Annotated in this window: 53 protein-coding genes, 1 tRNA gene and 3 pseudogenes (1 of these 57 running past the window's edge); 30 read left to right on the plus strand and 27 right to left on the minus strand. The window is 71.5% G+C overall.

All coding sequences use genetic code 11. The annotated features are described in order from the left end of the window. Positions 1-468, minus strand: a pseudogene (locus ACZ53N_RS10240) (hypothetical protein); the annotation flags it as partial. Between the two features lie 269 nt (positions 469-737). Here ACZ53N_RS10240 and trxA point away from each other — a divergent pair. The 3 genes and pseudogenes from trxA to ACZ53N_RS10255 all read left to right on the plus strand — a co-directional run bounded on the left by trxA (position 738) and on the right by ACZ53N_RS10255 (position 2,379). Further along, positions 738-1,148, plus strand: a complete 411-nt coding sequence (gene trxA / locus ACZ53N_RS10245) for a thioredoxin (RefSeq protein WP_469140464.1) — start codon at positions 738-740, stop codon at positions 1,146-1,148. Next, positions 1,141-1,734 (plus strand): annotated as a pseudogene (locus tag ACZ53N_RS10250) (histidine phosphatase family protein); the annotation flags it as partial. The gene trxA and the pseudogene ACZ53N_RS10250, both read left to right, overlap by 8 nt. 219 nt (positions 1,735-1,953) lie before the next feature. Then, positions 1,954-2,379 carry an OsmC family protein gene (locus ACZ53N_RS10255; RefSeq protein ID WP_469140465.1) on the plus strand — a complete coding sequence of 142 codons (426 nt, stop codon included), beginning with the start codon at positions 1,954-1,956 and terminating at the stop codon, positions 2,377-2,379. A 139-nt stretch (positions 2,380-2,518) separates the two neighbouring features. Here ACZ53N_RS10255 and ACZ53N_RS10260 read toward each other — a convergent pair whose 3' ends face one another. Further along, positions 2,519-3,127 (minus strand): hypothetical protein, encoded by a 609-nt coding sequence (locus ACZ53N_RS10260; RefSeq protein ID WP_469140466.1) that lies wholly within the window; start codon positions 3,125-3,127, stop codon positions 2,519-2,521. Positions 3,128-3,355: 228 nt separating this feature from the next. Here ACZ53N_RS10260 and ACZ53N_RS10265 point away from each other — a divergent pair, with 228 nt between their 5' ends. Beyond that, on the plus strand, positions 3,356-3,871 hold the full coding sequence (locus tag ACZ53N_RS10265; RefSeq protein ID WP_469140467.1) for an isochorismatase family protein: 516 nt from the start codon (positions 3,356-3,358) through the stop codon (positions 3,869-3,871). Positions 3,872-4,085: 214 nt separating this feature from the next. On the opposite strand, the gene ACZ53N_RS10270 is transcribed toward ACZ53N_RS10265, so the two are convergent. Further along, positions 4,086-4,535, minus strand: coding sequence for a MarR family winged helix-turn-helix transcriptional regulator (locus ACZ53N_RS10270; RefSeq protein WP_469140468.1), 450 nt, complete (start codon positions 4,533-4,535; stop codon positions 4,086-4,088). A gap of 88 nt (positions 4,536-4,623) precedes the next feature. On the opposite strand from ACZ53N_RS10270, the gene ACZ53N_RS10275 reads away from it, so the two are divergent. Both ACZ53N_RS10275 and ACZ53N_RS10280 read left to right on the plus strand, forming a co-directional pair. Continuing rightward, entirely contained in the window at positions 4,624-5,643 is a 1,020-nt protein-coding gene (locus ACZ53N_RS10275; protein WP_469140469.1) for an NADP-dependent oxidoreductase, read from the plus strand. Positions 5,644-5,781: 138 nt separating this feature from the next. Next, positions 5,782-6,591, plus strand: a complete 810-nt coding sequence (locus ACZ53N_RS10280) for an EI24 domain-containing protein (RefSeq protein WP_469140470.1) — start codon at positions 5,782-5,784, stop codon at positions 6,589-6,591. On the opposite strand, the gene ACZ53N_RS10285 is transcribed toward ACZ53N_RS10280, so the two are convergent. Together ACZ53N_RS10285 and ACZ53N_RS10290 are read right to left on the minus strand one after the other, a co-directional pair. Next, entirely contained in the window at positions 6,584-7,309 is a 726-nt protein-coding gene (locus tag ACZ53N_RS10285; protein WP_469140471.1) for a carbon-nitrogen hydrolase family protein, read from the minus strand. The genes ACZ53N_RS10280 and ACZ53N_RS10285 overlap by 8 nt on opposite strands. 7 nt (positions 7,310-7,316) lie before the next feature. Continuing rightward, positions 7,317-8,633, minus strand: coding sequence for a pyroglutamyl peptidase (locus ACZ53N_RS10290; RefSeq protein ID WP_469140472.1), 1,317 nt, complete (start codon positions 8,631-8,633; stop codon positions 7,317-7,319). Between the two features lie 96 nt (positions 8,634-8,729). Here ACZ53N_RS10290 and ACZ53N_RS10295 point away from each other — a divergent pair, with 96 nt between their 5' ends. Both ACZ53N_RS10295 and ACZ53N_RS10300 read left to right on the plus strand, forming a co-directional pair. Then, positions 8,730-9,488 (plus strand): MgtC/SapB family protein, encoded by a 759-nt coding sequence (locus ACZ53N_RS10295; protein WP_469140531.1) that lies wholly within the window; start codon positions 8,730-8,732, stop codon positions 9,486-9,488. A 168-nt stretch (positions 9,489-9,656) separates the two neighbouring features. Continuing rightward, positions 9,657-10,469, plus strand: a complete 813-nt coding sequence (locus ACZ53N_RS10300; RefSeq protein WP_469140473.1) for a VOC family protein — start codon at positions 9,657-9,659, stop codon at positions 10,467-10,469. A gap of 131 nt (positions 10,470-10,600) precedes the next feature. Here ACZ53N_RS10300 and ACZ53N_RS10305 read toward each other — a convergent pair whose 3' ends face one another. Further along, positions 10,601-10,882 (minus strand): DUF6355 family natural product biosynthesis protein, encoded by a 282-nt coding sequence (locus ACZ53N_RS10305; RefSeq protein WP_469140474.1) that lies wholly within the window; start codon positions 10,880-10,882, stop codon positions 10,601-10,603. A 242-nt stretch (positions 10,883-11,124) separates the two neighbouring features. Between ACZ53N_RS10305 and ACZ53N_RS10310 the strand changes: the two are divergent. From ACZ53N_RS10310 to ACZ53N_RS10320, 3 genes and pseudogenes are all read left to right on the plus strand, one after another. Next, a pseudogene (locus ACZ53N_RS10310) lies at positions 11,125-11,262 on the plus strand (Scr1 family TA system antitoxin-like transcriptional regulator); the annotation flags it as partial. A gap of 2 nt (positions 11,263-11,264) precedes the next feature. Further along, positions 11,265-11,456, plus strand: coding sequence for a hypothetical protein (locus ACZ53N_RS10315; protein ID WP_469140475.1), 192 nt, complete (start codon positions 11,265-11,267; stop codon positions 11,454-11,456). Between the two features lie 14 nt (positions 11,457-11,470). Beyond that, positions 11,471-13,903, plus strand: coding sequence for a glycoside hydrolase family 3 protein (locus ACZ53N_RS10320; RefSeq protein ID WP_469140476.1), 2,433 nt, complete (start codon positions 11,471-11,473; stop codon positions 13,901-13,903). 39 nt (positions 13,904-13,942) lie between these two features. On the opposite strand, the gene ACZ53N_RS10325 is transcribed toward ACZ53N_RS10320, so the two are convergent. Next, complete coding sequence (locus ACZ53N_RS10325) at positions 13,943-14,815, minus strand: GDSL-type esterase/lipase family protein (RefSeq protein WP_469140477.1); 873 nt, start codon at positions 14,813-14,815, stop codon at positions 13,943-13,945. Positions 14,816-15,245: 430 nt separating this feature from the next. Between ACZ53N_RS10325 and ACZ53N_RS10330 the strand changes: the two genes are divergently transcribed. Together ACZ53N_RS10330 and ACZ53N_RS10335 are read left to right on the plus strand one after the other, a co-directional pair. Continuing rightward, positions 15,246-15,740 carry a DUF3145 domain-containing protein gene (locus ACZ53N_RS10330; protein WP_469140478.1) on the plus strand — a complete coding sequence of 165 codons (495 nt, stop codon included), beginning with the start codon at positions 15,246-15,248 and terminating at the stop codon, positions 15,738-15,740. 109 nt (positions 15,741-15,849) lie between these two features. Then, on the plus strand, positions 15,850-17,352 hold the full coding sequence (locus ACZ53N_RS10335; RefSeq protein ID WP_469140479.1) for an outer membrane protein assembly factor BamB family protein: 1,503 nt from the start codon (positions 15,850-15,852) through the stop codon (positions 17,350-17,352). A 95-nt stretch (positions 17,353-17,447) separates the two neighbouring features. On the opposite strand, the gene fabF is transcribed toward ACZ53N_RS10335, so the two are convergent. The 5 genes from fabF to ACZ53N_RS10360 form a co-directional block, all read right to left on the minus strand. Next, a complete protein-coding gene (fabF, locus tag ACZ53N_RS10340) occupies positions 17,448-18,710 on the minus strand; it encodes a beta-ketoacyl-ACP synthase II (RefSeq protein WP_130877606.1) in 1,263 nt (420 codons plus the stop codon). A gap of 67 nt (positions 18,711-18,777) precedes the next feature. Continuing rightward, positions 18,778-19,026: an acyl carrier protein gene (locus tag ACZ53N_RS10345; protein ID WP_130877605.1), complete on the minus strand. Its 249-nt coding sequence runs from the start codon at positions 19,024-19,026 to the stop codon at positions 18,778-18,780. A gap of 102 nt (positions 19,027-19,128) precedes the next feature. Next, positions 19,129-20,133, minus strand: coding sequence for a beta-ketoacyl-ACP synthase 3 (locus ACZ53N_RS10350; RefSeq protein ID WP_469140480.1), 1,005 nt, complete (start codon positions 20,131-20,133; stop codon positions 19,129-19,131). 13 nt (positions 20,134-20,146) lie between these two features. Further along, complete coding sequence (locus tag ACZ53N_RS10355) at positions 20,147-21,100, minus strand: ACP S-malonyltransferase (protein ID WP_469140481.1); 954 nt, start codon at positions 21,098-21,100, stop codon at positions 20,147-20,149. A gap of 89 nt (positions 21,101-21,189) precedes the next feature. Further along, a complete protein-coding gene (locus ACZ53N_RS10360; protein WP_390155505.1) occupies positions 21,190-22,374 on the minus strand; it encodes a PucR family transcriptional regulator in 1,185 nt (394 codons plus the stop codon). A 56-nt stretch (positions 22,375-22,430) separates the two neighbouring features. Here ACZ53N_RS10360 and ACZ53N_RS10365 point away from each other — a divergent pair, with 56 nt between their 5' ends. Then, positions 22,431-23,132 carry a pirin family protein gene (locus ACZ53N_RS10365; RefSeq protein WP_469140482.1) on the plus strand — a complete coding sequence of 234 codons (702 nt, stop codon included), beginning with the start codon at positions 22,431-22,433 and terminating at the stop codon, positions 23,130-23,132. Positions 23,133-23,175: 43 nt separating this feature from the next. Here the strand turns inward: ACZ53N_RS10365 and ACZ53N_RS10370 are convergent, their stop codons facing one another. Next, positions 23,176-23,994, minus strand: a complete 819-nt coding sequence (locus ACZ53N_RS10370; RefSeq protein WP_469140483.1) for a serine hydrolase domain-containing protein — start codon at positions 23,992-23,994, stop codon at positions 23,176-23,178. Between the two features lie 133 nt (positions 23,995-24,127). Between ACZ53N_RS10370 and ACZ53N_RS10375 the strand changes: the two genes are divergently transcribed. Next, positions 24,128-24,610: a MerR family transcriptional regulator gene (locus ACZ53N_RS10375; RefSeq protein ID WP_469140484.1), complete on the plus strand. Its 483-nt coding sequence runs from the start codon at positions 24,128-24,130 to the stop codon at positions 24,608-24,610. After that, positions 24,607-25,623 carry an aldo/keto reductase gene (locus ACZ53N_RS10380; RefSeq protein ID WP_469140485.1) on the plus strand — a complete coding sequence of 339 codons (1,017 nt, stop codon included), beginning with the start codon at positions 24,607-24,609 and terminating at the stop codon, positions 25,621-25,623. The genes ACZ53N_RS10375 and ACZ53N_RS10380 overlap by 4 nt, the downstream gene beginning before the upstream one ends. A gap of 222 nt (positions 25,624-25,845) precedes the next feature. On the opposite strand, the gene ACZ53N_RS10385 is transcribed toward ACZ53N_RS10380, so the two are convergent. The 4 genes from ACZ53N_RS10385 to ACZ53N_RS10400 form a co-directional block, all read right to left on the minus strand. Next, positions 25,846-26,535: a response regulator gene (locus tag ACZ53N_RS10385; RefSeq protein WP_469140486.1), complete on the minus strand. Its 690-nt coding sequence runs from the start codon at positions 26,533-26,535 to the stop codon at positions 25,846-25,848. After that, the gene (locus ACZ53N_RS10390; protein ID WP_469140487.1) at positions 26,532-27,800 is read right to left on the minus strand and encodes a sensor histidine kinase; all 1,269 of its coding nucleotides are present in this window, start codon (positions 27,798-27,800) and stop codon (positions 26,532-26,534) included. Before ACZ53N_RS10390 ends, ACZ53N_RS10385 begins: the two co-directional genes overlap by 4 nt. A 99-nt stretch (positions 27,801-27,899) precedes the next feature. Then, the gene (locus tag ACZ53N_RS10395; RefSeq protein ID WP_469140488.1) at positions 27,900-28,772 is read right to left on the minus strand and encodes a DUF4429 domain-containing protein; all 873 of its coding nucleotides are present in this window, start codon (positions 28,770-28,772) and stop codon (positions 27,900-27,902) included. A 110-nt stretch (positions 28,773-28,882) separates the two neighbouring features. Next, a complete protein-coding gene (locus ACZ53N_RS10400) occupies positions 28,883-30,100 on the minus strand; it encodes an alpha/beta hydrolase (protein WP_469140489.1) in 1,218 nt (405 codons plus the stop codon). A gap of 510 nt (positions 30,101-30,610) precedes the next feature. Between ACZ53N_RS10400 and ACZ53N_RS10405 the strand changes: the two genes are divergently transcribed. Then, complete coding sequence (locus tag ACZ53N_RS10405; protein ID WP_469140490.1) at positions 30,611-31,009, plus strand: peptidase inhibitor family I36 protein; 399 nt, start codon at positions 30,611-30,613, stop codon at positions 31,007-31,009. Positions 31,010-31,156: 147 nt separating this feature from the next. Here ACZ53N_RS10405 and aceE read toward each other — a convergent pair whose 3' ends face one another. Then, positions 31,157-33,889 carry a pyruvate dehydrogenase (acetyl-transferring), homodimeric type gene (gene aceE, locus ACZ53N_RS10410; RefSeq protein ID WP_469140491.1) on the minus strand — a complete coding sequence of 911 codons (2,733 nt, stop codon included), beginning with the start codon at positions 33,887-33,889 and terminating at the stop codon, positions 31,157-31,159. Between the two features lie 471 nt (positions 33,890-34,360). Here aceE and ACZ53N_RS10415 point away from each other — a divergent pair, with 471 nt between their 5' ends. From ACZ53N_RS10415 to ACZ53N_RS10440, 6 genes are all read left to right on the plus strand, one after another. Continuing rightward, the gene (locus tag ACZ53N_RS10415) at positions 34,361-34,783 is read left to right on the plus strand and encodes a DUF3052 domain-containing protein (protein WP_469140492.1); all 423 of its coding nucleotides are present in this window, start codon (positions 34,361-34,363) and stop codon (positions 34,781-34,783) included. A 197-nt stretch (positions 34,784-34,980) separates the two neighbouring features. Continuing rightward, positions 34,981-35,439: a peroxiredoxin gene (locus ACZ53N_RS10420; protein WP_130877593.1), complete on the plus strand. Its 459-nt coding sequence runs from the start codon at positions 34,981-34,983 to the stop codon at positions 35,437-35,439. Between the two features lie 230 nt (positions 35,440-35,669). Next, positions 35,670-36,245, plus strand: a complete 576-nt coding sequence (locus ACZ53N_RS10425) for a TerD family protein (RefSeq protein WP_130877592.1) — start codon at positions 35,670-35,672, stop codon at positions 36,243-36,245. A gap of 138 nt (positions 36,246-36,383) precedes the next feature. Then, positions 36,384-36,959, plus strand: coding sequence for a TerD family protein (locus tag ACZ53N_RS10430; RefSeq protein ID WP_356453777.1), 576 nt, complete (start codon positions 36,384-36,386; stop codon positions 36,957-36,959). Positions 36,960-37,008: 49 nt separating this feature from the next. After that, complete coding sequence (locus ACZ53N_RS10435) at positions 37,009-38,151, plus strand: DUF475 domain-containing protein (protein WP_469140493.1); 1,143 nt, start codon at positions 37,009-37,011, stop codon at positions 38,149-38,151. 114 nt (positions 38,152-38,265) lie between these two features. Continuing rightward, positions 38,266-39,009, plus strand: coding sequence for a TerD family protein (locus ACZ53N_RS10440; protein ID WP_469140494.1), 744 nt, complete (start codon positions 38,266-38,268; stop codon positions 39,007-39,009). Between the two features lie 98 nt (positions 39,010-39,107). On the opposite strand, the gene ACZ53N_RS10445 is transcribed toward ACZ53N_RS10440, so the two are convergent. Beyond that, a complete protein-coding gene (locus tag ACZ53N_RS10445; RefSeq protein WP_469140495.1) occupies positions 39,108-40,241 on the minus strand; it encodes a TerD family protein in 1,134 nt (377 codons plus the stop codon). 205 nt (positions 40,242-40,446) lie between these two features. Here ACZ53N_RS10445 and ACZ53N_RS10450 point away from each other — a divergent pair, with 205 nt between their 5' ends. The 4 genes from ACZ53N_RS10450 to ACZ53N_RS10465 all read left to right on the plus strand — a co-directional run bounded on the left by ACZ53N_RS10450 (position 40,447) and on the right by ACZ53N_RS10465 (position 45,741). After that, entirely contained in the window at positions 40,447-41,637 is a 1,191-nt protein-coding gene (locus ACZ53N_RS10450; RefSeq protein WP_469140496.1) for an HpcH/HpaI aldolase/citrate lyase family protein, read from the plus strand. A 5-nt stretch (positions 41,638-41,642) separates the two neighbouring features. Continuing rightward, positions 41,643-44,162 (plus strand): phosphoribosyltransferase, encoded by a 2,520-nt coding sequence (locus tag ACZ53N_RS10455; protein WP_469140497.1) that lies wholly within the window; start codon positions 41,643-41,645, stop codon positions 44,160-44,162. Continuing rightward, entirely contained in the window at positions 44,159-44,977 is an 819-nt protein-coding gene (locus tag ACZ53N_RS10460; RefSeq protein ID WP_469140498.1) for an HAD family hydrolase, read from the plus strand. The genes ACZ53N_RS10455 and ACZ53N_RS10460 overlap by 4 nt, the downstream gene beginning before the upstream one ends. Positions 44,978-45,084: 107 nt before the next feature. Next, positions 45,085-45,741, plus strand: a complete 657-nt coding sequence (locus ACZ53N_RS10465; RefSeq protein WP_469140499.1) for an O-methyltransferase — start codon at positions 45,085-45,087, stop codon at positions 45,739-45,741. Between the two features lie 156 nt (positions 45,742-45,897). On the opposite strand, the gene ACZ53N_RS10470 is transcribed toward ACZ53N_RS10465, so the two are convergent. The 3 genes from ACZ53N_RS10470 to ACZ53N_RS10480 form a co-directional block, all read right to left on the minus strand. Further along, the gene (locus ACZ53N_RS10470) at positions 45,898-46,116 is read right to left on the minus strand and encodes a zinc ribbon domain-containing protein (protein ID WP_399931769.1); all 219 of its coding nucleotides are present in this window, start codon (positions 46,114-46,116) and stop codon (positions 45,898-45,900) included. 54 nt (positions 46,117-46,170) lie between these two features. Then, the gene (locus ACZ53N_RS10475; RefSeq protein WP_469140500.1) at positions 46,171-47,547 is read right to left on the minus strand and encodes a hypothetical protein; all 1,377 of its coding nucleotides are present in this window, start codon (positions 47,545-47,547) and stop codon (positions 46,171-46,173) included. A gap of 74 nt (positions 47,548-47,621) precedes the next feature. Further along, complete coding sequence (locus ACZ53N_RS10480; protein ID WP_469140501.1) at positions 47,622-48,401, minus strand: DUF4097 family beta strand repeat-containing protein; 780 nt, start codon at positions 48,399-48,401, stop codon at positions 47,622-47,624. Between the two features lie 171 nt (positions 48,402-48,572). Here ACZ53N_RS10480 and ACZ53N_RS10485 point away from each other — a divergent pair. After that, positions 48,573-48,644, plus strand: a tRNA-Val gene (locus ACZ53N_RS10485). A gap of 132 nt (positions 48,645-48,776) precedes the next feature. On the opposite strand, the gene ACZ53N_RS10490 is transcribed toward ACZ53N_RS10485, so the two are convergent. Further along, positions 48,777-48,938 carry a hypothetical protein gene (locus ACZ53N_RS10490; protein WP_469140502.1) on the minus strand — a complete coding sequence of 54 codons (162 nt, stop codon included), beginning with the start codon at positions 48,936-48,938 and terminating at the stop codon, positions 48,777-48,779. Positions 48,939-49,184: 246 nt separating this feature from the next. Here ACZ53N_RS10490 and ACZ53N_RS10495 point away from each other — a divergent pair, with 246 nt between their 5' ends. Next, positions 49,185-49,784 (plus strand): 2'-5' RNA ligase family protein, encoded by a 600-nt coding sequence (locus ACZ53N_RS10495; RefSeq protein ID WP_469140503.1) that lies wholly within the window; start codon positions 49,185-49,187, stop codon positions 49,782-49,784. A gap of 118 nt (positions 49,785-49,902) precedes the next feature. Continuing rightward, positions 49,903-50,742 (plus strand): M23 family metallopeptidase, encoded by an 840-nt coding sequence (locus ACZ53N_RS10500; protein WP_469140504.1) that lies wholly within the window; start codon positions 49,903-49,905, stop codon positions 50,740-50,742. On the opposite strand, the gene ACZ53N_RS10505 is transcribed toward ACZ53N_RS10500, so the two are convergent. The 4 genes in view from ACZ53N_RS10505 to ACZ53N_RS10520 are tightly spaced (each overlapping or abutting the next) and all read right to left on the minus strand, a layout consistent with a single transcriptional unit that may run on beyond the window. Next, on the minus strand, positions 50,730-51,578 hold the full coding sequence (locus tag ACZ53N_RS10505) for a nuclear transport factor 2 family protein (RefSeq protein ID WP_469140505.1): 849 nt from the start codon (positions 51,576-51,578) through the stop codon (positions 50,730-50,732). The genes ACZ53N_RS10500 and ACZ53N_RS10505 overlap by 13 nt on opposite strands. Then, positions 51,575-53,059, minus strand: a complete 1,485-nt coding sequence (locus tag ACZ53N_RS10510; protein WP_469140506.1) for a phytoene desaturase family protein — start codon at positions 53,057-53,059, stop codon at positions 51,575-51,577. Before ACZ53N_RS10510 ends, ACZ53N_RS10505 begins: the two co-directional genes overlap by 4 nt. After that, complete coding sequence (locus ACZ53N_RS10515; protein WP_469140507.1) at positions 53,056-54,795, minus strand: ABC transporter ATP-binding protein; 1,740 nt, start codon at positions 54,793-54,795, stop codon at positions 53,056-53,058. Before ACZ53N_RS10515 ends, ACZ53N_RS10510 begins: the two co-directional genes overlap by 4 nt. Continuing rightward, positions 54,792-55,028, minus strand: the 3' portion of a protein-coding gene (locus ACZ53N_RS10520) for a class I SAM-dependent methyltransferase (RefSeq protein ID WP_469140508.1). It continues 519 nt past the right edge of the window; 237 of the gene's 756 nt are visible here — the last part of the coding sequence; its start codon lies off the right edge, out of view — the gene reads right to left on this strand; it ends in the stop codon at positions 54,792-54,794. The genes ACZ53N_RS10515 and ACZ53N_RS10520 overlap by 4 nt, the downstream gene beginning before the upstream one ends.

The following is a 55,028-nucleotide window of genomic DNA, read 5'->3' on the forward strand; positions in this document are numbered from 1 at the left end:
CGGCTCCCGGCTCCCGGCTCCCGGCTCCCGGCTCCCGGCTCCCGGCTCCCGGCTCCCGGCTCCCGGCTCCCGGCTCCCGGCTCCCGGCTCCCGGCTGAGTGTTTTATTGTATCCGGCACCGTGCGGAGCGCATATGAGTGGTGCGGAAATATTCTGCAATTCCCCGCCGCGGCTGCTGCTGACCGCGAGGTCGAATTTCAGATCGCACGCCTCGTCCCAAGGAATGCACGGCATTTCCCGCGCGGCGATGAATTCCCGCATTCCCCCCTCGAACGCCGACGAACCCGTGCACGTGAAATGCACCTGTATCCGCGTATCGCCCTCGAAGACGGAGAGGAGATCCAGCAGGCGGGTCGCGGAGGTGACGTTGTGGATGACGCCGAGGACGTGGTGGGTCGCGTCGATCGTGCGCCAGCGCTCCGGCCCGCCGGGCGCGGCGAGGTGCGTCTGCCCGGGTGGCACCGGCACCGCGTCCTCCCCATGACGATCGCGTCGGCCGTGGCTCTCCCCGGACGGCCCCGGCCGACGATACCTTGCGCCTGTTCGGGTGCGGGGCGGTCCCGTTCGACGGCCGGCGGATCGGTGCGGGCACGCTCGCCCGCGCGTCCGCCCTCGCCCCCCGGCAGCCGCCGTCGCCCGATGGTGGTAACCCCGTAGCGCCCCAGGAATACGACGCAGCATCGCCCTGTTGCCGCTGCCGGGGGCCCTGGACGACGAGCGGAAGAGGCAGGCACGCGATGAGCGGCAGCACGGTGGAGCTCACCAAGGACAACTTCGACGAGATCGTCTCCGACAGCGGATTCGTGCTCATCGACTTCTGGGCGGAGTGGTGCGGGCCGTGCCGGAAGTTCGCGCCCGTGTACGAAGGGGCGGCCGGGCGTCATGACGATCTGGTCTTTGCCAAGGTCGACACCGAGGCGCAGCCGGAGCTGGCCGCCGCCTTCGAGATCCAGTCGATTCCGACGCTGATGATCGTGCGGGACAACATCGCGGTGTTCGCCCAGCCCGGTGCGCTGCCGGAGGCCGCGTTGGAGGACGTCATCAAGCAGGCCCGCGCGCTCGACATGGACGAGGTCCGGGCCTCGGTCGCGCAGGCCCAGGCGGACGCGGAGGCGCAAGCGGGCGGCGAGCGGCGCGACGGTGAGTGAGCTGCTGCTGGTCCGGCACGGTGAGACCGAGTGGAGCCGTTCCGGGCGGCACACCGGGCTGACCGATCTGCCGCTGACCGAGGTCGGTGAGGGACAGGCGACGGCGCTACGGCCGCTGCTCGCGGTGCGCACGGTGTCCCTGGTGTTGGCGAGCCCGCTGGGGCGGGCCGTGCGGACCGCCGAACTGGCCGGGCTCACGGACGTACAGACCGACCCCGACCTGCGGGAATGGGACTACGGCGGCTACGAGGGCGTGACGACCCCGGAGATCCAGCGCACCCGGCCCGACTGGTACCTGTGGGACGACGGGGTGATCCCCGGGCCCGCCGAGCACCCGGGGGAGACGCTCGAAGAGGTGGGCGCACGGGCCGACCGGGTGCTGGCACGGATCGCGCCGCGCTTGGGTTCGGCGGACGGCGGCGATGTGGTGCTGGTCGCGCACGGGCACTTCCTCCGGGTGCTGACCGCTCGTAGGCTCGGGCTGCCGCCCGCGGCCGGCGCGCTGTTCCGGCTGGACACGGCCACGGTCAGCCGGATCGGCACGGAGCACGGGCGCCCGGCGCTCGTGGCCTGGAACACGCCGTCCGCCGGGGCGTCCGGAAGGTCCGGGGCATCCGGGACGCCGGGGACGTCCGGGAGCGGAGCTTCCACCGTCGCTATACCCGACGACGCTCCCGAAACCGCGTCCGAAGGGTCTCCCGGGCGTGTCGGAACCGGGGCGGGGGCCGCGTCGGCACGATGATCGGGACGTTGGGCCCGATCTTCATATGACTCGTTTGAACCGTTCTTGCAGGAGGAAGCCAGTATGGCCACGAACCGCACCGCGCACACGGTCTGGGAAGGCGAACTGCTCAAGGGCAGTGGCATCGTCACCTTCGACTCGTCCGGCATCGGCGACTACCCGGTCTCCTGGCCGTCCCGCGCCGAGCAGGCCAATGGCAGGACGAGCCCCGAGGAGCTGATCGCGGGCGCTCACTCCAGCTGCTTCTCCATGGCCCTCTCGCACGGGCTGACCGGCGCCGGCACCCCGCCGACCCGCCTGGAGACCAAGGCCGAGGTCACCTTCCAGCCGGGCGAGGGCATCACCGGCATCCACCTCACCGTGCGCGGCGAGGTGCCCGGCCTGGACGAGGACGGCTTCGTCGCGGCTGCCGAGGACGCCAAGAAGAACTGCCCGGTCAGCCAGGCGCTCACCGGCACGACGATCACGCTCTCGGCCGAGCTGGCCTGACCGCCCGTTCTCAGGAGCCGCTCCCGACCGACACCGGGACAGCCGCTTCCGGCGGCCGGGAGCGGCTCGTCACGAGGCGCGGGCACCACGGGGGCGGTGACCATCGTGCGCCCCACCGCTTCACGGCGGTGGGGTGTTCTCACCCGCCGGACGGGTCGCTCGGTGCGACGCGTTGCAGTAGTCCCCAGCTGAATTCCGCCACGTACTCCGCGCGCTCCCCGGCGGCGTCCGGTGCCGTGAACGACAGCCGCCAGCGGGTGGGGGCCGTGCCCTCCATCGGGCGCGCGGGCGGGAAGGCACGCGCCACCTCGTCCACGGTGCACGCCCAGGGCCGCAGATCACGGATCGTACGCAGCGCCGGGCCGGGCAGGCCGGGGGCGCGGACCAGCCACTCGTTCCAGACCGCGCCGCCGGGCGCGCTCAGCACCTCGAACCTCAAGTCGGGCCAGAGCGGCACGCGCCACGTCAGGGCGTCGAAGGTCAGGTCCCCCACGCGGCGCTCGGAGACCGTCTCGGGCGGACCGAGCACGGAACGGTAGCGGGCGCCCGCCGTGCGGCGGCGCGGGGAATGCAGCATGGCCTGCCAGCGGCGGTTGGCCTCGCGCATCTCCGAGCGGTCGACGCCCAGTTCACGCAGGGCGTCCTCGACCAAACCGGGCTGGTGGTCGGCCATCCGGCGCAGCAGCACGAGCTGGAACGCGAGCGGGTCGAAGGCGGGGGTGGCGGAGGGGCCGTGCGCTGAGCTCATGGGGGCATCGTCGCGCACCGCGTCCGGTCCCCGGCGTCGGTCGGGGGTCTTCGTCGCCGGGCGTGGCGATATCGCGACACCGACCGTCGGGAACCAGCCACGCTGACGGGTGATCAGTACCGGCGTCGGGCGGCCCGTCGACGGATGTCGTCGAAGCTTTACCCGCCGTCACCCCGTAGCTGGCCCGTGGGCCGCCTACGTCACGGGCCCGGCCGGTACGGTCTGGACATGACCGAAATCGACCCGCAGCGAACCGCCTTGGTGATCGTCGACCTCATGGAGCGCATCGTGGCGCTTCCGCTCGCGCCGCGCTCCGGCGACGAAGTGGCGGAGAGGTCTGTGGAGTTGGCGCGGGCGTTCCGCAAGGCGGGGGCGCCGGTCGCGGTCGTACGGGTGGAGCGGCCGGGGGTGGTGGAGCAACCACCCGGCAGTGCGCTGCTCGACGGGATCGCCGAACCGGGTGACATCGAGGTCGTCAAGGGGACCGTCGGCGCGTTCCACGGCACCGGGCTGGACGCGCGGCTGCGGGAGCGCGGGGTGCGGACGCTTGTCCTCACCGGGATCGCCACCAACCTCGGTGTGGAGTCGACCGCCCGCGCCGCCGCCGATCACGGCTATGAGCTGGTGTTCGTGGAGGACGCCATGAGCGCCCTGACCGAGGCGGAGCACCGGGCGTCGGTGACGCTCGACATGCCCCGGCTGGGCACGGTCGTCACGGCCCGCGATCTGCGCCTGACCGGCTGAGGCGGCCTTTCGCCTGGCCGGCGGGACTTCGGCTGCGGGCCGTCTTTGCCGCCTGCGGCGGCGAGCGCCCTGCGGGCGCGTCCTCATCGCCGGACGGGCTGATTTCAGCCCGTCCGGCGCTTGAGGACACAGCGCAGCAGCCCGTCCGGCGATTGAGGACACAGCACAGCAGCCCGTCCGGCGCTTGAGGACACCGCCGCGCAGGTGCGGCCCCTCAGAGGTGCGTGTACGGGTCGTCGGGGTCCTCGCCCAGCATCCGCTTGAGCAGGTCGCGCAGGACCGCGCGCTCCCGCGTCGACAGCCCCGCCAGCGGTTCGCGCGCGAAGTTCAGCGACTCGCGCAGCCGGCCGGAGACCTCCCGGCCCGTGTCGGTGGCCGCGGCGAGCTTCACCCGCCGGTCGGCGGGGTCCGGTCGGCGTTCGACCAGGTCACGGGCCTCCAGTCGGTCGATGATGCCGGTGACGTTGGACGGCTCGCACTTCAGCTGCTGCGCGATGCGGCGCATGGGCTGCGGCTCGCCGGCCAGCAGCGCCAGCACCCGCGCCTGGGCGCCGGTGAGGGAGTGCTTGGCCGCCGCCTCCTCGTACTCCTCGTGGTAGCGGGCCACGACGGTCGCGATGAGCTCGACGACTTCGAGGGTGAGGGCATCCGTTCGGGGGACCATGCGACTCAGGCTACTCCGTTGCTTGACAACATGAAATATCGAGGCGCATGGTTGTTTTAGTTGGTGAACCATTAGGAGGCTTCGTTTCATGTCCGCAACGCCCACCACCGGCCGTGAATGGCACCTCGTCGCCCGCCCGCAGGGCTGGCCGAAGCCCGAGGACTTCGCCCTCCGCGAGGTCGCGGTCCCCGAGCCCGGCGAGGGCCAGATCCTCGTCCGCAACATCCACATGTCCGTGGACCCGTACATGCGCGGAAGGATGAACGACGTCAAGTCGTACGTCCCCCCGTTCCAGCTCGACCAGCCCATGGACGGCGGCGCGATCGGTGAGGTCATCGCCTCCCGCGCCGAGGGCTTCGCGGTCGGCGACCACGTGCTGCACGGCCTCGGCTGGCGCGAGTACGCGGTCGGCGACGCCCGGCACGCCGCCAAGGTCGACCCGGACCTGGCCCCGCTCTCCACCTACCTCGGCGTGCTCGGCATGCCGGGCCTGACCGCCTACGCGGGTCTGCTGGAGGTCGCGTCCTTCAAGGAGGGCGACGCCGTCTTCGTCTCCGGCGCGGCGGGCGCGGTCGGCAGCCTCGTCGGCCAGATCGCCCGGCTCAAGGGCGCCTCGCACGTCATCGGCAGCGCGGGCTCGGACGAGAAGGTCCGGATCCTCAAGGAGGAGTACGGCTTCACCGCCGCCTTCAACTACAAGAACGGCCCCGTCGCCGAGCAGCTGAAGGAAGCCGCCCCCGACGGCATCGACGTCTACTTCGACAACGTCGGCGGCGACCACCTCGAAGCGGCCATCTCCTCCCTGAACGTGCACGGCCGCGCCGCGCTGTGCGGTGCGATCGCCCAGTACAACGCCACCGAGCCGACCCCGGGGCCGAGCAACCTCGCCCTCGTCATCGGCAAGCGGCTGCGCCTGAACGGCCTGCTCGTCTCGGACCACCAGGCGCTGCGCCCGCAGTTCATCGAGGAGGTCTCGGCCTGGGTCCGCTCCGGCGAGATCAAGTACAACGAGACGATCGTCAAGGGCATCGACCACGCCGTCGACGCCTTCCTCGGCATGCTCCGCGGCGAGAACACCGGCAAGATGATCGTCAGCTTCGACGCGTAGCCCTTGCTCGGACGGGCTTGTTGTGGCTGGCCTCGGCCACAACAAGCCCGTCCGGCGTTTGAGGACGCGCCCGCAGGGCGCTCGCCGCCGCAGGCGGCAAAAGTCAGCGCGCCCGCCGCCGGCGGCTACTCTTCCGCCATGCGAGATCTTGTAGCGGGCATGACCTACCTGGCCAAAGGCCAGCGCTGGGTGGGGCGGAACCGGAAGCAGTGGGGGTTCGGACTGCTGCCCGGGCTGATCACTCTCGTGGGATACGCGGGCGCGATGGTCGCGCTCGTCCTGTACGCGGACGACGTCGTCGACTGGGCCACGCCCTTCGCCGACGGCTGGGGCTCGCCCTGGCTCGGCCTCTTCCGCGGCGGCCTGACCGCCCTGTTCTTCGGCGGCAGCCTGCTGCTCGCGCTGATCTCCTTCACCGCCGTCACCCTGCTCGTCGGCCAGCCCTTCTACGAGTCGCTCTCCGAGAAGGTCGACCTGTCCGAGGACGGTACCGTCCACGAATCCGGGCTGCCGCTCTGGCGCGAGCTGTGGATCTCCGCCCGCGAGAGCCTCGCCGTGCTCCTCAGGGTGGCCCTCTGGGGCGTGCTGCTCTTCGCCCTCGGCTTCGTGCCCGTCATCGGGCAGACGGTCATCCCGGCGATCGGCTTCTGCGTCTCCGGGTTCTTCCTCACCGAGGAACTCACCGCCGTCGCCCTCCAGCGCCGCCGCGTCCCCCTGCGGGAGCGCCTGCGGATGCTGCGTTCCCGCAAGCTCCTCGCCCTCGGCTTCGGGGTTCCCCTCACCCTGCTCTTCCTGGTGCCGTTCGTCGCGGTGTTCGTCATGCCCGGCGCGGTCGCCGGCGCGACGCTGCTCGCCCGCGACCTCATGGGCGAGACGGCGTCGCAGGACGAGGGCGACGGGCACGACGGAGACGACGGCCGTCGGCTGTCGGACCGCGCCGTCAGCTGAGGACGTCCGCCGACACCAGCCCCGGCGCGGTGGCCGCGGCCTCGGCCAGTACGCCGCCGTCCGGTGACCACACCGCGCTGAGACCACAGGCGTCGTACGGGCCCGCAGGGCCCGTGTGGTTGGCGAGCAGGACGTGCAGGCCGTGGTCCTTCGCCAGCGCCGGGAAGATCGCCACGCGTTCCTCGGCGCCGACGCCCTTCGAGTACAGCGAACTCGCCAGCAGCACCCGGCAGCCGTCGGCCGCCGCGCGGGCCGCGAGCTCGGGGAAGTGCGTGTCGAAGCAGATGGCCAGCCCGAACGCGACACCGCCCAGCGTGAACCGGCCGTCCGCCGACCCCGGCACGAAGCCCGCGGCCCGCTCCGAATCCGTCACGTGCCGCTTGTCGTAGCGCGTGAGCAGCGCGCCCTCCGGCCCGTACACGTACGAGGTGATCGTCGGGCCCGCCGCCGAGCGCCCCGCGCAGTTGACCACCGCGGCGACCCCCGCCGCCGCGCAGGCCTGGCGGACCGGGTCCAGCCGGGGGTCGTCGGGGGCGAAGGCGAGCCGGTCCGGGTCGGCGGCTATCCGCGGCAGCTCGTAGCCGGTGACGGCCAGCTCGGGGAAGACGACGAGCGCCGCACCCCGCTCCGCCGCCTCGGTGACGAACCCGGCCATGCGCGCGACATTGGCGTCGACGTCGCACGGCCGGGCGCTGAACTGCGCCGCTGAGATGATCATGCGTCCATCATGACCGAGAGGCGCCACCCGCCGCCACGGTGAGCACGGCCCGGATCTGCGCGGTGATCGCCTGCCGGTCCCGGACGAACGAGGGGTCCGTGATCCGCCCGGTGGCGGGATCGGTGTTGCCGGTGCCGAACCGCAGCACCGGCGTGTGCAGATGGCCGCCCGGGAGGTACGGGCGCAGCGCGTCGCGCAGCAGCGTCGCCCGGTAGGCGATCTCGTTGGAGAGGTAGTCGCCCCCGCCGCCCTCGCGGGCCGACGAGCCCGGCGTCGGCCCGTCGGGCCGGTGCACGGGCGTGGTGCCGCCCGCCGGGATCTCCGTGACGGCCGTGTTGTCGTACACCGGGTACGGGCCGGTCTGCGCGGCCAGGATGGCGTCGTAGGGCAGGGTCGTCGACGTCCACTGCGGCTGCGGGTGGACGGTCGGCACGCCCGGCGGCACGGGGACGGTCTCGGTGCGGGAGGCGCCCACGTTGTCCCCGAAGCCGCCGCGCCAGGCGCCGTTGGTGTGCTCCAGGTCGAAGCGGCCGTCCCGCCCCTGGCTGATCGTCGTGAACAGGTCCGCCTCCCGCTGCCCGGACTCGAAGTGCGGCAGCAACGTGCGCTCGACGTCACCGGCGGTGAAGTCCGCCCAGCGCACCGGGAAGAGCGCCGCCTCGATCCGTGCCGGACCGGTCGCCGTGTTCACGGTCGTGCCGTCCAGGGCGAGCGCGGCGGCACCCGAGGGGTTGGAGCGCCGGATGTCGGAGTCCAGCTGGAAGGGATCGAAGCCGGTGATCACGACGCGCTTGATGCCCTGGTCGCCCCGGGGCAGCTCGATGGAGTCCTGCCCGCGCGAGCCGCGCTCGACCTTCGCGACCAGCTTCTCCACCAGAGCCGTCCGCCGCGCGTCCGTCATCGCGAACGCCGGCTTCCAGTCGCGCAGCGCCCGCGTCATGCCGAGGCGCGCCCAGTACAGCGGCCGGTCGTCGTCCCGGCTGAGGTCTCCGGAGCGCTCCGGGCCGGCCGCGCGCTCCTGCGCGCGGTCCACGGCCCGCTGCCACAACCGCCGCCCCTCGGCGGTCGCGAGCCGCTCGGCCTCCGCAGCGGTACGCGTACGCGCCAGGGCGCGGGCGAAGCCGGGCGCCACCCCGTCGAACCCCGAGCGCCGCAGGATCTCCTGCGGCACGGGGCCGGTGAGCCGCTCCTCCTCAGCGGTGGGCGGAGTGGCCGATGGCGCCGATGACGCGGCGGGAGCCGCGACGGCAGGGGTGGGCAAGAGGGCGGCGCACGCGAGCACTGCGACGCCGAACGACATCCGGGCCTTCTCAATGGGTCTCATGAGCCGGAAGGAAATCATTGTGCGTGCATGGGCGGAAGGGAAGCACCCAACACCCGTCACGTACAGTCCAGTTCAGGCCACAATGACGAGATGCGAATAGCCGAGTACGCCGCCCCGCTGTTCTCGCCCGGGAGCGGTCAAGGGACCCGTCAGTTCGCCGAGTTGGGCATCGCGCTCCTGCTCGCGTCGCTCATCGGCCTCGAACGCGAGTTACAGCAGAAAAGCGCCGGACTGCGCACGCACACCCTCGTCGGCGTGGGCAGCGCGCTGTTCATGGAGGTGTCGGCCCACGGCTTCGGCGTGACCGAGCTGGCCGGGATCCGCCAGGACCCGTCGCGGGTGGCCGCGCAGATCGTCTCCGGCATCGGCTTCATCGGCGGCGGCCTCATCTTCGTCCGCCGCGACGCGGTGCGCGGCCTGACGACGGCGGCCACGATCTGGCTGACCTGCGCCGTCGGCATGGCGTGCGGCGGCGGCCTGCCGCTGCTCGGCGCGGCGGCGACGGTGGTGCACTTCCTGGTCGTCCGCGGCTTCCCGATGATGACGCGGCGGATGACGGTGGCGCCGGTGGCGGAACAGGTGGAGCTGAGACTGTCCTACCGGACGCGCAGCGGGCTGCTGGGGCGGGTGCTGGAGCTGTGCACGAAGCGCGGCTTCCGGGTCACGGACGTACAGATCGACGCCGAGGCCGCCCCGCGCGGGGACGGCAGCCGGGAGAAGGGCCGGCACAAGGAGGCGGCCCTGGTGCTGAGCCTGGAGGGCAAGGGCTCCGCCCATCCGATCGTGGAGGAGCTGACGGACTGGGACGGCATCCGGGGCGTGGGCCTCAGCGCGCACCGGGACAGCACGGAGTGACAACGTGTTCGCGAAGCTGAGCTGTCCCGGCGGAGTCCGGCACCGCCGGCTGAGGGGGGCAGCAGGTGTGCCCGCACCGGCAACGACCCCCGGGGGGTGTTTGTCGGGAGGCGGGTGCCGGTGACGGGTGTCAGGCTGGCTTCGAAGGCATCCGCGAAGGGAACTTCCATGATCACGACAGAATTCGTCCACGGCTCCCCCTGCTGGCTCGATATCGGCGCTCCGGACGTCCCCGCCACGGCCCGCTTCTACGGTTCGGTGTTCGGCTGGGAGTTCCAGTCCTGGGGTGCGGACCCGGAAACCGGCGAATCCGGCGGCGGTTTCCGGCTGGACGGCAAGGGCGTCGGAGGCATCGGTCCGCTCACCGAGCAGGGGGCCCGCTCGGCCTGGATGATCTACTTCAAGACCGACGACGCCGATGCCACGGCCCAGGCCGTGGAGCGGCAGGGCGGCGCCGTGAGAGTGGCGCCGTTCGACGCGAACGGGTGGGGTCGGATGGCCCAGCTCACCGACCCCCAGGGCGGGCAGTTCGCCGTCTGGCAGGCGGGGGAGAAGGCCCAGGGCGGCATGGAGGTCACCGACCGGCCGGGCGCCCTGTGCTGGACCGAGCTCTACACCACCGACGCGCCCGCGGCGAAGGCCTTCTACGGTGGCCTCTTCGGCTGGACCGCCCAGGACGTGCCCCTGCCCGGCGACGGGGACGGCACGTACTCCCTCCTCACCCCGGCGGACCAGCCCGAGGAACGGATGCACGGCGGCCTCATGCAGCTCCCGGCCAAGGACCTGTCCCTGAACGGCGGCCGCCCCTACTGGCACCCCGTCTTCGCCACGGCGGACTGCGACGCCACGGTCGCCAAGGTCACCGAGAACGGCGGCAGCGTCCAGATGGGCCCGGAGGACGCGGAGGGCGTCGGCCGCCTGGCGGTCTGCCTCGACCCCAACGGCGCGGACTTCGTGGTGCTCAAGCCGAGCGGGATGTGAGCGCGGGCGCCCTCGCCCGACGCCGACGGCGTGCGGGAGGCGGCCTCGGTCGACGTTCCCGCGTCGGCGCCGCACCTTTGCTGTGGGCCCGGGACGGCGAGTGATGTCCCGGGCCCGCATTCATGCGGTGATCAGCAGGTGCGTCCGACGTAGTGTGCGCCGTCGATCTTGCTGGCCGACCCCAGCCAAGTGGTGCCGGGGACCACGCAGCGCTCGTAGTTGGGGCCCCACACCTCGACCTCGATGACGATGTGCGAGCCGTCACCGGTGCAGTGGTTGTAGAACGCGTCACTCCCCGTCTTGTAGAACCCGCAGGGGTTCAGGGCCGTGGGGGTGGCGGAGGCCGCCGAGGCCAGTCCGACGGCGAGGGCCATGGCGCCGAGGGCGGCGGTCAGAGAACGGCGAACGTTCACGGGTAACTCCTCATATGCGTACGCGATGCGGCGCCCGTGTTCCGGGCGCAGGGAGAGCGTCGCGCCCTCCGCCCCGGTCGTCGCGCGATCTCGCCCGGACGAGTGGCGGAGTCCACCGGTTCGAGTGCGAACGCGGCACTTCGGCCCGCTCAGCAGTGCCGTGCCGCGTACGCGGCTGTGTCCCGGCGTGCGGCAGGTCTGCCCACACCTTGGTGCCCTCCGTGGCCGGAGCGGGTTCGGTGATGCCCCGGCTGGAGGTCGAACTTCACGTGGCGCACCGGCTGCAACGGCAGCAAGTCTTCGAGAGGGACAGTCCGCTGGACTATGTGGGGTACATCCACGAGGCTGCGCTGCGCATGCAGTTCGGCGGTAGGAAGGTGAAATGGACCGCATCTTCTGGGAAGAGCCCTTCTGCGGAGCAGGGAACAACTGCTTCCGAATAGGCATCGACACTGATGGGAACCCCTACATCGCGGTCAGCGGGTCCGAGGACCACTACGTCACCGACACCCATGACGCATTGCGTGCGTTGATCCGCGACATCAAGGCCGGCAAAGCCGATCACCTCCTCTGAGGAGCCGCCGCCCCATGGCAGATGACATCGTCGACGCGCTCGACCTCGACACCAAGGCCCGGCTCCTGTCCGGGCAGGACATGTGGTTCCTGCCCGCCGTCCCCCGCATCGGGTTGCGTTCGATCGTCATGTCCGACGGGCCCGTCGGCGTGCGCGGTGTGCGGTGGAGCGCCGATGATCCCTCGCTCGCGCTGCCCAGTCCCACCGCGCTCGCCGCCACCTGGGACCCGGCACTCGCCCGCCGCGCGGGCCGGGTCCTCGCGGCAGAAGCACGGCGCAAGGGCGTGCACGTGCTGCTCGCGCCGACCGTCAATCTGCATCGCTCCCCGCTCGGGGGCCGGCACTTCGAGGCGTACAGCGAGGATCCGTACCTCACAGCCGCCATCGGCACCGGCTATGTGCGGGGCGTGCAGGACGGCGGGGTCGCCGCCGTGGTGAAGCACTTCGTGGCCAATGACGCCGAGACCGAGCGGTTCACCGTGAACAACAAGGTCTCCGACCTCGCCCTGCGCGAGCTGTATCTGGCCCCCTTCGAGGCCATCGTCAAAGACGCCCGTCCGTGGGGCGTCATGGCCGCGTACAACCAGGTCAACGGGGTGACCATGACCGAGCACGGCCACCTCCAGAACGACGTCCTGCGCGGCGAGTGGGGCTTCGACGGCGTGATCGTCTCCGACTGGCTCGCCGCCCGTGACACCGTGCGCGCCGCGCTCGGCGGACTCGATGTGGCGATGCCGGGGCCGGTGACGGTCTACGGTCCGGCGCTCGCCGCCGCCGTGCGGGCCGGGGACGTGCCCGAGTCGGTGGTCGACGACGCCGTGCGCCGCGTGCTGCGGCTCGCCGCCCGGGTCGGCGCCCTGGGTGATACACCTCAGGCGTGCCCGCCCGATCCAGACGACGGCATCGACCTCGCCCGCGAAATCGCCGCCCGATCCTTCGTGCTCGTACGCAACGCGCCCGTCCATGGCACGCCCGCCCTGCCCCTCGACCCCGCACGGGCTCCCCGCGTCGCGCTCCTCGGCGGCGCCGCCCGTGACGCCCGCATCCTCGGCGGCGGCTCCGCGCAGGTCTTCCCCGCCCGTGTCGTCTCGCCGCTGGACGGGCTCCGCGCCGCCCTGCCCGAGGGCGCGGTCGCCTACGCAGTCGGCGCCGAACCCGGCGACGAACTCCTCGTCGCGGGCGTGGGGTTCATGCTGCGGGCCGTGTGCCGGGACGCCGCCGGGCGGGTGCTGGGGGAGGAGCGGGTGCCCAGTGGCATGGTGCAGTGGCTCGGCGATCTGCCCGCCGGGGTCGGCTACGACGCCCTGCACACCGTCGAGGTGACCGGCACGTTCACCCCGCGCGAGAGCGGTTCGCACATCTTCGGTACGAAGGGGGTCGGTGCCTTCCGGCTCGTCGTCGGCGGGCGGACGCTCTTCGACGGGGAACAGGGCGCCGATCACGCCGATCCCTTCGAGGCGTTCCTCGGCTCGCCCGTGGAACGTGGCCGGGTCGCTCTCGAAGCGGGCGCGGCCGTCGAGGTCTCCCTCACCTGCGTCGTCGCCAAACCGGACCACGCCCCCATCGAGGCCGTCGGCTTCTGCCTTCTGCACCGCGCACCCGAGCGCGACGCGGAAGAACTGCTGGCCGAGGCGGTCGCCGTCGCGGCCTCGGCGGATGCCGTCGTCGTCGTGGTCGCCACCACCGAGCGCGTCGAAAGCGAAGGCTTTGATCGCACCACCCTCGCCCTCCCCGGCCGCCAGGACGAGCTCGTCGCCCGGGTGGCCGCCGTCAACCCCCGCACCGTCGTGGTCGTCAACTCCGGCGCACCCGTGGAGCTGCCGTGGCGCGACGACGTCGCCGCCGTGCTGCTCGGCTGGTTCCCCGGCCAGGAGGCGGGCGGGGCCCTGGCGGACGTGCTTCTGGGCGCGCGCGAGCCCGGCGGCCGCCTGCCCACCACCTGGCCGGTACGGCTCGCGGACGCGCCGGTGACGCGGGTCGTCCCGGTGGACGGTGAACTCGCTTATGCGGAAGGCGTGTTCATCGGCTACCGTGCGTGGGAGAAGGCGCGGGCGGCCCCCGCCTACGCCTTCGGTCACGGCCTGGGCTACACCGACTGGTCGTACGAGACCCTTGATATCGACATAGGCGACATAGGCGCTACTGCCACGGCCCGCGTCCGCGTCCGCAACACCGGCAGTCGCCCCGGCCGCGAGGTCGTCCAGATCTATCTGGCCGTCCCGCCCGGTGACAGGGCCGGGCGTCCGGCCCGGCGGCTGGCCGGCTTCGCCTCCGTCGAGGCCAGGCCCGGTGAGACGGCGGAGGCGGTCGTCGCGCTGGATCCCCGGGCCTTCGAGGTCTGGGACGACGAGGCGGCCGGCCGGCGCCGGATCCCCGGCACCTACACCGCCGAGGCCGGCCGCAGCATCGCCGACCGCCGGCTGACCGCACCGGTCACGGTGGGGTAAGAGACCGGGGCGGGGCCACCTGACAGGCCCCGCCCCTCCTCACCGCGCGGTGATCGTGCGGTACGCCATGTCGGCCAGCGTCCGCTGTCCCCTCCTGTTGGGGTGGAACCAGTCCCACTGGCTCAACTCCTCGCCGGTGAAGGCGTAACCGCTGACCGCGGTGTCGAAGCGGCACAGCTTGTCCCGCGCACAGGCGGTCTTGAGCACGTGGTTGTACGCGGCGACCCGCTTGGCCACCTGGTCGCGGCGGTCCACGGCGGCCGCGTCCACCGCCTCGGAGTCGCCGAGCATCGACGGGCAGATGCCCAGCTTCCAGACCGTCTTGGCATAGCCGTTCGTCCGCCCCTGCGACCACAGCCGCTTGAGGTCCGGCACGCCCGCCACGTACACCTGTGCTTTGGGCAGGGAACGGCGGAGCTCCTTGAGGGAGGACTCGAAGTCCTCCTGGAACCGCTCCACCGGCGTCATATCGGCCACATTCTTGCGGCAGGCGTCATTGGCCCCGAGCAGCACCGTCACGAGCTGCGGCTTCCGCGCTATCGCCGACCGCATCTGCGCGGGCAGGTCCGCCATCCGCGCGCCCGTCCTCGCGTAGTTCCAACTGCTCGTCTGCGGGTACGGCAGCAGCCGTTGGGCCAGGCTGTTCACGGTGGTGCCGGTGGCCCAGGAGGCCTCGGGGCAGTCGGCGAGCACGGAGCAGGCGTCGAAACCGCGGGTGATGGAGTCGCCGAGCGAGGCCATCGACGCGGGGTGGGCGTTCCAGGCGGGCTCGGGTGCGGCGCTGGGCTTCGCGGCCGCCTTGGCCGAGCCACTGTTCGTCCCGTCGTCGCAGCCCGCGACGAGGAGTGCGGCCGAGAGCGCCGCCACCGCGGCCCGTACCATCCGGGGCCGCCGCCCCGTGCTGCTGCGCATCGTGTTTCCCCCATCCGGCCGGGTGGTATCTGTCCTGGATCGACGGTACGTCACCCTGCGGGGCTCGTTCTTGCCGCCTCTCGCCCGACCGGCGGGTCTTTGACTGCCGACCGCTGTGCCGCCTGCGGCGGCGAGCGCCCTGCGGGCGCGTCCTCAAACTCCCCCAGCTACCGCTGGGAGGTGCCCCCAGACGGGCTGGTTTCGGCTGAGCTCAGCCGAAACCAGCCCGTCCGGCGTTTGAGGACACCGCCGCGCAGCGGTGGTGCGCATCGTGATCCGCCGGACAGGCTCTGGCAACACGTCATCCCCTGTCCCTTTTCAGGAGAATTGCTCCTGATGGTGTTTACTGTTGGTAACCTCGTGGGCTGGTACGGGAGTGGTGCGCGAGGCCGCTGGGGAAGGTGAACCTCGAACCGCACTGGAGGTCCCGGTGACGACACGTGGAGTTCTGTACGTCCACTCCGCGCCCCGCGCGCTGTGCCCGCACGTCGAATGGGCCGTCGCGGGCGTGCTCGGTGTGCGCGTCACCCTCGACTGGGTCCGACAACCCGCCGCGCCCGGCACCTGGCGCGCCGAGTTCTCCTGGCAGGGCGAGATCGGCACCGCCTCCAAGCTCGCCTCCGCGCTGCGCGGCTGGCATCTGCTGCGCTTCGAGGTGACCGCCGAGCCCTGCGCCACGGCGGAGGGCGAGCGCTACAGCTCCACCCCCGACCTGGGCATCTTCCACGCCGTCACCGGCATCCACGGCGACATCCTGATCCCCGAGGACCGGCTGCGGGCGGCGCTGGCCCGCGCGGTACGGGGGGAGACCGAGCTGGCGGCCGAGGTGGCGAAGCTGCTCGGCAAGCCCTGGGACGACGAGCTGGAACCTTTCCGCTACGCGGGCGAGGGCGCTCCCGTCCGGTGGCTGCACCAGGTCGTCTGAGCCACGTCCGAGCCACACGATCGAACGTCCGTCTGTCACTGTTTGAGTGAACCCGGCTACATTTCCCCCGTGATCCACCCAGGATCCATGCCATTCACGGGGGGTAGTGGTGAGTTTCGTACGCGTGGCCAAGGCGGTGGCGATCGGCTCGGGGGGCTTGCTGTTCGGGTGGGGCGTGCTGTTCTTCTTCCTCAATATGGGCGGCCGTTCCTACTGCCCCGGCGGAGCCTGCGCGACCGGCAGGGACGCCGCGCTCGGCCTCTCCGTCACGTTCCTCGTCGTCGGCCTCGCCGCCCTGATCGCCTCGCTCGCCATCGCGGCGAACACGGAGTCGTGGCGCAAGCGGAGCCGGTTCGCCTTCGCCGTCGGCGGGCTGGTCGTGGGGCTGCTGCCCGGCTGGCTCTGGCACGACTCGCTCATCGGCCAGCGGGTGCGGCTGGACTGGCACGCGCCCGCCGACCGCCCCGAAGCCGTTCGCGGCGTCGGCAATTGGAGCGTCGGCAGCACCGTCGTCCGGGCCCGTACCGACGGCCTCACCGCGTACGCCGGGCGTGACGGCCAGGTGCGGTGGGAGCTGACCGCCCCCGTCCGGGAGTCCGTCTGCGCCATGAGTGCCCGCACCAGCAAGGGCACCGGCCTGGTCGCCTTCAGCGGATACCTCAAGCCGTGTACGACCCTCGCGCTCGTGAACCTCTCCACCGGCAAGAGCGTGTGGCAGCAGAAGATCAAGGGTGACGAGTCGTTCCCGGTCGCGACGGACGGGCGGATCGCCCTCGCCGACGGCACGGCCGTCGTCCTGGAGGAGGAAGCCGTGCGCGGCCTCGGCGCGGAGGACGGCAAGCAGCGGTGGAAGCGCCCGGTGCCGCACGACTGCCAGGCCGTGACCGTCGAAGCCTCCGCGGCCCGGCTGCTGCTCGTCGAGCAGTGCCGCAAGGGCCGTGTCGGCGACATCACCATGCGGCTGACGTCGCTGGACGCCCGTACGGGCAAGGAGCGGTGGAGCAGCCCGCTGCCCGTGAAGTCGGGCTACGCGTCGCTGTACACGGTGTCGGTCGAGCCGGCCGTCATCGCACTCAAGGAGCGGGACGAGCGCGGCACCGCCGCCGTGCTGTCCTTCGACGACAAGGGCCGCACCCGGGCGACCGTCCCGTTCTCCGGCCGCACGGAGACCCTGGCCATCGGCAACGGGGGTTTCAAGGCCAGGCCCGCGCTGACCGCCCTCGTCGTCGGCGACACCCTCGTCACGGCGGCGAAGGACCCGGGCGAGAACCTCTACGCGCGGCGGGTCAGTGGCTACTCCCTCGCCGACGGTCGCCGGCTGTGGAGCAAGAAGTACGGATCGGGCAAGGTGTACTCGGACGAGGTCGAGGCGCTCGCGATGCGGCCCGGCGGACCGCTGGTCGTCCTGACGAAGAGCCTCACCGACGGCACCGTCCGCCCCCTCGACCCCCGCACCGGACGTCAGGCCGGGGACATCGAGCCGGTGAGCGGACGGGACGACCTGGTGGGAAGGACCGGGGCGGAGCTGCTGCCCGACGCCGATCGCGGCTACGTCGTCGTCAACCACGACGGCACCGACGACGCCCCGCCCGTCTGGGGCGCCTCGCGCTGAGCCGCCGGGCCGGCGGGCCACCGGATCGGGGGAACGCGAAGGGCCGCCCGGTCGGATGACCGGGCGGCCCTTCGTCAGGTGTTGACGAGCGGTGATCAGACCGAGCGGAGCGCGAGGACCACGTTGTGGCCGCCGAAACCGAAGGAGTTGTTGATCGCCGCGATGGAGCCCTCGGGGAGGGGGCGGGGCTCGCCACGGACGACGTCCGCGTCGATGTCCTCGTCCATCTCCTCGATGTTGATGGTCGGCGGCGCCATCCGGTGGTACAGGGCGAGGACGGTCGCGACCGTCTCGATGCCGCCGGCGCCACCGAGCAGGTGACCGGTCATCGACTTCGTCGCGGAGATCGCGACGTGGTCGAGGTCGTCACCGAGGATCTTGCGGAGCGCCTTGACCTCGGCCGCGTCACCCTGCGGGGTGGACGTGGCGTGCGCGTTGAGGTGGACGACCTCCGACGGCTTCAGGTCGGTGGAGTCCAGCAGGTTCTGCAGGGCTGCGGCGATGCCGCGGCCCGTCGGCTCGGGCTGCGCGATGTGGTGGCTGTCCGCGGACAGACCCTGGCCCAGCACCTCGCAGTAGACCCGGGCGCCGCGCTTCGCGGCGTGCTCGGCCGACTCCAGGATGACGACGCCCGCGCCCTCGCCGAGGACGAAGCCGTCACGGCCCTTGTCGTACGGGCGGGAGGCCTTCTCGGGCTCGTCGTTGTTCTTCGACATCGCCATCATGTTGGCGAACGCCACGATGGGGAGGGGGTGGATGGCCGCCTCGGTGCCGCCGGCGACGACCACGTCGGCACGGCCGGTGCGGATCATCTCGACGGCGTAGCCGATCGCCTCGGCGCCGGACGCGCAGGCGCTGACCGGGGTGTGCACACCCGCCTGGGCGCCCACCTCCAGGCCGACGTTGGCGGACGGGCTGTTGGGCATCAGCATCGGCACGGTGTGCGGGGAGACGCGGCGGACGCCCTTCTCCTTGAGCACGTCGTACTGGTCGAGCAGGGTGGTCACGCCGCCGATGCCGGAGGCGATGACCGTGCCGAGACGCTCGGGGGCGATGGAGGCGTCGTCACCGGCCTTGGCGGTGAAGCCCGCGTCGGCCCACGCCTCACGCGCGGCGATCAGCGCGAACTGCGCCGACCGGTCCAGCTTGCGGGTGAGCGGGCGGGGCAGGACGTCCTCGGGGTCGACGGCCACCCGGGCGGCGATACGGACCGGAAGGTCGGCGAAGCGCTCACCCACCAGGGGCTTGACGCCGGAACGCCCGGCGAGCAGCCCTTCCCAGGTCGATGCGCTGTCGCCACCCAGCGGTGTGGTTGCGCCGATACCGGTGACGACCACGGTGCGATTGGTCGAGTTCACAGGAATTCTGTCTCCACGTGTAGAGGTGCTGGAACCGCCACCGCCGGGGTGGCGACGAACGCTTGGATCAGTCCTGGTGCTTCAGGATGTAGTCGGCAGCGTCACCGACGGTCTTGAGGTGCTTGACGTCCTCGTCGGGGATCTTCACGTCGAAGCGCTCCTCGGCGGCGACGACGACCTCGACCATGGACAGCGAGTCGACGTCCAGGTCGTCGGTGAAGGACTTGTCCAGCTGGACGTCCTCGACGGGGATGCCGGCGATCTCGTTGACGATCTCCGCGAGACCCTTGAGGATCTCTTCCTGAGTGGCGGCCATGATGGCGCTCCTTCGATATTGCGGTGGAACTGCGATGTGAGAACTGCGTATGTGGTGAGGGACCGCGACGGCCGGTGGAAGCCGGTCCGGCGCGGAACTCGCCTAGGGGAGGGTAACGACCGTGGCGGCGTACACGAGACCCGCCCCGAACCCGATGACGAGCGCGGTGTCCCCGCTCTTCGCCGCCCCTGTCGCCAGGAGCCGCTCCATGGCCAGCGGAATGGAGGCCGCGGAGGTGTTGCCCGTGGTCTCCACGTCACGGGCGACCGTGACGGTGTCCGGCAGCTTCAGCGTCTTGACCATCGAGTCGATGATCCGCATGTTGGCCTGGTGCGGGATGAAGACGTCCAGGTCCTCCGGGCTGACACCGGCCTCGTCCAGCGCCTGCTGGGCGACCTTCGCCATCTCGAAGACGGCCCAGCGGAAGACCGCCTGGCCCTCCTGGGTGAGCGCGGGGAAGCGTACCTCGGTCTCCTCGCGGTAGGCGTCCCAGGCGATGGTCTGCTTGATGGTGTCGGCCTTGTCGCCCTCCGAACCCCACACGGTCGGACCGATCGCCGGCTCCTTCGAGGGGCCGACGACGACGGCGCCCGCGCCGTCACCGAACAGGAAGGCCGTGGAACGGTCCTCCAGATCGGTCAGGTCCGAGAGCCGCTCGACACCGATGACCAGCACGTATTCGGCGCTGCCGTCGGTGACCATGCCCTTGGCGAGGGTCAGGCCGTAGCCGAAGCCCGCGCAGCCGGCGGAGATGTCGAACGCGGCGGGCTTGCCCGCCCCGATCTTGTGCGCGATCTCGGTCGCGATCGCCGGGGTCTGCTTGAAGTGCGACACCGTCGAGACGATCACGCCGCCGATCTGCTCGGGGTCGATCCCGGCGTTGGCGATGGCCTTGCCCGCGGCCTCGACCGACATCGCGGCCACGGTCTCCTCCGGGCCCGCCCAGTGACGGGTGGCGATGCCGGAGCGCGAGCGGATCCACTCGTCGGACGAGTCGATGTGCTTGAGGATCTCCTCGTTGGGCACCACCCGGACCGGCCGGTAGCCGCCGACGCCGAGGATGCGCGCGTACGGAGTGCCCTTGGCGGGCTTGATCTTCGCGGTCATACTCTCGGGCTCCTTATTCGGCCGGGGTCTCGGCGGCGGCGGTGTGCTCGGCGATCAGCGCACGGGCGGCGTCGAGGTCGTCCGGGGTCTTGAGAGCGAGAGTCTTCACACCGGGCAGGGCACGCTTGGCGAGGCCCACGAGGGTGCCGCCCGGGGCAACCTCGATGATCGCCGTGACGCCCAGCTCCTTGAAGGTATCCATGCACAGGTCCCAGCGGACCGGGTTGGCCACCTGGCCCACGAGCCGGGAGACGACCTCCTGGCCGGTGGCAACGGCCTGGCCGTCCTTGTTGGAGACGTAGACCGTGTGCGGATCGGTGACGGTCAGCTCCGAGACCGCCGACTCCAGTGCGGTGACGGCCGGGGCCATGTGCGGCGTGTGGAAAGCGCCGGCCACCTTCAGCGGGACGACCCGCCGGGTGCCCTCGGGCTTGTCCTCGGCCAGCGCCGCCAGCTGCTCCAGGGTGCCGGCGGCCACGATCTGGCCCGCGCCGTTGACGTTCGCGGGGATCAGGCCGAGCTTCTCCAGATGCGGCAGGACCACCTCGGGCTCACCGCCCAGCAGGGCCGACATGCCGGTCCCGGCGGCCGTCGCCGCCTGGGCCATGGCCAGACCGCGGCGGCGTACGAGCGTCATGGCGGCCTGCTCGGACAGCACGCCGGTGAGCGCCGCGGCGGCCAGCTCGCCGACGCTGTGGCCGGCGGCGGCGCCGACGAGGCGCGCGAAGTCCTCGGACTTCGGGAACAGCTGACCCGCGGAGACCAGGGCCGCCGCGACCAGCAGCGGCTGGGCCACCGCGGTGTCGCGGATCTCGTCCGCGTCGGCGTTCGTGCCGTAGTGGACCAGGTCCAGGTCGATGGCAGCCGACCACTCCCGGAGGCGGTCTTCAATACCGGGGAGGTCGAGCCAGGGGGTCAGGAAGCCGGGCGTCTGAGCGCCCTGGCCGGGAGCGACGAGTACGAGCACCCTCACACTCTCTCTCGTGGACGGCATCGGCCACCCGTGGGGACAGGGACGAAGAACCGTCAGGGGAATTGTTGACGTCTGACAAAAGACTAAGACTGCGACTCCGCGTCGGCCAGACGCCCCAGGATCAGTGCCACCCGCAGGGTAAAGGCGGAGCGTACATCGGAGGGTGACCATCCGGTGACGTCCGTCACACGTCGGAGGCGGTATCGCACGGTGTTTGGGTGGACGAACAACATCCGCGCCGCACCCTCCAGGCTGCTGGCCTGTTCCAGGTACACGCTCAGCGTCTCCAGCAGGGCGGAGCCCGCTTCCTCCAACGGTCTGTAGATCTCCTCCACCAGCTGCTCACGGGCGCTCGCGTCCCCGGCCATGGCCCGCTCCGGAAGGAGATCATCGGCCAGAACCGGCCGCGGGGCGTCCGGCCAGGCCGCGCACGCCTTGAGCCCGGCGGCCGCGGCCTGCGCGGAACGCGTCGCGGCCAGCAGGTCGGAGACCACCGGCCCGGCCACCACGGGCCCGGCCGCGAACGGGCCGATCAGCGCCTTCGCCGTCTGCAGCGGATTGTCCGAGCCGCCCGCGATCACCACCAGCCGGTCCCCGAGCACCCCGGTCAGCACCTGCAGCTTCGCGTGCCGCGAGGCCCGGCGGATCGCCTCGACCGTCAGCTCGCTGTCCCCGTTGGGCGCGGTGCCCAGCACCACGCAGACGTGCGCGGGCGAGTTCCAGCCCAGCGCGGCGGCGCGGGAGAGCGCCCCCTCGTCGGCCTCGCCCGACAGCACGGCGTTGACCACCAGCGACTCCAGCCGGGCGTCCCACGCGCCGCGTGCCTCGGCGGCCTGCGCGTACACCTGGGCCGTGGCGAAGGCGATCTCACGGGCGTAGACGAGCAGCGCCTCACGCAGCACCGACTCGTCGCCCGGGGCCGCCACCTCGTCGATGGCCGACTCCATGACCTCGATGGTCGTGCGGACCATCTCCACGGTCTGGCGCAGCGTGATCGCCCGGGTCAGCTCCCGGGGGGCCGTCCCGAAGACATCGGTGCTGATCGCCTGCGGAGTCTCCGGATGCCGGAACCACTCCGTGAAGGCCGCGATGCCGGCCTGGGCGACCAGTCCGATCCAGGACCGGTTCTCCGGGGGCATGGCCCGGTACCACGGCAGCTGGGCATCCATGCGGGCGATGGCGGCGGCGGCCAGAGTGCCGGAAGACTTCTCCAGGCGGCGGAGGGTGGCGCTGTGCGGATGCGGGGTGTTAGCGGCGGGTTCAGGCACGGGACAAGCCTGCCTTATTCGGGTGCGGGGCGGGGTGGCCGGGCTACCGTAGCCCGATGACGCACGGACGACCGATCATCCAACGGGCGGAGGAACGCTTCCGCGGCGGGGACCTACCGGCCGGTATCGAAACGTGGCACGCCTTGTCGTTCGCCGGTTTCTACGACCCGGACAATGTGCGCTTCGGTCCGCTCTCCGCCTGCAACGAGGAGCACCTGGCGCCGGGCGCCGGCTTCGCGGAGCACCCGCACCGGGACACGGAGATCGTCACCTGGGTCATCGAGGGCGAGCTCACCCACGAGGACTCCACCGGCCAGGTCTCGGTGGTGCGTCCCGGCGACCTCCAGCGGCTCAGCGCGGGCGCGGGCGTGCGGCACGTGGAGCGCAACGCGGGGGCCGCCCCGCTGCGGTTCCTGCAGATGTGGCTCACCCCGTCGGAGTTCGGCGGGGATCCCTCGTACGAGGTGGTGCGCGGCCTCGCCGACGGCACGCCCTACGCCCTGACGCGGGCTGACGCGAGCCTGCGCGTTCGGCGGCTGGAGGCCGGCACCGGCGCCGACCTGCCGGCCGCGCCGTGGCTGTACGCGCACGTGGTGCGGGGAGCCGTCCGGCTCGGGGGCCTCGGGGGTCTCGGGGACGAGGAGCTGCGGGCGGGTGACGCGGTACGCGTCATGGACGCGGCGGGGCTACGCGCCGAGGCGTCGGCCGCCGCCGAGCTGCTCGTGTGGGAGATGCACGCCGAGCCGCACTTCGGGTGACCCCGGCGCGGGGCGCCGGGGCTCGGGTCCGTGGCCGGACGCGTCACGCCCCGCGCAGCTCGGCGAGGACCGCGTCCGTGAACGGGGGCCAGGCCTCGATCGCCCAGTCGCCGAAGGGCCGGTCCGAAAGGGCCACGCACGCGGCGTTCGCGTCCGGGTCCACCCACAGGAACGTGCCCGACTGGCCGAAGTGGCCGTACGTCCCGGGCGAGGACGAACTGCCCGTCCAGTGCGGGGACTTGCCGTCGCGGATCTCGAAGCCCAGGCCCCAGTCGTTCGGCCGCTGGTGTCCGAAGCCCGGCAGCACCCCGGGCAGCCCGGGGAAGACCACCGACGTGGCCTCCTCCACGCTCTGCCGGGACAGCAGCCGCGGCGCCTGGAGCTCGGCGGCGAAGCGCGCCAGGTCGGCCACCGTCGAGACGCCGTCCTTGGCCGGGGAACCGGGCAGGTCCGTCGCCGTCATGCCGAGCGGCTCCAGCACCGCCTCGCGCAGATACTCCGGGAAGGGGATGTCCGCGGCCTTGGCGAGATGGTCGCCGAGCGTCTCGAACCCGGCGTTGGAGTACAGCCGCCGGGTCCCCGGCTCGGCCATCGTCCGCTGCTCGTCGAAGGCCAGCCCGGAGGTGTGCGCGAGCAGATGACGGACCGTGGAACCGGCGGGGCCGGCAGGCTCGTCCAGCTCGATCGCGCCTTCCTCGACCGCGACCAGCACCGCGTACGCGGCCAGCGGTTTGGTCACGGACGCCAGCGCGAACCGGCGGTCGGTCGGCCCGTACGACCCCGCCCAGCTGCCGTCGGCACGGACCACGACGGCCGCGGCGTGCTCCACCGGCCAGTTTTCGATCTTGCGCAGGCTCTCCATGACGAGGAGCCTAACCCGGTGCCCGGCCCGGCCAGGATTGCCTCAAGTCTCCGCTTGCCTGGAGTGCACTCCAAGTCTCTAGCGTTGAGTCCGCCGCAAGGCACAGACCGTGCAGCCATGCGGAGGGGTACTGATGGGGACTGCGATGACCGTGATCGACGACGCACCGGCCGAGGTGCGGGCATGCGGCGCGCTGGAGCGCGAACGGCACCGGCGCCCGGAGGGGCGCGACCGCTTCACGATCAGTGAAGTGGCCGACTACACCGGCCTGTCCGCCCACACCCTGCGCTGGTACGAGCGGATCGGGCTGATGCCCCTGGTGGACCGCTCGCACACCGGGCAGCGCCGCTACGGCCCCCGGGACCTGGACTGGCTGGACCTGGTGGGCAAGCTGCGGCTGACCGGCATGCCGGTGGCCGACATGGTCCGCTACGCGGAACTGGTGCGCCAGGGCGAGGGGACCATGGCCGAGCGCGAACGGCTGCTGAGCGCGCACCGCGAGGACGTGCGGCGGCGCATCACCGAGCTGCGGAGCACGCTCGACGTCCTCGACTACAAGATCGATATCTATGCCGACGCCCGTCGCCGGGCGTCCGAAGGAGCCTCACGCACATGAGCAACGACAGGATCGACACCGTAGGTCTCGGCACCGGCGGCCCGCTGGTCGGAGTGCAGGGGCTCGGCTGCATGGGCATGAGCGCCTCCTACGGTCCGACCGACGAGACCGAGGCGCGGGCGACGCTGGAGCGTGCCCTGGAGCTGGGCGTCACGCTGTTCGACACCGCCGACATCTACGGCTTCGGGCGCAACGAGGAGTTCATCGCGCCCTTCGTCCGGGCCAACCGGGACCGCATCACGCTGGCCACGAAGTTCGCCATCGAGCGCCGTGAGGACGACCCGTCGTTCCAGGCGATACGCAACGATCGCGCCTACATCCGCGCGTCCGTCGAGGGCAGCCTGCGCCGCCTGGGCGTCGACCACATCGACCTCTACTACATGCACCGCCGCAACGTGGACGTGCCGATGGAGGAGAGCGTCGGCGCGATGGCGGAGCTGGTCGCGGAGGGCAAGGTCCGCCACCTCGGCCTCAGCGAGGTCTCCCCGGGCGAACTGCGCGCCGCGCACGCCGTGCACCGCATCGCGGCGGTGCAGTCGGAGTGGTCGCTGTTCAGCCGCGACGTGGAGGCGGGGATCGTCGACGCGGCCAAGGAGCTGGGTGTCGCCTTCGTGCCCTACTCGCCGCTCGGCCGCGGCTTCCTGACCGGCTCGTTCGTGAGCGCGGACAAGGAGCTGGACAGCAAGGACTGGCGGCGTACGCAGCCCCGCTTCACGGGTGACAACGCGGCGGCGAACGCGGCGCTGCTGGAGCCGGTGCGGAAGATCGCCGAGGCGCGCGGTGTCTCCCTGGCGCAGGTCGCGCTGGCCTGGGTGCAGCAGCGCGCGGAGGTCCACGGCCTGGCCGTGATCCCGATCCCGGGCACGCGCAAGCGCACCCGCCTGGAGGAGAACCTCGCGGCGACGCGCATCGTGCTGGACGCGGCGGAGTTGGCTCAGCTGGAGCCGATCGCCGGGAAGGTCGCGGGCAACCGCTACTCGGACATGACGTTCACGGCCGTCGGCCGGGAGTAGCCGTCCCGGCGGGGGGCGGGAGTCCGGTGTCCGGCGGGTCCCTCGGCTGCGGGCCGTCCTGCCGCCTGCGGCGGGGGCGCCCTGCGGGCGCGTCCTCAAACGCCGGACGGGCTTGATGTGGCTGGGCTCAGCCGGGACCAGCCCGGCTGCCCCAGCTACCGCTGGGAGGTGCCCCCAGCGGGCTCGATGTGGCTGGGCTCAGCCGGAACCAGCCCGGTGGGGCTACCGCCCAGGGCTACCGTCGCCCGGGGCGACCAGCCCCGACTCGTAGGCGTAGATCACCGCTTGGGCCCGGTCGCGCAGGCCGAGCTTGGCGAGGACGCGGCCGATGTGGGTCTTCACGGTCTGTTCGGCCAGGATCAGCGAACTGGCGATCTCCTGGTTGGACAGGCCGCGGGCGATGAGTTCGAGGACCTCGGTCTCACGGGGCGTCAGGCCGCCCAGGCGCAGGGCCGGGTTCTTGCGCGGCGCGGGGCGCTGCTTGGCGAAGTCCGCGATGAGGCGCCGCGTGACCGAAGGGGCCAACAGGGCCTCGCCGGCGGCGACGACGCGGACGGCCGAGATCAGATCGGCCGGCGGTGCGTCCTTGAGGAGGAAGCCGGAAGCGCCCGCACGCAGCGCCTCATAGACGTAGTCGTCGACGTCGAACGTGGTGAGCATCAGCACCTTCGGACGGTGCGTCACCCCGGTCGGCGGGTCGAGGAGCCGCCGGGCGGCCTCCAGACCGTCCATCTCCGGCATGCGGACGTCCATCAGCACCACGTCCGGGTGCGTGCGGCGGCTCACCTCCACGCCCTGTCGCCCGTCCGGGGCGTCGCCGACGACGTCGATGTCGCTCTGGGCGGCGAGCAGGGCGGCGAAACCCGCCCGCACCATGGCCTGGTCGTCGACGATGATCACCTTGATGGTCATGCGGGGAAGAGTTCCTCTTCTGTGTTCGTGGTGAACGGGAGCCGGGCAGCCACCCGGAAGCCGCCGCCCGGCAGCGGGCCGGTGTCGAGGGTGCCCCCGACCAGTCGGACGCGCTCGCGCATGCCGACCAGGCCGTGGCCCGTACCGCTGGTCTCCACGGGCGGCGCGTCCGCGTCCGGGGCGGTGGCGTTGACGACCAGCACCATCAGGCCCGTACGGTCCGCGTCGACGGTGACCGACACCCGCGTCGTCGCGCCCGGGGCGTGCCGGACGACATTGGCCAGGGCCTCCTGCGTGATGCGGTAGACGGACAGGTCCACGGTCTGCGGAAGCCCGGCGGGCAGCGGGTCCGGCATCGACAGCTCCACGGGCAGCCCGGCCCGTACGGTCGCCTCGACCAACTGCGGGATCCGCTCCACACCCGGCTGCGGCGCCCGCTCCGACCCGCCGCCCTCGCCGGAGGCGTCCTCGCTGCGCAGCACGCCCAGCAGCCGGCGCATCTCGGTCAGCGACTCGCGGGCCGTCGCGGCGATCGAGGCGAACTCCTCCCGGGCTGCCGGCGGCAGGCCGTCGAGACGGTAGGGGGCGCTGTCGGCCTGCACGGTGATCACCGACATGTGGTGGGCCACGACGTCGTGCAGCTCGCGGGCGATGCGGGTGCGCTCCTCCAGGAGGGTGCGGCGGGCCCGTTCGGCCTCACTGATGGTCTCCTGTTCGGCCAGCGCCCGCTGGGCGTCGCCCCGTTCGCGCAGCGCGCCGCCCACCACGAGCAGCACACCGCTCAGCACGACCAGCGCCACCCAGGTGCCGTTGTCCCGCTCGGGGGAGACGCCCCGGAAGACGAGGCTCGCCGAGAGGAGCAGCAGCCAGACCGTCACGAGCGTACGGCGGCCCTCGCGCAGGCCGACGGCGAAGATCAGCAGCAGCATGCCGATGATCGACATCGGCGGCCACGGCCAGGGCCGGTCCTCCTGCGCCGGTACGGCCAGCAGCGCCGCCGCGCCCGCCACGTCGGCGACGAAGACGATCACCCAGGCCCGCAGCGGCCGGCGGACGGCCATCAACAGGGGCAGGGTCTGCAGCAGGGCCAGTGCGATGGCGAGGTCGGAATTCAGCCCGTAGTCGTTGGAGAGCACCATGCCGGTGACCGGCAGCAGGATGGCGATGAAGAGGATCGCGACGCCGTACGGCAGCTGCCGGACCCCCCGGCGCCGGGAATGGCCGAACAGGGGTGCCGGACGGGTGGGGTTGCGTGACTTGAACATGACCTGTTCAGCGTAGGCGGCCGGGACCGGCCGGACATCACACCGGGGTGCCGACCCCGGTGTCATACCCGGGTATCACCCGGCCCCGGCCGTCCGCGATCAGAGCTCGGCGAGCAACTCCGCCTTCTTCGCGCTGAACTCGTCGTCGGTCAGCAGCCCCGCCTCGTGCAGCGCGCCCAAGTGGCGGATGCGGTCGGCGATGCCACCCGGATCGGGGCGGCCGGCGGGGACGCGGCGCGGGGCCGGCACGGTGGCGCCCCGGCCGGACCGGTCCCGCACGGCCGCCAGTACCGCCGCCGCGAAGGGCAGCGATTCATGGACGAGGCCGTACCCCATGCCGAAGACGACGGCCGCCGGGTCCTGGTCGGTATCGCCCGGTCGGCTGTCCTCGGTGCCGCGCGGGACGAGCCGCAGATGCCCGCCGAGGACGTCCGGGGAGCGCCACTCGACGCCCGCCAACTCCTCGACGGGGAACCGCTGGTCGCCGGCCTTCCACTTGGCTGAGGAGGCACCGGTCCAGAACCAGCGGAAGGAGACGGCCCTGCCGTCGAAGGACGCCTTGCCGTCGTAGGCCTTGAAGGACAGCGGAGGAACGGGTGCGGCGACCAGATGCCGCTCGGCGGGCTCGGCGGCACGCGGGCCGAGCCTGGCCCGTATCTCGTCGGCGTAGTACTCCGCGAGCAGCTCGCGCTCGGCGGGCAGCACCAGCCGGTACGGGTCGCAGCTCTCCTTGAGCTGGCCGTCCGCCGCGTCGATCAACGGATCCGCGCCCGGTCTGGGCACAGCACGCAGAACCACCGTGCCGCGCTTCCCCGCGGCCGGCTCGACGGCCGCGAGCGCCTCGTAGGGGATACGTCGCTCGCCGAGCGCCTGGAGCAGCTTCGGCGTGCGGATCCCCCGTTCGAAGCGGATGAGCACGGAGTCGGTGTCGAACTCCCAGGCGGCGTGGAAACCGGCCAGCACATCACCCATGCGCTTCATCGTATGCGGCGGTCGGCCGCCCGTCCCCCCTCCCGGCGCTACGCGCGTCAAACCGATGGCCCGAAGGGACCGGTGCCCGGCCGGACCCGGCCCGTCCCGGTTCAGCCGACGGAGCAGTCGGCGTCGTCCTTCGCGCAGGTGACGGAGGTGACGGCGCCGACTCCGATCCCGGCGAAGTTGGCGAGACTGATGGTGCCGGGTTCGAAGTAACCGGCGTGGCCCTTCGCGTCCCGGGCCGACAGCAGCCGGGCCCCGAAGGCCGCGGAGACCGGGTCGGCGCCGTGGCCGAGGCCCCCGACGGCCAGGTGCGGAACGTCCTGAATCCAGTCGTCCGCATCGCGCATCGCCCAGATCCGCGCGCTGGTGCGCAGTTCGGAGACCCGCTCGGCCCGCATGCCGGGGCTGCCGGCCACCGCGACGTCCGTGACCCGGGAAGGCAGCTCACGGGCCGCGACGCCGCAGACGACCGAGCCGTAGCTGTGGCAGAACAGCGAGGCCCGGGAGGTGCCGGGCAGCGCCCGCACCAGCGCCCGCAGCCGCAGCGCCCCCTCGGCGGCGAGCCTGCCCGTCGCCGCGTCCATGCCGACGCCGTTGGGCGTGGTGTAGTCGGCCCAGGCTATGACGGCGGTCCTGGTGCCCGGGGCCGCCTTCCGCTCGGCCGCGTAGAGCGAGCGGGCCATGCCCACGGGCGCGGTGTGGGCGCGCTGGGTCTTCTCGAACGTCAGCACATTGGTGTCGACGCCGGGCACCACGACCGAGACCCGGTCGGCCCGGTCGAGGTCGCCGAAGACCTCGGCGACCCGGCCGGAGCCACTGGGGTCGAAGGCGAGGATCTGCCGGCCGCCGGCCATCAGCGAGGCGAAGCGGTGCATGCGGCGCCCCGCCTCGTGGCGGCCGGAGGGGGTGAGCCCGCTCGCGTGCGTGCGGCGCTCCTCGACGGCCCGGGCCTTGGCGAGGGCGATCCGGTTGGCGCGGTAGCGCAGCTCGACCGGGGCGCCGTCGAGATTGCCGACGACCAGGGGGTAGCGCTCCGCGAGCCGGGTCCGCTGGCCGCCGGAGAGGGAGCCGAGGAAGCGGCCCACGGCGGCGGACCCCGCCGTGGGGGCGGGCAGCGGACGGCCCGCTATGGAGTCGTGCAGCCAGGCGCTCAGCGAGGCCGCTCTCGGGTCGGAGTTCCCCTGGTGTCCTCTGACGGCCGTCCAGCCGGTCGTGGCGAGCATGACGAACACCACGGCCAGGGCGAGCAGCGCGCGCATGGCCGTGGTCGAGTTCGTCCAGGGCAGGGAGGAGGGAGAGCCGAGCTCCGGGAAAGAAGTCACCGCGAGACACCCTAGGAGAAACCTGTGGTCATCCGGGAAGCCGGTGAGCTATCTCACGTTTGATGAGGGGTAATTGTGCACACACGTACCCACCCCGCTCAGGTATGCCAATTTTCCGCCAACGCGGGTCCGATCCGGACGAGATGCGGGGTCGCTGGCCGCTGTGGCGTCACGGCCGGGCCGGATCCTTCGGTGACCGGCATCACCCGGACCGGCGACGTCGCGCACGACTCTTCCGTGCTGGGCACGCCGTCGGCATCACCGCTTCGGGCGGCTGACCCGCCGGGGCCCGTTCGGCACCGGCGCCGTGAGACGACCCAGGCCACGGCAGGGGCGCGGTCCGTATGCGAAACCGCCCGTGACGTGGGGCGGACCGGGGTGGCGGGCCTGGATCGCGCCCCGCGCGACCTGCTTCCCCTATCAGGGCGCTGCGTGCTTTTCGCCCTTGGCAGCGGTGATCACCGAGAGGAGGATCGGCGTACGCCATTCCGATCCAGGGGAGTGATCCATATGCGGACGATCCGCACCACGGCCCTCGCCATGGGCTTCGCTGCCCTCGCGGGGACGCTGACCGCCACGAGCGCGCAGGCCGCGCCCGCGCCGCCCCCGGCCCGTACGGCCCGTGTCGCATCCGGCGACTGCGCCGCCGGGCAGCTGTGCCTGTGGCAGAAGACCGACTTCCGCGGCGCCCGGGCCACGAGCGAGCTCGCGGACATCGACATCGAGAGCTGCGTGACCTTACCGGCGGGCAGGAGCGCGGCCTCCCTCGTCAATCGCACGGGGCGCCCCGTCACCACGTACCAGAGCGCGACCTGCGGGGAGACGGGCGAGTTCGCCACGTACCCCTCCGGGAGCTGGGTGCCGGAGTCGCCCTATCAGGTGAGGGCCTACAAGGTCTGGGAGAGCTAGGGCCTGCCCGGCATCAAGCGCCGGACGGGCTGATGCCGGCTCGTCCAGGGGCTCCGGAACCCCGAACTGCCGCTGCCCCGGCCAGCAAGAGCTGGCCGGGGCAGCGGCAGTGGACAAGCGGGGTGGTCTCCCGCCGGGTGCGAGCGACTACGCGTCGCCGCCCGCGGCGCCCGGGTCGGCCGCCGCGACGTCGAGGAGCTGGTAGCGGTCGATCGCCTGCTTCAGCGCCGAGCGGTCGACCTTGCCCTCCTTGGCGAGCTCGGTGAGCACGCTGAGGACGATCGACTGCGGGTCGATGTGGAAGAAGCGACGGGCCGCGCCACGCGTGTCCGCGAAGCCGAAGCCGTCCGCGCCCAGCGAGGTGTACGTGCCCGGCACCCAGCGCGAGATCTGGTCCGGAACCGCCCGCATCCAGTCGGACACGGCCACCTTCGGGCCCTCGGCGCCCTGGAGCTTGCTCGTCACGTACGGGACGAGCAGGTCCTCCTCCGGGTGCAGGAGGTTGTGCTCCTCCACCTCGATGGCGTCCTTGCGCAGCTCGTTCCAGGAGGTCGCCGACCAGACGTCCGCCTTGACGTTCCACTCCTCGGCGAGGATGCGCTGGGCCTCCAGGGCCCACGGCACCGCCACGCCGGAGGCGAGGATCTGCGCCGGGATGGCGCCCTGCTCGCCCGTCTTGAAGCGGTAGAGGCCCTTGAGGATGCCCTCGACGTCCACGTCCGCCGGCTCGGCCGGGTGCTGGATCGGCTCGTTGTAGACGGTCAGGTAGTAGAAGACGTCCTCGGCGTTCTCGCCGTACATCCGGCGCAGACCGTCCTTGACGATGTGCGCCATCTCGAAACCGTACGCCGGGTCGTAGGAGACGACGGCCGGGTTCGTGGACGCCAGCAGCTGCGAGTGACCGTCCGCGTGCTGCAGACCCTCACCGGTCAGCGTCGTACGACCGGCGGTCGCGCCCAGCACGAAGCCGCGCGAGAGCTGGTCCGCCATCTGCCAGAACTGGTCACCGGTGCGCTGGAAACCGAACATGGAGTAGAAGACGTAGACCGGGATGAGCGGCTCGCCGTGCGTCGCGTAGGCCGAGCCCGCCGCGATCAGGGAGGCCGTGCAGCCCGCCTCGGAGATGCCGTCGTGCAGCATCTGACCGGTCGGCGACTCCTTGTACGCGAGCAGCAGCTCACGGTCCACGGCCTCGTACTGCTGACCGAGCGGGTTGTAGATCTTCGCCGACGGGAAGAACGCGTCCATACCGAAGGTGCGGTACTCGTCGGGGGCGATCAGCACGAAGCGCTTGCCGATCTCCTTGTCCCGCATGAGGTCCTTCAGGATGCGGACGAAGGCCATGGTGGTGGCGATCGACTGCTGTCCCGAGCCCTTCTTCGCGGTCGCGTAGGCCTTGTCATCCGGGAGGGCCAGCGGCTTCGCGCGCACGACGCGGGTCGGCACATAGCCGCCCAGCGAGTTGCGGCGGTCGTGCATGTACTGGATCTCCTCCGAGTCGCGACCCGGGTGGTAGTACGGCGGCAGGCCGGACTCCAGCTCCTTGTCGGCGATCGGGATGTGGAGACGGTCCCGGAAGCGCTTGAGGTCGTCGACCGTCAGCTTCTTCATCTGGTGGGTCGCGTTGCGGCCCTCGAAGTTCGGACCGAGGGTCCAGCCCTTGACCGTCTGCGCGAGGATCACGGTCGGCTGGCCCTTGTGCGCCTTGGCCGCCGCGTACGCCGCGTAGATCTTCTTGTGGTCGTGACCGCCACGGCCCAGGTGCAGGATCTGGTCGTCGGACATGCCCTCGACCATCTTCCGCAGACGCTGGTCGTCGCCGAAGAAGTGCTCACGGATGTACGCACCGGTCTCGGTCGCGTACGTCTGGAACTGGCCGTCCGGGGTGCTGTTGAGCTTGTTCACCAGGATGCCGTCGCGGTCCTGCGCGAGCAGCGGGTCCCAGGAGCGGTCCCAGACGAGCTTGATGACGTTCCAGCCGGCGCCGCGGAACTGCGACTCCAGCTCCTGCATGATCTTGCCGTTGCCGCGGACCGGGCCGTCGAGGCGCTGCAGGTTGCAGTTGACGACGAAGGTCAGGTTGTCCAGACCCTCACGGGCGGCGATCGACAGCTGGCCGAGCGACTCCGGCTCGTCCATCTCGCCGTCGCCCAGGTACGCCCACACGTGGGACTTGGAGGTGTCGGCGATGCCGCGCGCCTCCATGTAGCGGTTCATGCGGGCCTGGTAGATCGCGCCGAGGGGGCCGAGGCCCATCGAGACGGTCGGGAACTCCCAGAAGTCCGGCATGAGCCGCGGGTGCGGGTAGCTGGACAGGCCGTAGGGGGCCTTGGACTTCTCCTGGCGGAACGCGTCGAGCTGCTGCTCGGAGAGCCGGTCCAGCAGGAAGGCGCGGGCGTAGACACCGGGGGAGGCGTGGCCCTGGAAGAAGATCTGGTCGCCGCCGTCGCCTTCGTCCTTGCCGCGGAAGAAGTGGTTGAAGCCGACGTCGTACAGCGACGCGGAGGAGGCGAAGGTGGCGATGTGACCGCCGACGCCGATGCCCGGGCGCTGGGCGCGCGAGACCATCACGGCCGCGTTCCACCGGGTCGCGTTGAGGATCTTGCGCTCGATCTCCTCGTTACCGGGGAAGAACGGCTCGTCCTTGGTGGCGATGGTGTTGACGTAGTCCGTGCTGCGCATCTCGGGCACGGCCACGCGCTTCTCACGCGCGCGCTCGATCAGGCGAAGCATGAGGTAGCGGGCACGTTCCCGGCCTCGCTCATCGACGGCTGCGTCGAGCGAGTCGAGCCATTCCTGGGTCTCTTCGGGATCGAAGTCCGGGACCTGGCTGGGAAGGCCGCCAATGATGATCGGGTTGCGATCGGATCCGGGAGCCACGCTGTTCCTTCGCTGTTCGGGTCGTTGTGCCCTGCACGCAATCGATGCTGCGCACGCGGTCACATACGGTCTTTGCTTATGTCGCGCCGTCCCATCGTGGACCGCGGCGGCGCAAACGTCATCTCTACTGATCGGTAACCACCGGTCGTGAGATGAAGCGCCGAAGGCCGACCGACGCGCGGCAGCCAAATCGCAACCATACGCCCCCAATGGGGGTCGTCCGCGTACGGCCGTTCGGACCCGATTGCCGTAATCGTGCGGTGCAACTTCACAAAACCGACAGAACGCTGTGTCATGAATCACTCGCCCGTGCTCTTCCATGGTTGGAGTTGCGGCGAGACGTCAACGTTTGGGCGGGGTGGAGGGCCGGGTACTTGCGCGAACCGCCCGTCACGTGTGGACTACCGCCAATGACTCGCGTAAAGCGAGGAACAACAAGACATTTTCTCGAAACAAGACAGGAGGCAATCCGTGAGCGCGACCGCGGACCACGCGGAGGAGCGGACCAACCCTGCCGCCAGGCTGGGTTTCCAGCCCGGGCAGGTGGTCCAGGAGATCGGCTACGACGACGATGTCGATCAGGAGCTCCGCGAGGCCATTGAGGAGACCACCGGCCAGGATCTCGTCGACGAGGACTACGACGACGTGGCCGACGCCGTCGTCCTGTGGTTCCGCGACGAGGACGGCGACCTGACGGACGCGCTCGTGGACGCCATCGGCCTGCTCGAGGACGGTGGGATCATCTGGCTGATGACGCCCAAGACCGGCCGCGACGGCTACGTCGAGCCGAGCGACACCAGCGAGGCGGCGCAGACCGCGGGTCTGAGCCAGACCAAGAGCGTCAGCGTGGCCAAGGACTGGTCCGGCGCCCGCCTGGTCGCCCCGAAGCGCTAGCCCTCCGGGGCCGGCCTTCTCACCGCCGAGCACGACCACCGCGCCCCCCGGCAGCACCGCTGCCGGGGGGCGCGCTGTATCGCACGGGGGGCGCAGTGACACGGCGCAGTGACACACTGGCCGCAACCCGCCGGCGGGTGAGGCCGTGATCGACCGAACCGGGGCCGGCATTTTGTCGAGACGAGGGATGCGAACCCATGGCGATTGAGGTCGGCACCAAGGCCCCGGACTTCGAGCTGAAGAACCAGCACGGCGAGACCGTCCGGCTCTCCGACTTCCGTGGTCACAAGAACGTCGTACTGCTCTTCTACCCCTTCGCGTTCACCGGCGTGTGCACCGGCGAGCTGTGCGCCCTGCGCGACGAGCTGCCGCAGTTCGCCAACGACGACGTGCAGCTGCTCGCCGTCTCCAGCGACTCCCCCTTCTCGCTGCGCGTCTTCGCCGAGCAGGAGGGTCTGGAGTACCCCCTGCTGTCCGACTTCTGGCCGCACGGCGAGGCCGGCCGCGCCTACGGCGTCTTCGACGAGGAGAAGGGCTGCTCGGTCCGCGGCACCTTCATCATCGACAAGGAGGGCGTCGTCCGCTGGACGATCGTCAACGGCCTGCCGGACGCGCGCGACCTGAACGAGTACACCAAGGCACTCGCCGCTCTCTGACCCGGCCGGTGATGCGCCCGGCGGGCGGCTGATATGCGCCCGCCGTCCGATTCGCTGTAGTTTGAGTCACTCCGAGGGCAATCCGAGCGCTCGCCGCGTGCCCTTGAGTGCAAGACCCTGTAATCGGTGGGAACCGGTCACTAGGATCAAAACGTTGATCGGATGCCATCGCACAACGGGGGCGCAGGTCTCGCCGAGTGGTTCCGGCCCCCTCAACCAATGGAGGACTCGTGGGAGTCAGTCTCAGCAAGGGCGGCAACGTCTCGCTGACCAAGGCGGCCCCGAACCTGACCGCGGTCATCGTCGGTCTCGGCTGGGACGCCCGTACCACCACCGGTACGGACTTCGACCTGGACGCCAGCGCCCTGCTGGCGAACGACCAGGGGAAGGTCACCAACGACCAGAACTTCGTCTTCTTCAACAACCTCAAGAGCCCCGACGGCTCCGTCGAGCACACCGGTGACAATCTCACCGGTGAGGGCGAGGGGGACGACGAGGTCATCAAGGTCAACCTGGCCGGCGTCCCGGCCGATGTGCAGAAGATCGTGTTCCCGGTCTCCATCTACGAGGCCGAGTCGCGCACGCAGAGCTTCGGCCAGGTGCGCAACGCGTACATCCGCGTCGTGAACGCCGCCGACAACAACGAGCTGGCGCGCTACGACCTGAGCGAGGACGCCTCGACCGAGACCGCCATGGTCTTCGGCGAGCTGTACCGCAACGGCGCCGAGTGGAAGTTCCGGGCCATCGGCCAGGGCTACGCCTCCGGCCTGCGCGGCATCGCCCAGGACTTCGGCGTCAACGTCTGACCTCGGCGGTCGCACTCGACCGCTCCTGAGCGCGTCCGGCGCCGCACACCCGCCCCAGGCCTTCGCCATGGGCCGGGAGTGCGGCGCCGGACGCGCATGGACACCCATCTCGTTTCATCTCGGGGAGGAACCAAGATCATGGGCGTAACGCTCGCCAAGGGGGGCAATGTCTCCCTCTCCAAGGCCGCACCGAATCTCACCAACGTGACCATCGGTCTCGGCTGGGACGCGCGCTCCACTACCGGAGCCCCCTTCGACCTCGACGCCAGCGCGCTGCTCTGTGCGAGCGGCCGGGTACTCGGTGACGAGTACTTCGTCTTCTACAACAACCTCAAGAGTCCCGAGGGCTCCGTCGAACACACGGGCGACAATCTCACGGGTGACGGCGACGGCGACGACGAGTCGATCATGATCGACCTCACCCAGGTGCCGGCGGCCTGCGACAAGATCGTCTTCCCGGTCTCCATCCATGACGCCGACGCCCGTGGTCAGAGCTTCGGCCAGGTCAGCAATGCCTTCATCCGCGTGGTCAACCAGGCCGACGGCGCCGAGCTGGCGCGCTACGACCTGAGCGAGGACGCCTCCAGCGAGACGGCGATGATCTTCGGTGAGGTCTACCGCTATGGCGGGGAGTGGAAGTTCCGGGCGGTCGGACAGGGGTACGCGTCAGGACTGCGGGGCATCGCTCTAGACTTCGGGGTCAACGTTTCGTAAAGCCGCGCCACGGCGCGGGGGACCTCGTACTTACACGATTGGGTAGCCAGTGGTTCTGAAAACCTTCGGTTGGTCCTTCGGCATCACCGCCCTGGGACTGGTCGCAGCGTGGTTCTACGGAGGGTGGGAAGCGTTCGGGATTGTCGCGATCCTGTCCGTCCTCGAGGTCTCGCTGTCCTTCGACAACGCCGTGGTCAACGCCGGGATCCTGAAGAAGATGAATGCCTTCTGGCAGAAGATCTTCCTCACCATCGGCGTCCTGATCGCCGTCTTCGGCATGCGGCTCGTCTTCCCCGTGGTCATCGTGGCGATCAGCGCCAAGATCGGCCCGATCGAGGCCGTCGACCTCGCGCTGAACCAGAAGGACCACTACAAGGAGCTGGTGACCGACGCCCACCCGGCGATCGCGGCCTTCGGCGGGATGTTCCTGCTGATGATCTTCCTCGACTTCGTCTTCGAGGACCGCGACATCAAGTGGCTGGGCTGGCTGGAGCGCCCGCTGGCGAAGCTCGGCAAGATCGACATGCTGTCGGTCTGCATCTCGCTGATCGTCCTGATGATCTCGGCGATGACCTTCGCGACGCAGGCGCACCAGCACGGCGGCACGCACGTCGACAAGGCGGCCACGGTCCTGCTGGCCGGCATCGCCGGTCTGATCACCTACCTGATCGTGGGCGGTCTCTCCAGCTACTTCGAGGACAAGCTCGAGGAAGAGGAGGAGCGCGAGCACGAGGCCGAGGAAGAGGCCAAGAAGAGCGGCAAGAAGGCCCCGGCCATCGTGCTCGCCGGCAAGGCGGCGTTCTTCATGTTCCTCTACCTCGAGGTGCTCGACGCGTCCTTCTCCTTCGACGGTGTCATCGGCGCCTTCGCCATCACCAACGACATCGTCCTGATGGCGCTCGGCCTCGGCATCGGCGCCATGTACGTCCGGTCCCTCACCGTCTACCTGGTCCGCCAGGGCACCCTGGACGACTACGTCTACCTGGAGCACGGCGCGCACTACGCGATCGGCGCGCTGGCCGTCATCCTGATGATCAGCATCCGGTACGAGATTCCCGAGGTCGTCACCGGACTCATCGGTGTGGCGCTCATCGGCTGGTCGTTCTGGTCCTCCGTGCGGCGTAACCGCGCCCTCGCGAAGAGCGGTGACCCGGGCGCCGGCGACAAGGCCGAGGTCCCGTCCGGCGTGTGACCGGGGCATAAACGAGGAACGCTCTAAGCGGGGCGGTCATGAGGCGAGTCCTCGTGGCCGCCCCGCAGCGGTTTCGGGGTGCGATTCGGGGCGAAACAGGGTGGGGGTTGAGGAATGGAGTTCCGGGACAGGTTTTTCGGTAACTGGGGGCGTGCGAGCGCACGGCAGTTCGACACCAGTGGCACCAACGGCTCGGTGGAGCTGACCAAGCGCAATCCCACCTTCTCACTGACCAAGCAGGGCGCCCTTTCGGGCAATCTGCGGGTCAATCTCTCCTGGCGGATGCGGACCTCCGACTTCGGCGACCGGCCCGCCTTCGGCACCGGGCTGCGTCATCCGTTCCGGAAGTTCCGACCGGAGATGGTGCAGGCGCAGGGTCCCGCGATGGTCAATGTGGACCTCGACCTCGCCTGTATGTATGAGCTCCAGGATGGTGCCAAAGGCGTGGTGCAACCACTCGGCAACATACTGGGCAGTCTCAACAGCGCGCCGTACGTCCAGCTCAGCGGGGACGACCGGTTCGGCTCGGGGTCCGGCGAGACGATCTACGTCAACATGGACCACCGGGACAAGATCAAGCGTCTGTTGATCTTCGTCTATATCTATGACGGCACCCCGGCGTTCGACCGTACGCACGCCCTGGTGACGCTCTTCCCCGGCAACGGGCCCCAGATCGAGATCGCGCTCAACGAACGCGCCCCCGAGGCCCGCTCCTGCGCCGTCGTGATGCTGGAGAACGTCAAGGGCGAGATCATCCTGCGGCGCGAGATGAAGTACGTCTACGGCTTCCAGGCGGAGCTGGACCGGCTGTACGGGTGGGGCCTGCAGTGGGGCAGGGGGTACAAGACGAAGGTGTGAGCGGGGCCCATGGGTCGGGCCCCCATGGGTCGGGCCCCCATGGGTCGGGCCCGCGCTCACGCCTGGGTGCAGTCGTCCCTCAGCGGTTCTGCTGTTCCTTATCGGTTCTGCTGGAACTGCGGCCCCTGCGGTGGCAGCCGGAAGGCCGGGTCCGGCACGGGCCGCGCCTGCGGGTACCCGTAGGACGGCGGGTGCGGCTGCTGCTGCGGGTAGCCGTACGCCGGTTGCCCCGGTGGCTGCGCCGGGGGCGCCGTCACGGGCGCCGGGGGTTGCTGCGGGTAGCCGTACGCGGGCGCCCCCGTCGCGGCGGGCGCGTGGGCCGGCGGTTGCTGGGGGTAGCCGTACGAGGGCTGGGCGGCGGGCACCGAGGGCTGCACCGACGGCGGTGCGGCGGGCGGCGGCGGATAGCCGTAGCCGGGCGCCGACGTGGACGCTGGCGGCGTGGCAGGGGGCTGCGGGGCTGCCGGCTGCGGCGCGCGGGGCTGCGGGGTGGCTGCCACGGGCTCGGAGGCGGGTGCCGGGACGACTGCCTGGGTCGTGTCGTCCGTGGCGGGGCCCTGTGCACCCTGTGCGCTCTCCGAGGCGTCCGTGGCCCGTGCGGGGGCCGGGGTGGCCTCAGGCTCCTGTGCGGGCTCGGGGGCGGCCGTGCCCTCGGCGCCCTCGGACTCTTCGACGGAGATCCCGTACTCGGTGGCCAGGCCGACCAGTCCCGACGCGTACCCCTGTCCCAGCGCCCGGAACTTCCAGCCCTCCCCGCGGCGGTACAGCTCTCCGCAGAGCATCGCGGTCTCGTCGCCCGTCTCCGGCTGCACCTCGAAGACCGCCACGGGGTCCCCGGACGGCGGTGACGACTGGGACGGCTGCGTGCCGCCCGTCGTGTCGTACAGCAGCACCCGCAGATCCCGGACCTGGCCGAAGGAGCCGCCGTCCGCCGACGCGGCCAGGACGACCCGGTGCACCGAGCCGTCCAGCATCGCCAGATCGGCCTCGATCGAGTCCGTCAAGCCTTCGACCAGCCGCTTTTTCGGCAGATGGCGGACCAGACCGGACGGGTGCCGTGGCTGGTTGTAGAAGACGAAGTCCTCGTCCGAACGCACACGCCCCTCGTCGCCCAGGAGCAGCGCCGAAGCGTCCACGTCCGGGACGCCCGGGCCGGGAGTCCAGCGCAGTACGGCCCGTACGGTCCGGGCCTCCAGCGGGATGTTCGACCCCTTCAGCATCGCGTGCGTCATGCCCGCAATCCTGCCCTCCCACGTGGGCCGCGGACAACGTAGGGGGCGGTTACGCCGCTTCCTCGGTGACACTGGACACCGGAAGGACCCACGTGAGACATGAGACCGTCATGGACTTGGGGAACTCTTGACCCAATGCCGGACGTAACATAATCGGCCATGCTTCCGGCTGGACGGCCGGTGGACCGCAGCCACGGGGAGAGCGATGAGGCACTTCGGACATCTTGCGCCTGCGGTGCGGAATGGACTGTTCCACCAGGAGCCCGCGGAATTCGGAGCGGATTCCCCGGCCCGTACGCTCGCCGTCGCTCTCGGCGCCACGCTCTACAGCCCCGCGACCCGGCCGGCGCTCGCCCGGGACATCCTCAAGCAGGCCGACCGCGGTGTCGTGTCCATGGTCCTGTGCCTGGAGGACTCCATCGGTGACGACGAGGTGGCCGACGCGGAGGAGAACCTCGTCCGGCAGTTCGCGGAGCTGGCCGCCGCCGGTGCGGCGGGTGCGGACGGCGCTGCCGGCGGTCGCGTGCCGTTGTTGTTCGTCCGGGTCCGCGAGCCCCGGCAGATCACCGACCTCGTGCGACGGCTCGGCCCGGCCGGGCGGCTGCTGTCGGGATTCGTCCTGCCGAAGTTCACCGAAGAGCGCGGGGTGCCGTTCCTCGAAGCGCTGCTGGAGGCCGAGAGCGCCTGCGGCCGACGGCTGTTCGCCATGCCCGTCCTCGAGTCGCCCGAGCTGCTCCATCTGGAGACGCGGACCGAGACGCTGGCCGGGATAGCGCGCACCGTCGAGAAGTACCGGGACCGGGTGCTGGCCCTGCGCCTCGGCGTGACCGACTTCTGCTCCGCGTACGGGCTGCGCAGAGCGCCCGACATGACCGCCTACGACGTCCAGCTCGTCGCCTCCGTCATAGCCGACGTCGTCAATGTGCTCGGGCGTGCGGACGGCAGCGGTTTCACCGTCACCGGCCCGGTCTGGGAGTACTTCCGGGTGCCCGAGCGGATGTTCAAGCCGCAGCTGCGCCGCAGCCCCTTCGCCGGCCCGGCCGAGGCGCTGCGCACCGCTCTCATCCGGCACGACATGGACGGCCTGCTCCGCGAGATCCAGCTCGACCGGGCCAACGGCCTCCAGGGCAAGACCTGCATCCACCCCTCGCACGTCGCGCCCGTCCACGCGCTCTCGGTCGTCAGCCACGAGGAGTTCAGCGACGCCCAGGACATCCTGCGGCCGGAGCGCGACGGTGGTGGAGTGCTGCGCTCCGCCTATACGAACAAGATGAACGAAGTGAAGCCGCACCGCGCCTGGGCCGAGCGGACCCTGCTGCGCGCCGAGGTGTTCGGCGTCGCGCGGGAGGACGTCAGCTTCGTGGAGCTGCTGGCGGCGGGTGTGCAGACCGGATGAGCCGGATGAGTACGAAGCACGAGCGTAAGGACGGTATGGGGAACGACGGCGTGGTGTGGTCGGGGAGTTGGGTCGCGGACCGGCTCGGGGTCGGTCTGGAGGGTGACGCCGCTCTGCCGGAACTGCTGGGGCTCGCACTGCGGCGCAACCCCAAGCGGGCGCATCTGCTCGTCTCCAATGTGCTGGGCAAGCACGTCCCCACGAGTCCCCGGGCCGTGTACGGGCCCGGGCTCGCTCTCGGCCGGCGGGTGCGGGAGCTGCTGGGCGACGCGGATGCCGCGCGGGCGGTCGTGCTGGGTTACGCCGAGACCGCCACCGGGCTGGGACACGCGGTGGCGGACGGCATCGGGCTCGCCCCGTATCTGCACTCCACCCGGCGTCCCGTGCCGGGCGCCCTGCCCGTCGGCGGCTTCGAGGAGGAGCACAGCCACGCGACCTCGCACCTGCTGCTGCCCGAGGACCCGGAGCTGCTGTCGGGCGACGGCCCGCTGGTCCTGGTGGACGACGAGTTCTCCACGGGCCGTACGGTCCTGAACACCATCGCCGCCCTGCACGCGCGCTTCCCCCGTGAGCGGTACGTGGTCGTGGCCCTGGTCGACATGCGGTCGGACGACGACCGGGCCGGGCTGGCGTCGTTCGCGGCCGGGCTGGGAGCGCGGGTTGATCTCGTGGCCCATGCCTCGGGGACGGTGCTCCTGCCGGAGGGCGTGCTGTCGCGGGGGCAGGAGCTGGTCGCGGAGTACGAGGCGGCTGCCGCTTCTGTGGAGGCTGCCGCTGCCCCGGAGGCTGCCGCGAGCGAGGAGCGGCGGCGCGGCCTCCGGGGTGGGCCCGCCGCCTCCCGTCGCACTTCGGCCGCCCCCGTGCGTGTCGAACTTGGCTGGCCGGAGGGGCTCCCGGACGGTGGGCGGCATGGCTTCACCCCCGCGCACCGGGAGCTGTTGGAGGCAACCCTGCCCGGGATGGCCTCTCGTATCGCCCGGGCCCTGCCGTCGGATGCCTCGCGGGTGCTCGTCCTTGGTAACGAGGAGTTGATGTACGCCCCGCTGCGGCTCGCCGACTCCCTGGAGAGCCTGTCGTCCGACTTCTCCGTGAGCTACTCCACCACCACCCGCTCGCCCGTCCTCCCCGTGGACGACCCCGGCTACGCCATCCGCACCCGCATCCGCTTCCCCGCGCACGACAACCCCGCCGACGGCCCCGGCGAGCGGTACGCCTACAACGTCGCCGGTGCCGGCTTCGACGCCGTTGTGGTCGTTGTCGACTCGGTCGGTGATTCTCCTGAACTGGTCGCTTCAGGTGGGTTGTTGGACGCGCTGTCGGAATTCGTTCCGAGTGTTCTGTTGGTTGTTGTGCCCTCCTACGTTCCCGTCCACCGACAGGTGCCGTCCATGCCCGAACCGCTCCGCGGCCCCGCTTTCTCCTCGTACGCCCCCGACGAGGTCGGCTGGCTCCTCCAGGACCTCTCCGACGTCTCGCTCGAAGCGCCCACCGAGGAGCGCGAGGAGGCGATCCAGAGCGGCGGCGCGCACTACGCCGAGTCGCTGCCGGTCGAGTACCAGCCGAGCGCGGACTACCAGGCGCTCTTCCACTCCGCGCTCGACGCCTCCGCGTCCCGGATGGCGCGGGCGGTCGGCGTGGTCACCGAGACCGTGCTCGCCGAGCGTTCGCCCCGCCCGGTGCTGGTCTCGCTGGCCCGCGCCGGTACGCCCGTGGGTGTGCTGATGCGCCGCTGGGCGCGGCACGCGCACGGCCTCGACCTGCCGCACTACGCCGTCTCCATCGTCCGGGGACGCGGCATCGACACCACGGCCCTGCGCTGGCTCGCCGCCCACCACGACCCCGCCGACGTCGTCTTCGTCGACGGCTGGACCGGCAAGGGCGCGATCACCCGCGAACTGGCCGAGGCCCTCGAGGAGTTCGAGGGCTTCGACCCCCGGATCGCCGTGCTCGCCGACCCCGGCCACTGCGTCGAGACCTACGGCACCCGCGACGACTTCCTCATCCCGTCCGCGTGCCTCAACTCCACCGTCTCGGGGCTGATATCCCGGACCGTCCTGCGCGCGGACCTCGTCGGCCCGCACGACTTCCACGGCGCCAAGTTCTACCGGGAGCTGGCCGGCACCGATGTGTCGGGCGCCTTCCTCGACACCGTCTCCGCCCGCTTCGACGAGGTCGGCGAGGACGTCACCGCCGACGTCAAGGAGCTCGCCGCCACCGACCGCACGCCCACCTGGGAGGGCTGGGCGGCCGTCGAGCGGATCAGCGAGGCGTACGGCATCCACGACATCAACCTCGTCAAGCCCGGCGTCGGCGAGACCACGCGCGTCCTGCTGCGCCGCGTCCCGTGGAAGATCCTCGCCCAGCGCGGCGTCGGCGCGGACCTCGACCACGTGCGGCTGCTGGCCGCGCAGCGCGGGGTGCCGGTGGAGGAGGTCGACGGCCTGCCCTACAGCTGCGTCGGGCTGATCCACCCCCGCTACACCCGGGGTGCGACCGGCGCGGACGGCAAGGCGGTGGCCACGTGACCGTTCTCGTCGCCAGCGACCTCGACCGGACCCTCATCTACTCCGCCGCGGCCCTCGCCCTGGGCATGCCGGACGCGCAGGCGCCGCGGCTGCTGTGCGTCGAGACGTACCAGCACAAGCCGTTGTCGTACATGACGGAGACCGCGGCCATCCTGCTGGACGAGCTCGCCCGTACGGCCACGTTCGTGCCCACCACCACCCGTACCCGCGAGCAGTACGGGCGGATCCGGCTGCCCGGCCCCGTGCCCGAGTTCGCGATCTGCGCCAACGGCGGGGAGCTCCTCGTCCGGGGCGAGTCCGACCGGGACTGGCGGGCGGGGGTGGAGCGGCGGCTCGCCGACGAGTGCGCGACGCTGGCGGAGGTCCGCGCGCATCTGGCGGTGACCGCCGACCCGGCGTGGCTGCTCAAGGAGCGCACCGCCGAGGACCTCTTCGCCTACCTCGTCGTGGACCGGCCCCTGTTGCCGGACGCGTGGGTCAAGGAGCTTTCCGCGTGGGCCGGGGAGCGCGGCTGGTCCGTCTCCCTCCAGGGCCGCAAGGTCTACGCCGTGCCGAAGCCGCTGACCAAGAGCGCCGCCGTCGCCGAGGTCGCCCGCCGGACGGGCGCCCGTGAGGTGCTCGCCGCCGGTGACTCGCTGCTCGACGCCGACCTGCTGCTGGTCGCCGACCGCGGCTGGCGGCCCGGCCACGGCGAGCTGGCGGAGGCCGGCTGGACCGCGCCGCACGTCACCGCGCTGGAGACGAAGGGCGTGGCGGCGGGCGAGGAGATCCTCCGGGCGTTCGGCTCGGTGGTCGGTCCGGAATTCCGTCCGTAGGGGAGCGGGGGTGCGGCTAGGCTCCCGATGGGGCCTGTGGGTCGGTTGGATCCCGGTGCCCCGCCGAGCCGTACTCTTTTCGACCGGCAAGCCGAGGAGATCGTCCGATGGAGATCAAAAGGCCACCGCTCACCCCCGAGCTCTACGCGTACGTACTCGCCCACAACCCCGCGCTCGACTCCGCGCAGCGCGCCCTGGTCGACATCACCCGCACCGCGCTGCCCGGTGAGGCCGTCAAGCAGATCGCCGAGGAACAGGGCCCGCTGCTGGCCTTCCTCGTGCGGCTCACCGGCGCCCGGCACATCGTGGAGGTCGGTACCTTCACGGGTCTGTCGGCGCTGTCCATGGCCCAGGCGCTGCCCGCCGACGGCACGCTGATCACCCTCGACATCTCGGAGGAGTGGACGGCGTACGCGCGGGAGGCGTGGGCCGAGGCGGGGGTGGCCGACCGGATCGATCTGCGGATCGCGCCCGCCCTGGACTCCCTGCGCGCCATGCCCGCCGAGCCGCACATCGATCTCGCGTTCATCGACGCGAACAAGGACGGCTACATCGACTACTGGGAGGAGATCGTGCCGCGGCTGCGCCCCGGCGGTCTCGTCGTGGTCGACAACGTCCTCTTCGCCGGCGAGGTCGTCGACCCGGCCGCCGGGAGCATGGCCGCGTCGGTCGACGCGTTCAACGAGCACGCGGGGGCCGACGCGCGGGTGGAGTCGGTCATGCTCACCGTCGCGGACGGGCTGACCCTGGCGCGCCGGGTGTAGTCCACAAGCGCGGGACGGGCCGTTGTGCCCTCAGGGGTCGGAGGGGTTGAGCTCAGCCCTGTCAAGCCCGTCCGGCGCTTGAGGACGCGCCCGCAGGGCGCTCGCCGCCGCAGGCGGCACAGGCGGCCCGCAGCCGAAGATCCGCCGGATCCGGCCTCAGCCGCAGCAACCGCCCCCACAGCAACCGCCGCCTCCGCCCCCGCCGCCCGACCGCGGAGCGGAAGCCGCGCCACCGGTGACGGCGACGGTCGACAGCAGCTTCACGGTGTCCGTGTGCCCTTCGGGGCAGCTCGCGGGGGCGCCGGACTCGGCCATGGGCCGGTTGAGTTCGAAGGTGTCACCACAGGCTTTGCAGCGGTATTCGTAGCGAGGCATGCGGGCAGCATAACCAGCCGACGGGCCGGGGCGGCGGCCGATGGCCACGGTGCCTCAGCGGCCGCGCTCCTCACGGATCTCCTGGACCACACGGGCGACGGACTGCCGTACCGCCTCCGTCTCGGTGAGGAAGTGCCACCAGTCGGGGTGGCGGCCCTCCAGGCCCGCGACCGCCCGGTCCAGCCGGGCCACCGCGTCGTCCAGGGGGCGGGCGTGCCGCGGGTCCGGGGTGCTGCGGCCGGCCATCGCGAGCCGCTGCGCGTCGCGGATCGCGAAGCGGGTCCGGTCGACCTCCTTCTGGTGGTCGAACGACACCTCGTCCAGCCGCCGCAGCCGGTCGCCCGCCGCCGAGACGGCCTCCTCCGTGGTGTTCAACAGGGCCCGTACGGTCGCGAGTCGCGCTGTGGCGTCCGGCCAGCGCTGTTCGTCCCGCGCGGTCCGTGCCTCGGCCAGCTTCTCCTCGGCCTGCCGGACGGCGCGCTCGGCCTCCTCCGGCACCTGCTGGAGGTCCTGCCAGCAGGCGGCGCTGTAGCGGCGGCGCAGCTCGCTGAGGACGGGGGCGACGCCTGAGGCGCGGGTGGTGATCGCCTGTGCGCGCGTACGCAGCGAGACGAGCCGTTTGTCGAGGTCCGCGGCCTTCTGCGGGAGGTGGTCGGCCTCGCCGCGGATGGCCTCGGCCTCCCGCAGTACCCGGTCGGCACGCTGGATGGTCTCCTGCACGCCGTGCTGTCCGGCGCCCTGGTTGAGCTTGGTCAGCTCGGGGGAGAGCGCGGCGAGCCGCGCGGCCAGGTCGTCGGCCTTGATCCCGGAGGCCCGGACGGCGTCCAGCGCGTTACTGGCGGCGAGCAGCCCCTGCCGGGCCCGCTCGACGGCGGGTGCGAGCCGTGCCAGCTGCGTCTCCGCCGTACCCAGCAGGGGCCCGAGGCTCTGCCCGAACCGCTCCAGCTCGGCCTTGACCCGCTCCAGCTCGTCCTTGGCCCGGGTCAGATCGCCCCGCGCGCGGGCGGCGGACGCCCCGTCGAGGCCCTCGCGGTCCAGGTCGTGGGAGTCGACGGCGGTGATGTAGGCGTGGGAGACCTGGTCGATGCGCTGCCCGAGGTCGGCGAAGTCGCCGACCGCCTTGCGGGCGGCGGGGGAGGAGTCGACCGCGGTGATCGTCTCGATGGAGATCCGCAGATCACGCTGCGCGGTGTCCAGCTCGTAGAACGCCGCGGCCGCCGCGTCCTTGGCCGCCTGTGCGTCCGCCCGCTGCTCCTCGCCACGGCCCCAGCCCCAGCGGCGGGTGCCCCCGCCGGCGAAGGCGGCGGGCGCCATGGCGACCAGCAGGGGGAGCGGCAGCAGCGCGAGCGCGACCGTTTCCCGGGCCACGGCCGCCACAGCGCTGAAACGGCGACGTGCCGGTCGTACGGACTGCGCGAAGGTCGCCGTCACTTGCCCTCTCCCGATGGATCGCCCCAGGCCCGGATGCCATTCTCCCACCCGTTAAGGACGAACACACGGGCCGGTTAGTTCGCGGTTCGCACCGTGACTTCGCCGTTCTGGGTGCGCGCGGTCACCTTGCGGTGGCTGGCGCTGTCGCGGGGGACGTCCACGTCGACCTTGCCGTTCTGGCTCTCCGCGATCACGTCGTACGTGGCGCGGGGCAGCTCGACCTTCGTCGCGCCGTTGTCGCTGGAGACCTCCACCCGGTCGGGGACGCGGGTCAGCGAGAGGCGCACCGCGCCGTTGGAGGAGGCCGCCTTCACCCGCTGGGGGGCGACGCGGGCGGCGGCTATCCCACCGTTCGAGGACGACAGGTCGAGGTTGCCCTTGGAGTCCGCGACGTCGATCTTCCCGTTGTCGGTGTGAACCGCGAGGTCGGTGTCGAAGCCCCGCGCCCGCACCTTGCCGTTGTGGTCCCGCACGGTGACCTTCACCCCGCGCGGCACCTCGATGCGGTGCTTCGACGCGCAGCTGTTCATCAGCCCGTCGCAGTGCTCCCGCAACTTGAGCGTGCCGTCCTTCATCGCCCAGGTCGCCTTCGACTCCCCGCCCACGGTCCACCCGTCGAACCACCGGGTGACCTTGAGGTCCTTGGTCTTCGCGTCGACGGTCACCAGCTCGAGCTCGGAATTGTCCGCGTCCACGGTCAGCTCCCGCCCCTCCAGCGAGAACGTCCGCCGCTCCGGCTCCGCGTCCTCGGCATGGGCCCCGCCGCACCCGGTCAGCGTCACCCCGGCGGCCAGCACCGTACCGACGACGAGGGACAGACGGACGGCGGTGCGGCGACGAGAGCGGGGAAGCACGTGGGACTCCGTGGGTTAGGCATCGGGACTTGAGGGGCGCTCCCCGACTCTAGGGACCGGCGGGTGGTGCGCGGCATGTAGCCCACTCCCTGCTTCGGGGTGGGGTTATCCCCACCCCGACCCGGGTTTGCGGGGATACGGGCCGGGCCATGTAGGCTGTCCCCTCGTTCGGGGCGCATAGCTCAGCGGTAGAGCGCTGCTCTTACAAAGCAGATGTCGGCGGTTCAAATCCGTCTGTGCCCACAGATGTCATTGCAGGTGAAAGCCTGTGCAAGGCCCCTGGTCCCCTCGGACCGGGGGTCTTCTGCTTGATCAGAGTCCACATACAGTCCACATCCCCACGAAGGCTGTCGGGCCCCAATGGAGCCGCGCCGACTAGCCGGGCGAGCGGCGAGAAGCTCGCCGCTTCCGGCAGTCCTGGCACTGGTAGATCTTCTTCGCGACCTGGTCGCCGTAGACCGTGTCCACCAGCAGGGTGCCCTCCTTGTACTTTCCGCACTGGTAGCAGTACTGCTTACCTCCTCCCGCGCTCGTCATCAGCCCGCCTCCGCCGCTGTCTGCTGCGCCCGGATCAGCTCATGCACCGCGCCCGGATCGCACAGAGCGCTGTTGCTGTCGGGTGCGGTAAGCAGCCAGTAGCTGCCTGGAGGGTCGACACGGTGCGGGGCCGGCGGGCCTTCGGTTCGTATGCGTGAACTCGTGGCCGTGATGGCCAGGTCGCCCTCTCGCCAGGGCAGAGAGAGGCTGAGAAGGTTCCGGGGCATGAGCACTCAACCAGCGCGCATGGCGGATCACTGGTGGTGGCGGCCGGGTTGGCGGCCGGGCCGGAAGTTCTACACCTGGCATTTCACCTTCCAGGAGTCCCCTGACGTCCATCGTCTCGCGGGGGAGTACCGGCAGAGCCTGGCCACGGTCGCCGGGCTGGACCTCGTTCCGGACCGCTGGCTGCACCTGACGATGCAGGGGCTCGGCTTCGTGGACGAGGTATCCGAGCAGGACGCCAAGGCGATCGTCGACGCTGCCGCTACGCGCCTGAGCCGCGTGCCAGCCTTTGAACTCACCATGAAGCGCCCGGAGATCACCCCTGAGGCCATCCGGTGGGAGGCCTCGCCCGGCGAGCCGCCCAGGACGGTGCGGGCTGCAATCCGGGCAGCGATCGGGGCGGTGTGGGCCGCCGTTCCGGAGCCCGAGGACGGGTTCGCTCCCCACATCTCCATTGCCTACAGCAACGCGGAAGGCCCGGCGTCGCTGGTGGCGGATGTCCTGGCCGGGGTTGAGGCGGAGCCTGCCACCGCGCGGCTGGAGAGTGTGGAGCTGATCGTGTTGAACCGCGACCACCGGATGTATGAGTGGGAACGGTTCGCACGCGTGCCACTGGGGTGAGCCGACCGGCGGCTCCGGCGGGACCCCCGGGGCTACTTTCTTGATCCGGGGCCACCTCCGCCCCGTCCGTATCTGCGAGGCTGGCCCCCTCTGCCGGTTCGGCTTATGGAAGGCCCCCATGTTGCAGAACGTCTGGAAGCGCTACGGCCTCGTCGTGGCCGCGGGCACCGTGTGCATCGTCGTCAACTCCCAAGGCGTCGGGCCGTTATGGTTCACCGGGCTCGCCCTGGTCGTCGTCGGTCTGCTGATGCGCCGGGCGATGACCCTCGCGCAGCGTCCACCACGCGACGAGGTGCCGCCGCTGGCGCTCGACGTGCCCGTGAACGGCCGTTGGATGGCGCGCAACGGGCCCGCCACCAAGGTGCCCAGCCATACCCACAATCTCGCGCAGACCTACGCCATCGACCTGGCCCGCCGCCCGGCGCCGGAGCCCGTGTGGTTCTGGCCGGTGGCGCGGCGGCCCGAGGACTATCCGGCGTTCGGTGAGCCGCTGCTCGCCCCGGCGGACGGGCGGGTGGTGGCCGCCGGGGACGGGCAGCGGGACCATCTGTCGCGCTCCTCGCTGTTCGGAGTGCTCTACGTGGTCCCGGAAGGCTTCGTGCGCTCCCTCGTCTCTCCCCGGCATCTGCTGGGCAACCACCTCGTCCTCGACCTCGGCGGCGGGGTGTATGCCGTCTTCGCGCATCTGCGGCGCCGTTCGCTGAAGGTGGCCGTGGGCGACCGGGTCACGGCCGGGCAGGTGCTGGCCGAGTGCGGCAACTCGGGGAACTCCACCGAGCCCCATCTGCACTTCCAGCTCATGGACGGTCCCGACCTCACCTCCGCCCACGGCCTGCGCTTCAGCTGGCGGTACCAGGACGACGACGGTCAGGAGCACGACGGTGTGCCCGCCGACAACACCTGCTTCGCCCCTGCCCGGGCCGGCGCGGCGGACCGGCCGGACCCCTACGCCCCGTAGCCGGGTTGCAGTACGAAACGGACCAGCCGGACGCGGCCGTCGGGGGCGAACTCGCCGAAGGCGAAGACCTCTTGGCGCCGCGTCGGCCTCCCGTCGTGGCTCGTGGTGTAGCGGGCCGCGAAGCGGTTGCCCTCGCGCAGCGCCTCGTGGACGTCCACCGGGTAGGTGTGGCCCAGCTTCCGGCCCTCCTCCAGGGCCTTCAGGACGCCGGAGCGCTGCATCACCTTCCCCCCGATCTGGTGCAGCGCGTCGGGGGTGTGGAAGCGGTCGTGGGCGTCGGCGGCCGGGACCGCCGGGTCGTACCCGGCGGCGTAGAAGGCCCGCAGGTAGTGCGCCGGGTCCTGGGCCGGGGTCGGCTCGGCCCCGGAGGCGGGCGGCGGCGCCGGGGCGGTGCCCGGCGCGGGGCGGGACGCGCTGTCGAACGGGTCGTCCTTGCCCGGCCCCGACCAGCCGGCGCGGCCGGCGGAGAAGATGTCGGTACGGGCCACCCGCCCGTCCTCGGCCAGCTCGGCGAAGACGGCCGTGTCGGTGGCGCTCTGGACCTTCCACAGCATGGGCGTGCCGATCGTGTACCGGGCGGCGGCCCGGTTCCCCTCCACGGTCACCTCGTGGATGTACAGCTCGTACGGCGCGCCGAGGGAGCGCCGGGAGCGGACGCCGCGCAGGATCTTCTTCCGGTCCCACTCCCGGCCGTTGACCCGGTGGGTGCCGTCGGGCAGGTGGTAGCGGTCCCAGACCTCCTCGACCGGGTCCTCCCCGTCGAAGGCGTCGGCGTGGTAGGCGCGGAGGTACCCGGCGAAGTCCTCCGCGGCGGTGGGGCGGTGCGTGCTGCTCATGGTGCTCTCCTGGTTGTCTTGACGGGGATGGCACCGCCCTCGGGCCCCAGGGGCGGCGTTGTGGTGATACGGAACTCGCGGCGGAGGGCGGCCCGGGCGGCGAAGTGGCCGCACATGCCGTGCACGCTGGGGCCGGGCGGCGTCGACGCGGAGCACAGATACACCCCGGGCAGGGGGGTGCGGTACGGATTCCAGGCGGGCGTCGGTCTGAGGACCGACTGGGTGAGCGTGATGGCTCCCGCGCCGATGTCGCCGCCGGGGTAGTTCGGGTTGTACCGCTCGTAGTCGGCCGCCGGCACGCCGCGCGCCGCGAGGACCGTGTCGGCGAACCCCGGGGCGTACCGCTCGATGCGACGAGTGATCAGCGGCACCGGGTCACGGGTGTCGCCGTTGGGCACGTGCGCGTAGGCCCACACCGGGCGGCGGCCCCCCACGGCACGGCCGGGGTCGGTCACGGCCGGGTCGACGAGCAGCACGAACGGCTCCTCGTCGGCCGCGCCCCGGACGGCCGCGTTCTCCGCCCTGAGCGTCTCGGCGCGGGTGCCGCCCAGGTGCACGGTCCCGGCCCGGCCCACCTCGGGGTCGGCCCACGGGATGGGCTCGCTGACCAGGAAGTCGGCCTTCGCCGCGCCGGGGCCGTAGCGGAAGCGCTCCAGAGCTCGGCGGTAGCGCGGCGGCAACCGGTCGCCGGCCAGGGCCAGCAGGCCGCGCGGTGTGGTGTCCAGCATGATCACCCGGGCGTCCAGCTCCGCGAGGTCGGTGACCCGGTGGCCGGTGTGCAGCACCCCGCCGTGTGCCCGCAGGTCGTCGGCGAGCGCCTCGGCCATGCGGACGCTGCCGCCCTGCGGCAGCGGCCAGCCGGTCGCGTGCGCCAGGTGCCCGAGCAGCAGCGAGATGGCGCCCGCGGGCAGGCTGGGCAGCCGGCCCACCGCGTGCGCCGCGACCCCGGTGAGCAGGGCGCGGGCAGCTTCGGTGCGCAGCCCGCCGCCCCGCAGGAGGTGGTCGAGCACGCGCGGGCCGAGCAGCAGCGGGGCCGCCAAGTCGGAGGGGAGGGACCGCTGGCCGGACAGCAGGAAGTCGGTGACACCCGTGCTGTGCCGCACCAGTGGCTCCATCAGCCGCCGCCAGCGCCCGCCGTCCGGGCCGAGCCGGGCGCAGGTCCGCGCCAGGTCGCGGTAGGCGAACGCGGCGTCGCCGCCGTCCAGCGGGTGCGCGTAACTGATCGGCGGCTGGAGCAGCCGGACGCCGCGGGCCGCGAGGTCGAACTCTCGGAAGAACGCGGACGCGGCCGCCATCGGATGCACGGCGGCGCAGATGTCGTGCCACACCTCGGAGTCGAACAGGGCCTCGCCGCGCAGACCGCCGCCGATCGCGGCGGCCTGCTCGTGGACGTGCACGGTCAGCCCGGCGCGGGCCAGGGTGACGGCGGCGGCCAGACCGTTCGGGCCGCTGCCGACGACGGCGACGTCGGCGCGCGTCATGTGAGCGCGTCCTCGGCCGCGAACTGCTGGCTGGCGAGCCGCCGGTACACCTCGTCGGACGCGATGAGCTCCCGGTGGGTGCCGATCGTCCGCACGCGACCCTCCTCCATCACGATGATGCGGTCGGCCTGCACGACGGTCGACAGCCGGTGCGCGATGGCCAGCACGGCACATTCGCCGGCGGCCTCCGCCATCGTGTCGCGCAGCGCGGCCTCGGTGTCGCTGTCCAGGTGCGCGGTGACCTCGTCCAGCAGGATCACCTCAGGCCGTTGCAGCAAGGTGCGCGCGATGGCGAGCCGTTGCCGCTGGCCGCCGGACAGGCCCGCGCCGCGCTCACCGAGCACCGTGTCGAGCCCGTCGGGCAGAGCGGCGACGAAGTCCTCCAGGCTGGCGAGCCGCAGCGCGCGGGCGATGTCCGCGGCACTGGCGTCGGGGTTCGCATACGTCAGATTCTGGCGGATCGTGCCGCGCAGCAGCGGCGCGTCCTGCTCGACGTAGCCGACCAGCGACCGCAGCTCGGCGAGCTTGAGGGTGGCGGTGTCGTGGCCCGCGACATGGATCGTGCCGGAGTCCGGCCGGTGGAAACGCTCGATGAGCTGGAACGTCGTCGTCTTCCCGGCGCCGGAGGGACCGACGATCGCGGTCAGGCCGCGCCGCGGCAGGCTGAACGAGACGTCCCGCAACACCGGGACGTCCTCCTGGTAGGAGAAGCCGACGCCCTCGAAGCGGACCGCGGGGGCCGACTCCAGGACGGCCGCGCGCTCCCCGGGCGCTTCGTCCCCCTCCTTTTGATCCTCCTCTTCCTCCTGCGGGATGGCCCCCAGCTCCGTCACGCGCTGGATGGCGGCGCGGCCCTGCTGGATCTGGCCGATCGACATGAAGAGCATCACCAGCGGCGACACCACGTAGAAGAGATACATCACGAACGACGTGAGGTCGGCGGGCGACAGCGACCCGGTGGCGACCCGGGCCATGCCCCAGGAGATGACGACGGCGAGCGAGAGCTGCGTGCCGACGTTCATCGCCGGGGTGAGCAGCGAACTGAACCCGGTGACCCGGATCCCGCTGTGCCGCACCCGGTCGGCCAGCCGCGCCAGTTCCTCGGTCTCCCGCTCCTCGGCGCGCGACGCCTTGACCGTGGTGATGGCGCCGAGCACACGCTGCAGCCCCGAGCCGAACGCGCCGATGTTCTCCCGGTTCTTCAGGGCGGCGATGCGCACCTGGCGGGCCAGCAGCAGCGCACCGCCGCTGGCCAGACCGAGACAGCCGACCGTGGCGAGCAGCAGCTTCCAGTCGAGCAGGGCCATCAGCACGATGCCGCCGGCCACCATGAAGACGGAGGTGACCACCTGCGCCAGCGCCTGCGCGATGACCAGACAGGCGATGGAGGTGTCGGACACGGTGCGCGCGAAGACGTCACCGTGCTCCAGGCGTGAGAAGGCGGGGAACTGGCTGCGCAGCAGCCGGCCGCCCAGGACGCGCCGGGCGTCGAAGACGATGTTCTCGCCGGCCCGGCCGATCGCGTAGGCGTGTCCGGCGTTCAGTGCCGCGTCCGCGACGAAGAACACCGCGATGAACGTGACGGTCCAGGCGATCGGCTTGTCCAGGGCCACGGCCTCGATCAGCCGGCCCAGCATCCAGGGCTGGGCGAGCGTGGCCGCCGCGCCGACCAGGCCCATGCCGACACCGATGATCAGCAGAACCTGGTGGCGGCGGACTATCTCCCGGAGATTCATGCGGACTTGGTGTAGGACGCGACGAACAGACCGGCCGCGGGGGAGTACGCCGTCCGCTGCCAGTCACTGTAGTGACCCTCCGGCCGCAGCCCCGCGTCCCGTGCGTAGCCGTCCACCTCGTCGGGGGTGAGCAGGCGCACGGCCTCGGTGCCGATGCGGTGGGTGCCGTCCGCCTCGAACCACACCGTGGACACCTGCCAGACGCGGTTGTCCATCAGGAGCGTGGCGTGCAT

The sequence above is a fragment of the Streptomyces sp. NPDC033229 genome (genome assembly GCF_055576875.1).

What these genes read in the sequence shown, in the direction of transcription:
- ACZ53N_RS10445 (WP_469140495.1), bottom strand. Translation starts at nt 40,241, where the DNA reads ATGACGCACGCGATGCTGAAGGGGTCGAACATCCCGCTGGAGGCCCGG.
- ACZ53N_RS10490 (WP_469140502.1), bottom strand. Translation starts at nt 48,938, where the DNA reads ATGACGAGCGCGGGAGGAGGTAAGCAGTACTGCTACCAGTGCGGAAAG.
- ACZ53N_RS10390 (WP_469140487.1), bottom strand. Translation starts at nt 27,800, where the DNA reads ATGTTCAAGTCACGCAACCCCACCCGTCCGGCACCCCTGTTCGGCCAT.
- ACZ53N_RS10280 (WP_469140470.1), top strand. Translation starts at nt 5,782, where the DNA reads ATGCGAGATCTTGTAGCGGGCATGACCTACCTGGCCAAAGGCCAGCGC.
- ACZ53N_RS10320 (WP_469140476.1), top strand. Translation starts at nt 11,471, where the DNA reads ATGGCAGATGACATCGTCGACGCGCTCGACCTCGACACCAAGGCCCGG.
- ACZ53N_RS10300 (WP_469140473.1), top strand. Translation starts at nt 9,657, where the DNA reads ATGATCACGACAGAATTCGTCCACGGCTCCCCCTGCTGGCTCGATATC.
- ACZ53N_RS10430 (WP_356453777.1), top strand. Translation starts at nt 36,384, where the DNA reads ATGGGCGTAACGCTCGCCAAGGGGGGCAATGTCTCCCTCTCCAAGGCC.
- ACZ53N_RS10370 (WP_469140483.1), bottom strand. Translation starts at nt 23,994, where the DNA reads ATGGAGAGCCTGCGCAAGATCGAAAACTGGCCGGTGGAGCACGCCGCG.
- ACZ53N_RS10505 (WP_469140505.1), bottom strand. Translation starts at nt 51,578, where the DNA reads ATGAGCAGCACGCACCGCCCCACCGCCGCGGAGGACTTCGCCGGGTAC.
- ACZ53N_RS10270 (WP_469140468.1), bottom strand. Translation starts at nt 4,535, where the DNA reads ATGGTCCCCCGAACGGATGCCCTCACCCTCGAAGTCGTCGAGCTCATC.
- ACZ53N_RS10495 (WP_469140503.1), top strand. Translation starts at nt 49,185, where the DNA reads ATGGCGGATCACTGGTGGTGGCGGCCGGGTTGGCGGCCGGGCCGGAAG.
- ACZ53N_RS10345 (WP_130877605.1), bottom strand. Translation starts at nt 19,026, where the DNA reads ATGGCCGCCACTCAGGAAGAGATCCTCAAGGGTCTCGCGGAGATCGTC.
- ACZ53N_RS10405 (WP_469140490.1), top strand. Translation starts at nt 30,611, where the DNA reads ATGCGGACGATCCGCACCACGGCCCTCGCCATGGGCTTCGCTGCCCTC.
- ACZ53N_RS10455 (WP_469140497.1), top strand. Translation starts at nt 41,643, where the DNA reads ATGAGTACGAAGCACGAGCGTAAGGACGGTATGGGGAACGACGGCGTG.
- ACZ53N_RS10255 (WP_469140465.1), top strand. Translation starts at nt 1,954, where the DNA reads ATGGCCACGAACCGCACCGCGCACACGGTCTGGGAAGGCGAACTGCTC.
- ACZ53N_RS10420 (WP_130877593.1), top strand. Translation starts at nt 34,981, where the DNA reads ATGGCGATTGAGGTCGGCACCAAGGCCCCGGACTTCGAGCTGAAGAAC.
- trxA (WP_469140464.1), top strand. Translation starts at nt 738, where the DNA reads ATGAGCGGCAGCACGGTGGAGCTCACCAAGGACAACTTCGACGAGATC.
- ACZ53N_RS10325 (WP_469140477.1), bottom strand. Translation starts at nt 14,815, where the DNA reads ATGCGCAGCAGCACGGGGCGGCGGCCCCGGATGGTACGGGCCGCGGTG.
- ACZ53N_RS10395 (WP_469140488.1), bottom strand. Translation starts at nt 28,772, where the DNA reads ATGGGTGATGTGCTGGCCGGTTTCCACGCCGCCTGGGAGTTCGACACC.
- ACZ53N_RS10350 (WP_469140480.1), bottom strand. Translation starts at nt 20,133, where the DNA reads ATGACCGCGAAGATCAAGCCCGCCAAGGGCACTCCGTACGCGCGCATC.
- ACZ53N_RS10470 (WP_399931769.1), bottom strand. Translation starts at nt 46,116, where the DNA reads ATGCCTCGCTACGAATACCGCTGCAAAGCCTGTGGTGACACCTTCGAA.
- ACZ53N_RS10385 (WP_469140486.1), bottom strand. Translation starts at nt 26,535, where the DNA reads ATGACCATCAAGGTGATCATCGTCGACGACCAGGCCATGGTGCGGGCG.
- ACZ53N_RS10290 (WP_469140472.1), bottom strand. Translation starts at nt 8,633, where the DNA reads ATGAGACCCATTGAGAAGGCCCGGATGTCGTTCGGCGTCGCAGTGCTC.
- ACZ53N_RS10285 (WP_469140471.1), bottom strand. Translation starts at nt 7,309, where the DNA reads ATGATCATCTCAGCGGCGCAGTTCAGCGCCCGGCCGTGCGACGTCGAC.
- ACZ53N_RS10380 (WP_469140485.1), top strand. Translation starts at nt 24,607, where the DNA reads ATGAGCAACGACAGGATCGACACCGTAGGTCTCGGCACCGGCGGCCCG.
- ACZ53N_RS10365 (WP_469140482.1), top strand. Translation starts at nt 22,431, where the DNA reads ATGACGCACGGACGACCGATCATCCAACGGGCGGAGGAACGCTTCCGC.
- ACZ53N_RS10465 (WP_469140499.1), top strand. Translation starts at nt 45,085, where the DNA reads ATGGAGATCAAAAGGCCACCGCTCACCCCCGAGCTCTACGCGTACGTA.
- ACZ53N_RS10260 (WP_469140466.1), bottom strand. Translation starts at nt 3,127, where the DNA reads ATGAGCTCAGCGCACGGCCCCTCCGCCACCCCCGCCTTCGACCCGCTC.
- ACZ53N_RS10265 (WP_469140467.1), top strand. Translation starts at nt 3,356, where the DNA reads ATGACCGAAATCGACCCGCAGCGAACCGCCTTGGTGATCGTCGACCTC.
- ACZ53N_RS10315 (WP_469140475.1), top strand. Translation starts at nt 11,265, where the DNA reads ATGGACCGCATCTTCTGGGAAGAGCCCTTCTGCGGAGCAGGGAACAAC.
- ACZ53N_RS10440 (WP_469140494.1), top strand. Translation starts at nt 38,266, where the DNA reads ATGGAGTTCCGGGACAGGTTTTTCGGTAACTGGGGGCGTGCGAGCGCA.
- ACZ53N_RS10375 (WP_469140484.1), top strand. Translation starts at nt 24,128, where the DNA reads ATGGGGACTGCGATGACCGTGATCGACGACGCACCGGCCGAGGTGCGG.
- ACZ53N_RS10500 (WP_469140504.1), top strand. Translation starts at nt 49,903, where the DNA reads ATGTTGCAGAACGTCTGGAAGCGCTACGGCCTCGTCGTGGCCGCGGGC.
- ACZ53N_RS10275 (WP_469140469.1), top strand. Translation starts at nt 4,624, where the DNA reads ATGTCCGCAACGCCCACCACCGGCCGTGAATGGCACCTCGTCGCCCGC.
- ACZ53N_RS10450 (WP_469140496.1), top strand. Translation starts at nt 40,447, where the DNA reads ATGAGGCACTTCGGACATCTTGCGCCTGCGGTGCGGAATGGACTGTTC.
- ACZ53N_RS10510 (WP_469140506.1), bottom strand. Translation starts at nt 53,059, where the DNA reads ATGACGCGCGCCGACGTCGCCGTCGTCGGCAGCGGCCCGAACGGTCTG.
- ACZ53N_RS10515 (WP_469140507.1), bottom strand. Translation starts at nt 54,795, where the DNA reads ATGAATCTCCGGGAGATAGTCCGCCGCCACCAGGTTCTGCTGATCATC.